The organism is Empedobacter sp. UBA7248 (assembly GCF_002472945.1).
GTDB lineage: Bacteria > Bacteroidota > Bacteroidia > Flavobacteriales > Weeksellaceae > Empedobacter > Empedobacter falsenii_C.
The window spans coordinates 371,780-429,450 of sequence record NZ_DKSU01000005.1 but is presented as its reverse complement, the minus strand read 5'-3'; the positions used below and the strand labels follow the sequence as shown (position 1 = coordinate 429,450).

Annotated in this window: 42 protein-coding genes and 1 pseudogene (2 of these 43 running past the window's edge); 16 read left to right on the top strand and 27 right to left on the bottom strand. The window is 31.7% G+C overall.

The annotated features are described in order from the left end of the window. The 6 genes and pseudogenes from B4A23_RS04340 to mnmE form a co-directional block, all read right to left on the bottom strand. Positions 1–971 (bottom strand): annotated as a pseudogene (locus B4A23_RS04340) (DUF932 domain-containing protein); it reaches 103 nt to the left of the window's first position. A gap of 42 nt (positions 972–1,013) precedes the next feature. Next, positions 1,014–1,406 (bottom strand): single-stranded DNA-binding protein, encoded by a 393-nt coding sequence (locus tag B4A23_RS04335; RefSeq protein WP_291117479.1) that lies wholly within the window; start codon positions 1,404–1,406, stop codon positions 1,014–1,016. Between the two features lie 497 nt (positions 1,407–1,903). Further along, a complete protein-coding gene (locus B4A23_RS04330; RefSeq protein ID WP_291117274.1) occupies positions 1,904–2,191 on the bottom strand; it encodes a helix-turn-helix transcriptional regulator in 288 nt (95 codons plus the stop codon). 78 nt (positions 2,192–2,269) lie between these two features. Next, positions 2,270–2,854, bottom strand: a complete 585-nt coding sequence (locus B4A23_RS04325) for a hypothetical protein (protein WP_291117271.1) — start codon at positions 2,852–2,854, stop codon at positions 2,270–2,272. A gap of 29 nt (positions 2,855–2,883) precedes the next feature. Beyond that, positions 2,884–4,017, bottom strand: coding sequence for a site-specific integrase (locus tag B4A23_RS04320; RefSeq protein WP_291117268.1), 1,134 nt, complete (start codon positions 4,015–4,017; stop codon positions 2,884–2,886). 181 nt (positions 4,018–4,198) lie between these two features. After that, positions 4,199–5,596: a tRNA uridine-5-carboxymethylaminomethyl(34) synthesis GTPase MnmE gene (mnmE, locus tag B4A23_RS04315; RefSeq protein ID WP_038330407.1), complete on the bottom strand. Its 1,398-nt coding sequence runs from the start codon at positions 5,594–5,596 to the stop codon at positions 4,199–4,201. Between the two features lie 265 nt (positions 5,597–5,861). Between mnmE and B4A23_RS04310 the strand changes: the two genes are divergently transcribed. The 3 genes from B4A23_RS04310 to B4A23_RS04300 are packed head-to-tail and all read left to right on the top strand — an operon-like array spanning position 5,862 to position 7,802. Beyond that, complete coding sequence (locus B4A23_RS04310; protein ID WP_286500661.1) at positions 5,862–6,536, top strand: hypothetical protein; 675 nt, start codon at positions 5,862–5,864, stop codon at positions 6,534–6,536. Continuing rightward, positions 6,511–7,194, top strand: coding sequence for a hypothetical protein (locus tag B4A23_RS04305; protein ID WP_291117265.1), 684 nt, complete (start codon positions 6,511–6,513; stop codon positions 7,192–7,194). The genes B4A23_RS04310 and B4A23_RS04305 overlap by 26 nt, the downstream gene beginning before the upstream one ends. After that, on the top strand, positions 7,194–7,802 hold the full coding sequence (locus tag B4A23_RS04300) for a hypothetical protein (protein WP_286500659.1): 609 nt from the start codon (positions 7,194–7,196) through the stop codon (positions 7,800–7,802). The genes B4A23_RS04305 and B4A23_RS04300 overlap by 1 nt, the downstream gene beginning before the upstream one ends. A 219-nt stretch (positions 7,803–8,021) precedes the next feature. Here the strand turns inward: B4A23_RS04300 and B4A23_RS04295 are convergent, their stop codons facing one another. The 4 genes from B4A23_RS04295 to B4A23_RS04280 form a co-directional block, all read right to left on the bottom strand. Continuing rightward, positions 8,022–8,756, bottom strand: a complete 735-nt coding sequence (locus tag B4A23_RS04295; protein WP_291117262.1) for an SIMPL domain-containing protein — start codon at positions 8,754–8,756, stop codon at positions 8,022–8,024. Positions 8,757–8,821: 65 nt separating this feature from the next. Beyond that, the gene (locus B4A23_RS04290; protein ID WP_286512967.1) at positions 8,822–9,454 is read right to left on the bottom strand and encodes a thiamine diphosphokinase; all 633 of its coding nucleotides are present in this window, start codon (positions 9,452–9,454) and stop codon (positions 8,822–8,824) included. Then, entirely contained in the window at positions 9,447–10,013 is a 567-nt protein-coding gene (locus tag B4A23_RS04285) for a cob(I)yrinic acid a,c-diamide adenosyltransferase (RefSeq protein WP_115000465.1), read from the bottom strand. Before B4A23_RS04285 ends, B4A23_RS04290 begins: the two co-directional genes overlap by 8 nt. A gap of 37 nt (positions 10,014–10,050) precedes the next feature. Continuing rightward, on the bottom strand, positions 10,051–11,268 hold the full coding sequence (locus B4A23_RS04280) for an MDR family MFS transporter (protein WP_291117257.1): 1,218 nt from the start codon (positions 11,266–11,268) through the stop codon (positions 10,051–10,053). A gap of 124 nt (positions 11,269–11,392) precedes the next feature. On the opposite strand from B4A23_RS04280, the gene B4A23_RS04275 reads away from it, so the two are divergent. The 4 genes from B4A23_RS04275 (at position 11,393) to B4A23_RS04260 (ending at position 16,500) form a co-directional block, all read left to right on the top strand. Next, a complete protein-coding gene (locus B4A23_RS04275; RefSeq protein ID WP_038330421.1) occupies positions 11,393–12,241 on the top strand; it encodes a DUF6929 family protein in 849 nt (282 codons plus the stop codon). A gap of 121 nt (positions 12,242–12,362) precedes the next feature. Beyond that, positions 12,363–15,278, top strand: a complete 2,916-nt coding sequence (gene secD / locus B4A23_RS04270) for a protein translocase subunit SecD (RefSeq protein ID WP_291117254.1) — start codon at positions 12,363–12,365, stop codon at positions 15,276–15,278. 92 nt (positions 15,279–15,370) lie between these two features. After that, a complete protein-coding gene (locus tag B4A23_RS04265; protein WP_291117252.1) occupies positions 15,371–15,925 on the top strand; it encodes a Sec-independent protein translocase subunit TatA/TatB in 555 nt (184 codons plus the stop codon). Next, complete coding sequence (locus B4A23_RS04260) at positions 15,925–16,500, top strand: phosphatase PAP2 family protein (protein ID WP_291117250.1); 576 nt, start codon at positions 15,925–15,927, stop codon at positions 16,498–16,500. The genes B4A23_RS04265 and B4A23_RS04260 overlap by 1 nt, the downstream gene beginning before the upstream one ends. Positions 16,501–16,803: 303 nt before the next feature. On the opposite strand, the gene B4A23_RS04255 is transcribed toward B4A23_RS04260, so the two are convergent. The 3 genes from B4A23_RS04255 to B4A23_RS04245 form a co-directional block, all read right to left on the bottom strand. Beyond that, entirely contained in the window at positions 16,804–17,235 is a 432-nt protein-coding gene (locus B4A23_RS04255) for a hypothetical protein (RefSeq protein ID WP_291117247.1), read from the bottom strand. 33 nt (positions 17,236–17,268) lie between these two features. Continuing rightward, on the bottom strand, positions 17,269–18,417 hold the full coding sequence (locus B4A23_RS04250; RefSeq protein WP_291117245.1) for an AI-2E family transporter: 1,149 nt from the start codon (positions 18,415–18,417) through the stop codon (positions 17,269–17,271). Positions 18,418–18,563: 146 nt separating this feature from the next. After that, a complete protein-coding gene (locus B4A23_RS04245) occupies positions 18,564–20,732 on the bottom strand; it encodes a S46 family peptidase (protein WP_291117244.1) in 2,169 nt (722 codons plus the stop codon). 190 nt (positions 20,733–20,922) lie between these two features. Here B4A23_RS04245 and lipB point away from each other — a divergent pair, with 190 nt between their 5' ends. The 9 genes from lipB (at position 20,923) to B4A23_RS04200 (ending at position 35,917) form a co-directional block, all read left to right on the top strand. Then, positions 20,923–21,636: a lipoyl(octanoyl) transferase LipB gene (lipB, locus tag B4A23_RS04240; RefSeq protein ID WP_038330431.1), complete on the top strand. Its 714-nt coding sequence runs from the start codon at positions 20,923–20,925 to the stop codon at positions 21,634–21,636. A 60-nt stretch (positions 21,637–21,696) separates the two neighbouring features. Next, positions 21,697–24,414 carry a helix-turn-helix and ligand-binding sensor domain-containing protein gene (locus B4A23_RS04235; RefSeq protein WP_291117242.1) on the top strand — a complete coding sequence of 906 codons (2,718 nt, stop codon included), beginning with the start codon at positions 21,697–21,699 and terminating at the stop codon, positions 24,412–24,414. Positions 24,415–24,592: 178 nt separating this feature from the next. Next, positions 24,593–27,523, top strand: a complete 2,931-nt coding sequence (locus tag B4A23_RS04230; protein WP_291117239.1) for a SusC/RagA family TonB-linked outer membrane protein — start codon at positions 24,593–24,595, stop codon at positions 27,521–27,523. 19 nt (positions 27,524–27,542) lie between these two features. Continuing rightward, positions 27,543–28,976 carry a RagB/SusD family nutrient uptake outer membrane protein gene (locus B4A23_RS04225; RefSeq protein WP_291117236.1) on the top strand — a complete coding sequence of 478 codons (1,434 nt, stop codon included), beginning with the start codon at positions 27,543–27,545 and terminating at the stop codon, positions 28,974–28,976. Next, positions 28,976–30,316 (top strand): glucoamylase family protein, encoded by a 1,341-nt coding sequence (locus B4A23_RS04220; RefSeq protein ID WP_291117233.1) that lies wholly within the window; start codon positions 28,976–28,978, stop codon positions 30,314–30,316. The genes B4A23_RS04225 and B4A23_RS04220 overlap by 1 nt, the downstream gene beginning before the upstream one ends. Before the next feature lie 10 nt (positions 30,317–30,326). Further along, a complete protein-coding gene (locus tag B4A23_RS04215; protein WP_291117230.1) occupies positions 30,327–32,573 on the top strand; it encodes a glycoside hydrolase family 3 N-terminal domain-containing protein in 2,247 nt (748 codons plus the stop codon). Between the two features lie 88 nt (positions 32,574–32,661). Next, the gene (locus tag B4A23_RS04210; RefSeq protein WP_291117227.1) at positions 32,662–33,501 is read left to right on the top strand and encodes an endonuclease/exonuclease/phosphatase family protein; all 840 of its coding nucleotides are present in this window, start codon (positions 32,662–32,664) and stop codon (positions 33,499–33,501) included. A gap of 5 nt (positions 33,502–33,506) precedes the next feature. Continuing rightward, positions 33,507–34,961 (top strand): glycoside hydrolase family 30 protein, encoded by a 1,455-nt coding sequence (locus B4A23_RS04205; protein WP_038330446.1) that lies wholly within the window; start codon positions 33,507–33,509, stop codon positions 34,959–34,961. A 104-nt stretch (positions 34,962–35,065) separates the two neighbouring features. Then, positions 35,066–35,917 carry a carboxylesterase family protein gene (locus tag B4A23_RS04200; protein ID WP_286512951.1) on the top strand — a complete coding sequence of 284 codons (852 nt, stop codon included), beginning with the start codon at positions 35,066–35,068 and terminating at the stop codon, positions 35,915–35,917. Between the two features lie 80 nt (positions 35,918–35,997). On the opposite strand, the gene B4A23_RS04195 is transcribed toward B4A23_RS04200, so the two are convergent. From B4A23_RS04195 to B4A23_RS04130, 14 genes are all read right to left on the bottom strand, one after another. Next, on the bottom strand, positions 35,998–36,738 hold the full coding sequence (locus tag B4A23_RS04195; RefSeq protein WP_291117223.1) for a rhamnogalacturonan acetylesterase: 741 nt from the start codon (positions 36,736–36,738) through the stop codon (positions 35,998–36,000). 1 nt (position 36,739) lies between these two features. Next, on the bottom strand, positions 36,740–37,714 hold the full coding sequence (locus B4A23_RS04190) for a pectinesterase family protein (RefSeq protein WP_291117220.1): 975 nt from the start codon (positions 37,712–37,714) through the stop codon (positions 36,740–36,742). Beyond that, complete coding sequence (locus tag B4A23_RS04185; protein ID WP_291117217.1) at positions 37,711–38,613, bottom strand: alpha/beta hydrolase; 903 nt, start codon at positions 38,611–38,613, stop codon at positions 37,711–37,713. Before B4A23_RS04185 ends, B4A23_RS04190 begins: the two co-directional genes overlap by 4 nt. Continuing rightward, on the bottom strand, positions 38,597–40,264 hold the full coding sequence (locus B4A23_RS04180) for a glycoside hydrolase family 28 protein (RefSeq protein ID WP_291117214.1): 1,668 nt from the start codon (positions 40,262–40,264) through the stop codon (positions 38,597–38,599). Before B4A23_RS04180 ends, B4A23_RS04185 begins: the two co-directional genes overlap by 17 nt. Further along, positions 40,264–41,031 carry a rhamnogalacturonan acetylesterase gene (locus B4A23_RS04175; protein ID WP_291117211.1) on the bottom strand — a complete coding sequence of 256 codons (768 nt, stop codon included), beginning with the start codon at positions 41,029–41,031 and terminating at the stop codon, positions 40,264–40,266. Before B4A23_RS04175 ends, B4A23_RS04180 begins: the two co-directional genes overlap by 1 nt. A gap of 44 nt (positions 41,032–41,075) precedes the next feature. Beyond that, on the bottom strand, positions 41,076–42,704 hold the full coding sequence (locus B4A23_RS04170; protein WP_291117208.1) for a glycoside hydrolase 43 family protein: 1,629 nt from the start codon (positions 42,702–42,704) through the stop codon (positions 41,076–41,078). Positions 42,705–42,709: 5 nt separating this feature from the next. After that, positions 42,710–43,924, bottom strand: a complete 1,215-nt coding sequence (locus tag B4A23_RS04165; RefSeq protein ID WP_291117205.1) for a glycoside hydrolase family 88/105 protein — start codon at positions 43,922–43,924, stop codon at positions 42,710–42,712. A gap of 10 nt (positions 43,925–43,934) precedes the next feature. Then, entirely contained in the window at positions 43,935–44,918 is a 984-nt protein-coding gene (locus tag B4A23_RS04160; RefSeq protein WP_291117202.1) for a DUF4861 family protein, read from the bottom strand. Between the two features lie 30 nt (positions 44,919–44,948). After that, positions 44,949–47,159, bottom strand: coding sequence for a pectinesterase family protein (locus tag B4A23_RS04155; protein ID WP_291117199.1), 2,211 nt, complete (start codon positions 47,157–47,159; stop codon positions 44,949–44,951). Between the two features lie 14 nt (positions 47,160–47,173). Further along, positions 47,174–48,862, bottom strand: a complete 1,689-nt coding sequence (locus B4A23_RS04150) for a DUF4957 domain-containing protein (protein ID WP_291117196.1) — start codon at positions 48,860–48,862, stop codon at positions 47,174–47,176. Positions 48,863–48,874: 12 nt separating this feature from the next. Further along, entirely contained in the window at positions 48,875–50,698 is a 1,824-nt protein-coding gene (locus tag B4A23_RS04145) for a RagB/SusD family nutrient uptake outer membrane protein (protein ID WP_291117193.1), read from the bottom strand. 18 nt (positions 50,699–50,716) lie between these two features. Beyond that, positions 50,717–53,950, bottom strand: a complete 3,234-nt coding sequence (locus B4A23_RS04140; RefSeq protein WP_286512938.1) for a SusC/RagA family TonB-linked outer membrane protein — start codon at positions 53,948–53,950, stop codon at positions 50,717–50,719. Between the two features lie 200 nt (positions 53,951–54,150). Beyond that, positions 54,151–55,761, bottom strand: a complete 1,611-nt coding sequence (locus B4A23_RS04135) for a RagB/SusD family nutrient uptake outer membrane protein (protein WP_291117187.1) — start codon at positions 55,759–55,761, stop codon at positions 54,151–54,153. Positions 55,762–55,773: 12 nt separating this feature from the next. After that, a protein-coding gene (locus B4A23_RS04130; RefSeq protein ID WP_291117184.1) for a SusC/RagA family TonB-linked outer membrane protein crosses the window boundary here: on the bottom strand, positions 55,774–57,671 show its 3' portion. The gene runs 1,183 nt beyond the window's last position; the window shows 1,898 of its 3,081 coding nt (coding positions 1,184–3,081); its start codon lies off the right edge, out of view; its stop codon occupies positions 55,774–55,776.

The following is a 57,671-nucleotide window of genomic DNA, read 5'->3' as shown; positions in this document are numbered from 1 at the left end:
TGTAATTTTGCTTCATCATTTTTATAATTTCTTACATTCTGAAAATAACCTGTAACAGCATTATAAGCGCCATACAACGTGCCTTTTGTTGTATCCATTAATTGTGTATCACTTAACATGGCATACTGAAAAGCGTCGTCAATTGTGTTCTTAAACATAGTTGAAATTTCATCGTCTGCACCTTTTTTAAGTAAATCAAGGGTTTCTTTTTTTGGACAAAGTGCCAATTGAATTAATTTTTTAACTTCAATATCAGTAACTTTAATAGTTGTCCAATGATTAAAAATATTTTTTAATTGAGAGCTTAATGTGTTTGCTAATCCCATAATTTTATGTGCATTTTCAATACGCTGTTTAGCACCAGAAGTATGTTTGATGCGGACAACATTGGTCATATTTCGAAGTGAGGCATTTAATTTATTTTGGCAAACGATACGAATTGGTGTAAATGCTGCTGTAATACTACCACTACCATCGTGAGAAGTTGTTAGAAAAATATATTTTTCTGTAACATCATCTCCATTTCCAACACGGATATAATCAGGTAATTTAGCTGTAATAAAAATTCGTTCACCTTTTCCTAGTGCTCAAGCTGTTTCGTATAAAATACCATCGTCACCACCTACAATTGCATCAAAGAAATTAAAGGCTTCACGATTTTGTACAATATGGTAATCTTTTCCAACTATACCTAAAACGGTATTGTTATCGGTGCGTATGTTAGCGAAATAGTTAGGAACTTCTAACGCATTTTGGCTTATTTCTAAATGATTAAAATCTGTCTTAATTTTTGAACCATTTGTAAATAAAGGAGATTTAACAACCTCATAATCTAAACCAGCGTATTTTATTGCTTCCTCGCTTGTTGGATATTGTTCAACAATTTGTCCTAATCCGTGCCAAGCTTTTTCCTTTACACTTAAAAATGAATAACGTCCTGTTTGTTCATTGTAATTGATATTATGTGCCATAATTTAAAGTTTTTGTAATGAATATTAAAGTGAATTTGAAGGTTAAAAAGAAAGGTCATCTTCAGAATTATTTGTAACAATATTGTTATTTTCTACTTTTTGAGTAGGTTGTATTGATTCAAAATTCTGACGACCTCCGTGAATTTTAATTCTTGAAGTAAGTAAATTTAAACCTGCTTTTGGTAATACATCTGTATTTGTCCATGCTCTTGCGCTTATTCTTTCGAAAAGTTCAACCAAAGTTCCTTTGGTTAGTAGTTCTGCCACTTTTACGGAAATCCAATAAGAACAATCAAAATAAATGGTCTGTTTAATTTGTTCGCCTTGTTTATTTCTGTAGCTTTCAGTGATCGCTATAGAAAAATTTACAACTTGCTTGTCTTGTGACGTAGTGCGTACCTCCGCATCTCTAGTCAATCTTCCAATAATGTTCATCATTTTTTAATTTTTGAATTATACATTTTTTAAACTGTTTCTTTTATTTCTATTACAAGCTTGTAAGGTTTTTCGACCTTGCTTCTTGCATATTTTTCAAAAGAAAAACCGAAAAAAAGAAAGCAGACTTTCAAGGCAATTAAAAGCAAAAGTCAAAAGGAAACGGAATAATTGGAGGGTACTTTAGGGAGGAAACCGTTTATGCCGTAGTCTTTTGACTAGGATAAAAGAAACGGTGATTGCCATAGATTGGCTGCCTTTTTATCGGTTAATTATGGAAAATTGTTATTATTAAATTATAGTATTTAACAAATAGAGATTTGAAAAACGGTTCTATAGAGTGATTGTTTGAGAAAAGTTTTTCAATTTTCTATAAAAAAATTGTAATTGTACTTTTAATCGAATGATTAAGACGAATGAGATGAAAGTTCTATTACAATAAAAAATATTGAAAATAAAAAAGCAGGATATTGTATCCTGCTTAAGTGATTCTTTTTTTATTTGTATTTTCTATTCCTATTTACAAAATCTCTTGCTTCTTTTTTTAATTGAGAACTATCTTTAGAGGTGTTTGTTAATAACCATTCATCTATTTTTTCTCTATCAAAGAATAAATGTTTTCCATTTGGTTTAGAATAGGGAATTATATTATTCTGCACCATTTTGTATATTGTAGATTTGGAATAGCCTGTATATTTAGATAATTCTACAGGATTTAATACTTTTTTTTTCTCAAATAATAGTTCTTCTATTATTGTAAGTTTTTCTAAAATTAAATTGTTCATATTATTTTGTTTTAATTATTAATGAGGTAAATATGCTTATTTGTTAAGGATGTATAAGTTGGAAATATTGGAAACAAATTAAAAATGGTTGAATAATTCTTTGATTTTATTACTAAGTTTAGAAATTGGTTTAGATGTACTTATAAATTGATTGTATTTATAGTTTTCATTCGTTTTAGAATTAATAAAGAATTGTAAGAAATCGTTTTCAATGTTTTTTATATAAACTCCTTTTTGAATTTTTAAGTAATTAAAAAATTCTCGTAGTGAAGGAACATCCATGTTTAGATATATAGGAGTTTTTAAAAAAGCCTCTTTAAATTCCTGAAAATTCATATCGTTAGTTAATAATTCATTTAATTTAAAAAAAGCGTAAATTTCATTCAACTTAATATTATCTAGTTGATTATTCAACATAGAATTAGCTTTTGACAATGGACTAATTTTATTATTATTTATTTTATAGGCATATAAAATTGAAATTGAAAATAGAAAAATGCAAATCCAGATTTGTAAAGTCATAAAATCATTGGTATAATAGGCTTGAAGACCAAATATGAGACTTAAAATTATTGTTGTTATGGGTAATATTTTAACTTTAACTTGCAAATCAAATTTATTGAAGACGAATAAGAAAATTCCTATTGATAATCCTATTATCATTATTGCGTTAATTATATGAAGTACCAACATTATAATTCAAAATTTAAAGTTGGTAATAGATTTGCGGTTTCTTTCATTTTGTTATCCATAATATGTGCGTATATTTGAGTTGTACGAATATCTTTATGTCCTAAAAATTTCATAACAGTATATAGATCTGCTCCAAATTCTAATTGTAAAGTAGCTGCTGTATGTCTGGCACAATGAAAGGTAATATGTTTAGTAATACCTGCTTTCATACACCATCTCAATAATTCAGAGTTTGTACCAGAACCATAATTTAAATTAACAAATACCCTTGGGTTTGTATGGTCTCTTTCTCCTAATAAATCTCTTGCTTGTTTACTGATATACATATATTCTAAATCATCAGTTTTTTGCTGTTTAAAAAAAATACGATGATCATTATTTTCGTCTCTAACCTCATTCCAAGAAAGTTTATAAATATCACTCCAACGTAATCCAGTTAAACAACTAAAAAGAAAAGCTCGTTTTAATACATTATATTTACAATCTGTATTAGCTAATGCTTGAACTTCTTCAAAAGTTAAAAATTCACGTTGTGATTCTTTTTCTTCAAAAGATTTAATTCTAAGTAATTTATTATTTGTTATATATCCTTCTTCATAAGCTTGTTTAATAGTAGCTCTAAATCTATTGAAATAAGAATATTTTGTTCCATGTTTTAATGGAGTTCCGTTTTTTGTGATGGCTTCTTTATCTAAAAAGCGTTTAAATCCATTAATTGATTCAATTGTAATTTCTGATAAAGTTGTAGAAGGGTGAAAGTATTGAACTATATATCTTTTTACAGATATCCAAGTACCGTAATTAGATAAATAGGAAGATCGATGTTCTTTTAATTGATCGAAGTATTCGTATAAAGTAATATTTGCTTTTTCTCTATCAATAATCCCATACTTACCTTGAATATATTCAGATTTTCGAATAGCAAATATATTTTCGGCCAATTCAAGGTTTTCTTTATTTTTTCTTTTTTCTTCATGGGTTTTGGGATCCGGATGTAAATGAAGTTTTAAATATTCAAACTCACGTAAATGTATTGCTTTTCCATAATTATCAAATTTTGAACCTTTATAGAATTCAAGATAAAGACTGATTTTGCCGGATTTTAATTTTTTTTGTTTTAAGCTTATTTTCATATTTGAAAAATTAGAGGTGTAATTACTACACCTTTTATTAATATAAAAAAATAGAGGTGTAATTTTGGTGAGAAATATGTCAAAACAACATCTATTTATGTATTTTCAAATATAAAACAAAAAGCCTAACGTTTTAAACGTTAGGCAGTTGAATGGTATTGTTTGTCTGATATTAACACTTTTATTTCCCGATACAGAACTTCCCAAAAATTGTCCCTAATATATCTTGATCAACATCTATTTCACCTGTGATATGTCCCAAATAAGTTAAAGCTTCACGGATATCCATGGCTAACAAATCCCCAGGAAGTCCCATGTCCATTCCTTGTTTGATTTTTCCAATTTGAGAAAGTGTGTTTTGCAAAGCTTCTAGATGACGAGAGTTTGTAACGATTGTGTCATCCTGATTTGTTCCTTTCAATTTGATTTGATGAATCAGATTTTCTTTCAATGCATCAATATTAAATTGATCTTTTGCCGAAATTTCTAAATGAACAACATCTTTAAATTCTTGTTTGATAGCAGCAGAAATAGCTGATTCGTTATTGGTAACATCAATTTTATTGGCAACATTAAACAAGATTTTTCCTCTACGTTGCAAGTCATCCAATTGATTGGCAATTTGGTTATCAGCAGTTATATTGGCATCATACAAATAGATAATAATCGAAGCATTGTCTATTTTTTCGAAGGTTTTTTCTATTCCTATACGTTCTATGGTATCTCCAGCTTCACGAATACCTGCTGTATCAATAAAACGGAACCCAACGCCGTCGATGTAAATAGTTTCTTCTATCGTATCACGTGTTGTTCCTTCAATATCCGAAACAATGGCGCGTTCTTCGTTTAATAAAGCATTCAATAAAGTTGACTTTCCTGCATTCGGTGCACCAACAATTGCAACTGGAACTCCATTTTTGATCACATTTCCAAAAGCAAAAGAATCAGCTAAACGTTTTAAGATAGATTGTAATTTATTCAATAAATCATAGAATTGTGTACGATCTGCAAATTCAACATCTTCTTCAGAGAAATCCAATTCCAACTCCATCAAAGCTGCAAAGTTGATCATTTGATCACGCAAATCTTTGATTTGATTAGAGAATCCTCCACGCATTTGTTTAATCGCAATTTCATGTGATGCTTTCGAATCCGATGCAATCAAATCTGCAACAGCTTCTGCCTGTGTTAAATCCATTTTACCATTCCAAAAAGCACGGAAAGTATATTCACCAGGATCAGCATTTCGGATACCTATTTTATTTAAAAGTTCTAAAACTTTTTGCTGAATATAAATTGAACCATGTGTCGAAATTTCAACAACATCTTCACCTGTATAGGAATGTGGATTTTTAAAAATTGAGAATAATGCTTCATCAACAATGGTATCTCCATCCATCACATAACCCAAATGTATGGTATGAGATTCGGCATCATTCAAAGATTTAGTGGCATTAAATTTTGACTGATAAATCTGAGCAACTTTAGAAATTGCTTCTGGTCCAGAAATACGAATAACCGCTATAGCGCCCATTCCATTGGCAGTTGCCAATGCACAAATTGTATCGTTGTTTAGCATAATGCAAATTTACAACATATTATGTTGTTGGAAAATTATAATTTAATTGTTAATGATTTGTGAAAAAAGTTAAAGTTTATTTTTTAATTTATTAGAAAAAGAGAAGTATAATTTTGTTAACGAGTATTTTAGTTGTTTTCTTTTTGGCTGGATTTCTTAAAATGGATGTTTTAACATTATTTTGGGTAAATTGATAAGACTAACTTTGCGCTCCCTAATCCGATATGAAAGTCAATTAGACATACATAATTGAATATTAAATATAATGAAAACAATTTTAGTTTCACTCGCAACATTACTCTCTACTACCACAATGTTTGCCCAAGTCGGAATTAATACTGATACTCCTCAAAGAACTTTAGATGTTAATGGAAATCTTAGAATAAGAACTTTATCAGACAAATCTCAAACATTAAGTTATAATAAAATTTTAGTTATAAATAATAACGGTGATGTTGATTATATAAATAAAAGTGATTTAAAACCAATTGGGGATGAGTTTACATCTGATAAACAAGTTTTAAATAATATTTATACAACAAATGATGGAAGGGCAGATGATAGTAAATTTGTGTCATGTGGAAAGTTTGATTTTGCTTTTAAAAATACTAGTACAACAGGAACTGGAACCAGTATTCAATTTAGATTAAAAACTGCACCAACAGGAGCAAATCAAGTGACAGTTTATACAACTTTAGAACAAAATTGGGAAACAAATGGATATGAGTTTCAATCTCCTGAATCAGGAAGAACATTTACTTCAAGCAATACCTTTATAGATTTGCCTACAAGCGGAGCAGGAATTGTATCTGGAGAGTTAAATATTTTGTATCTACTTTATCCTGGTGATTCTGATTTATATCGTTTAACTTTTTATCGTCTTAATCAAAATACAACTCCATTAACTTATGACTTTGTTACAGCTTGTGAAAAATTTTAATATGAAGAAAATAATAATAACGGTAACTCTATTTTTTATAGGTGGAAATTCTATAAATGCTCAAGTCGGAATTGCTACAGAAGAACCAACTCGAATGTTGGATGTTAATGGAAATCTTAGGGTTTCAGGAGTAAATGATCAAACAAATAACGTAGTATATGATGAGTTGTTAGCGGCTAATAGTGATAATAATATTGATAAAGTTTCAAAACCTTCAATCATTGATGATGGTACTAAACAAGTAGAAATTGTAAAGAATATTTATAATGCTACAACGTCAGATAACACAAAAATAACAGATTGTGGAAAACTAATGTTTAGACTTAATGGTAGTGCTATTGAAATGAGATTAAAGGATGCTATTACAGGTAATCTAGTTATGACGTATGGAGGAAAAAGATGGGGACAAACTGATGCAAGTACGAGTACTGGATATACTTATAATAATTTAAGTTTGACATTCACTTCAGCAAATTGGAATTCGTATCAAAATTTAGACACTAATTTCACTCTAAGAGTAGGGGCATATTTGAATTATCATTTTATTATACCAAATGATGGGGACTTGTATCGTTTGACTGTTAGTCAATTAAAAAATGATGCTACTAAATCTAACTATAGTTTAATTTGTGAACGTTTTTATAAAACAACTTTATAATGAAAAATATACTATTATGTTTATGTATTTTTATTTCTACAGATTTATTTTCACAAGTAGGAATTAATACAAATCAACCTACTAGAAATCTAGATATCAATGGGGAAGCTAGAGTTAGAGACTTAAAAAAAGTAACAATTGCGGACTACCCAGATGTTTTGGTAACAGATATTAATGGGAATATTGAAAAACATTCAGCACAAGCAATAATTGATGCTATTTCTGATTTAACAGTTGAAACAAAAGAATTATATTTTGATACAACACCAGATGGAACTAAAATAGTACCTTGCGGAAGGTTTAATTTTCGTTTTTCTTCAACGACAATACCCCAAATAGCTTCTGTAACAAATTTAGCTTCTCCCGCAACGATTTATTATATGAGTCAATACAAATCTGATGGAGATAAAAAAACAGTTTTATCAACTAATAAAAATATTCAGAATACAACAAGTTTTGTAGATTTGGACGTAAGTTATAAGTTGAATGGTGTTGGTGAATATTATATGAGTTTTCCAGGAGATAATAATTTTTATAGGGTTGTATTTTTAGCTCGTAAAATGACCACTACTCAGAATAGTTATTCAATTATTTGTGAAAAATTCTAATTAGTTTTTTGGCATGCTTTTAGTATTTCCATCCGAAATTGGATTTATAATGTCATCAAAAAAAAATTATGCTACAAAAAGAGGTTTTGGAATTGGTAATTTTAGAATTAAAATTGTAGATGTACTTATTGTAATATCTGCTTTGATATTACTTGCAGTAGTATTTAAATAGACAAAAAAAAGCTTCTTAATATTAAGAAGCTTTTTTTTATTTATTTTTTAATTTGAGTTATAACTTGCTCTCACAGTAATTTGAGCCGTTTTTTGGCGAGATGTAGTATTCAATGAACCACCAGCCGAATATTCCTCATTATCATTTTTTCCTGTAATCTGAAAAATACCCAAATCGGCTTGTTTCAATTTTCCTAAACTAGCACCAGATTTTGTTGCAATATTTTCAGCGCGTTGTTTTGCATTTTCAGAAGCTTGTGCAATCAATTCAAGTTTTAAATCTTCTAATTTCGAGTAATAATAATTTGGATTAGATGAACTCAATTCGATGCCTTGGCTAATTAAAGTTGATATTTCCCGCGAAGCTTTCTCTATTTTATCCAATTCTTTCGATTCGATTGTCGCATCTTGCGAAAGATTATATCCTGTAAATTGACTTATCGAATTTCCGTTTGCATCTGTTCCGTACTGAAAATCTTTTGAAATATTTACCGCTTCAAAAACAATTTCTTTTGGATTGATTCCTTGCGAAATCAAAAAGTTTTTGACAACCGTTTGATCAGCTTTTAATTGATCCGAAGCAACACGTAAATCATAATCTTTTCGACTAAAAGTTGCACGCCATTTAACTAAATCGGCATTAAAATCTTTCAAAGCATTTCCAGTAACATTGATCGATTCAGAACTTCTGAATTTATTTTTGTAGGCGTTCCCTAATATACATGTTGCAGCAATCAGTCCAACGGCTAAAATAGATGCTACAATAACTGAAAATTTATTCATAGTAATTTGGTTTTCAGTAAAAGTACAAAAAATACTAAAGATGCGTTTCACTAAAAATAGTGAGATTAAGCAATCAAGACAGGAAATTCTTGATCGATGATAAAGATGATTAAATTACCTTCTGAATAATCAATTGTAACCACATCTTCATTGGCTTTGTTACGAGTTCCTATACGAGAAAGTAAGTTCAAATCTTCTTTATTCAAAGGATATTCCAAACCTTTTGTGATAATATTTTTACATTCAGGAAAGGGGAGAAGCGAAATTGTTCTTCCAAAATAACCTTCTAATTTCGTTTCTTTTTCTGCAAAAAAATATTGGCTATAATTATCGTAGAACAAAATATTGATTTGATCTTTGAATCGATATGCTGCATTTAGATTTCCAATAAAATGATCTTGTTGACGACCACTTGCTCCAAAAACATCAACGTTTTTGAAACCTTTATCCAAAATGATTTGTAATGCTTTTGCAAAATCTGTGTCATTTTGATCTGGAGTAGAAATAACTTCTATTTCAGAAGGGAATTGACTGATTTCGAAAGAATCAAAATCGCCCGAGATAACATCGGGCGTTATATGTAGTTTTTGTAAATAACGAAATGCACCATCTGTACAAAAAATCATATCATAATTTGATGTATCAGGCAGAATAGTAGGGACTTCGCCATTCAAAAATAAAAGTGCTTTTTTATTCACCTGGAATCCATTTTACTTCTTCGTGATTATTGTCTGTGGCAATTTTTCGACCTAAAACAAACAAATAATCAGAAAGACGATTCAAGTATTTTTGTAATTCAGGACGAATTTCTTCTTCTTCGGCCAAACCAACTGTCAAACGTTCGGCACGACGACAAATACAACGCGCAACATGAGCATGAGAAGCGGCTTGATTTCCACCTGGAAGAATAAAATGAGTCAATTGTTCCAATTGTCCTTCCAAATCATCAATCCATTCCTCTAATTGTACAATATCTTCTTCAGAAATAGTTTTCGGAATACGAGGTTTACCATTTGCCAAGTATAATTTATCGACTGGTGTTGCTAATTCAGCACCAAGATTGAATAAACCTTTTTGAATGATGATAATTTCTTCCTCTAATGCTGGATCAATTTCATATGAACGAATCAATCCTAAATAAGAATTTAATTCATCAACTGTTCCGTAAGAATCAATTTTTAGACTATTTTTAGAGACACGTGTTCCTCCATATAAACCTGTTGTTCCTTTGTCTCCTGTTTTTGTATATACTTTCATGTGATTTCAACTAATAATTATCGAAGATAAGAAAATCTTAAATATTTTTTGGTAAAAGTGGTTTAGTAAAAAAGTGATATCCGATAGCTACGATAACTAAAATAACTGTGGTGATTATCCAAAGTGTATTAAAACCGTAATCGGTAGCAATGTGAGTTCCTAAAAATGGCGAAACAATAAAGGCAATTGCTGCTGTCATTCCGTTTAATCCCATATAAGCTCCTCTGTTATTTTTTTGCGAACGAAAAGCTGTAACCGTTGACATCAAAGGTAAAACAAGCATTTCTCCAATAGACATCAGTCCAATTGCTAAGTACAACATTCCTAATGTATGACTAAATGTGAAGATAAAATAACTAATTGCTGTGATAAATGAACCGAAAACTAAAAGTTGTGTAACTGTAAATCTTTTTTCAGTATAATGGATTAATAACATCTCAAATACAACAATGATTATTCCACTGAATCCCATTAATAATCCAATTTCTGTTTGTGTTAAATGCACTACATCTTTATAAAATAAAGGAAGTGTATTCAAGATTTGGAAAAATGCAATGGAGAATAATACACAAAATAGATTGAATACTAAGAAAGGTGTATCAGTGTATGCATTGCGTTCTTTTTCGACTACGGTTTTATCAGAAATATTTTCTGTGGCAGCATTTCGTTCTTTTCTTCCATTGAAAAAGACAAAGAAAACAATTCCAGCAACCAAAGCAGCTCCTGCATTACAATAGAATAATAAATCGTACGAATAATTAGATAAAAAACCTCCCATTGATGGACCAATTGAAAAACCTAAATTAACCGCCATTCTATTCAACGAAAAAGCACGAGTGATATTTTCTTTCTTAGCATAACGTGTGATGGCAACTGAGTTTGCTGGACGAAACATTTCGCTAATAATACTCAAAACAAGCATAATAACAGCAAAAGATTCTACCGTTTTAAAATAAGGTAAAATCAAAAACATCGGAGCACTTAGAAATAAACTGATGGCTTGTACTTTAAAGTTTCCGATTTTATCTGTTATCCAACCTCCAAGCCAAGAACCAATTACAGAACCAACTCCAAAACAACTTAAGACTATTCCCGAGTTTTCCAAAGAAAATCCTAATTCGGAGATCATATAAATTCCTAAAAATGGTAAAACCATCGAACCCATTCGGTTCAACAACATTACGATGGCTAACATCCAAGATTCTTTCGAAAGTCCGCTGTAGGCGTCAATGTAAATTTTTAGAATTTTTTTCATCTCTCAATTTTCTTTTTAAATGCTACAAAGTTAAGTTCTTTTTTTACAAAAAATCGGTTATTTATCAAGGTTTCTGATATTCTTTGATTACTTTTGAAACCTCTTAAAAACAAATCTTACATCTATGTTGTTTTACAATTTCATTCTTAAGGTTTTAATTGTTATAAATGGGCTTGGAGCGGCATCTGGATTAGTGGTTGACAAACACCATGTTTACACGATTTCCGATGATAAAGCACATTTGTACGTTTACAATAAAAAGAAAAAAGAAGTGGATAAAGTTGATTTGAATCCAGAAGTAAAATCAAAACATATCACCAAAAAAGATAAACCAGATTTTGAAGCGATTACAAAATTTGACAATCATTTGTATATTCTTGGTTCGGGTTCTAAGGAAAATCGTTTCGATTTGATTTCATATAACATCAAAACTAAAGAGGTACAAAACGATAATTATAGTTTTCTTTTGGATGAATTTTTAAAGGTTTCGAATTTATCTAAAAAAGATTTTAACATCGAAGGAATTATTACAGATGGACATTGTACATATTTTTTCAACAGAGGAAATGGACCTGCTGGTGTAAATGGAATTTATAGAGTGAGAGGTAGGATAAATGATTTGAGAGGGAAAATAATTGATTTTTTTCCAATCACTTTGCCTAAAATTCATAATGAAACGACTACTTTTTCGGATGCTATTTTAGTAGATGGAAAAGTTTTGTTTACAGCAACAGTAGAATCTAAAAGTACAACTCAGTTTAATGGAGAAATAAAAGGTTCTATTATTGGTGAGTTAGATTTAGCTACAATGGAGGTTACACGTTGGCAAAAAATTTCGGATGATAAGAAAATCGAAGGTTTAGCGTTGTATAAAGAATCTGGAAAGAATTACACCTTGTATTTGTGCGAAGATAATGATGATGACTCTAATAAAGCGTCAATTTATATCTACAAATACCAAAAGGAAATCTAATTTTTTGAATAAAGAATTTCGAAATACGGACATCGATTTTCGATTTATTCTTAAAAAATTGTGAAAGTATTTTCAAGACTATTATATTTGTCCGTCAAAATTTATTTATCAATTAAACATTATGCGAGGAAGATGGCTCATTGCAGCATTTGCAATTATTTTAAGTCTCTTGTGTATCAGACAACTAAGTTATACTTGGTACACAACTAAAGTGGAGCATGAGGCGGCGCGCTTGGCGAGTAAGCCAGAAGACGAACCAAGAATTTTAGATAGCTTGGCTCAGCATCCTCTTGATTTGGGAATTATTAAGTACGATTATGGGTATGCCAAAAACAATGAAATCAATTTAGGATTAGATTTGAAAGGTGGTATCAACGTAATTTTACAAGTTTCTGAAAGAGATTTAATCGAGAATTTATCAGCGAAAAGTCAAAACCCTATGTTGGCAACGGCTTTGGATGCTACAGATAAAGCTCAAAAAACAAACGGTAACGTACCTTATGTCGAATTATTTTTTCAAGAGTTTGATAAAATAAAAGGAGGAACAAAATACGCAGCTGCAGATTTGTTTGGAAACAAAAACAATGCAGATAAAATTGCGTACAATGCTTCTGACGATCAGGTAAAAGAAGTAATCCGTAAAGATATCGAAGCTAAAGTTGCAACAGCTTATGATGTAATTAGCTCTCGTATTAATCAATTTGGTGTTGTTGAGCCAGTAATTCAACGTTTAGGTGATAAAGGTGATGGACGTATCTTGGTAGAATTACCAGGTGTTTCTGACACTGACCGTGTAAAAAAATTATTACAATCTACAGCAAAATTAGAGTTTTGGCAAGTTGTTCGTCAAGATCCTACAGTTTTACAATATTTTTCTAGCGTTAATACAGAGAAATATAATGTAAAAAATGAGAAAGGAGAAACAATCAAAACTTTAGCAGAAGTTATGCAACCAGCTGGTTCTAACGCAAGTTTTGTTGTGAATGTAAAAGATACTGCTGTTGTAAACCGTGTGATGCAAGACAAAGGTTTTGTACCTGGATTACCAGCAAACATTAGAGGATACAAATACTCTTGGGCGAATAAGCCAATGAATTTAGGTAAACAAGCAAATGATAAATCTGCTCCTAAATTATTAGAGTTTTATGTCTTAAAAGGTAAAAATGGAACGCAAGAACCATTAATCGAAGGAGATAAAGTAGTTTCTGCTGCTGGTGAACGTAATCCTGGTTCTCTTACGAATGAGCCTGTTGTTACAATGCAAATGAATCAAGTTGGAGCACAAGAGTGGTCTCGTATTACAGACGAGTTGAAACCTGCAGGTCCTGGACAACCAGGCCAAGGTGTTGCAATTGTGTTAGACAATATGGTGTATTCTGCGCCAAACATCAGTAATCAAATTACAGGAGGTAATTCTGTTATTTCTGGAAACTTTACAATTGACGAAGCAAAAGATTTAGCAAACATTTTACAAGCAGGTTCTTTACCAGCTTCATCTAAAATCGTTTCTGCTGAGGTTGTTGGTCCATCATTAGGACAAGAAGCAATCAACAGCTCGTTAATCGCTTTTGGTTGTGCATTTGCATTAGTATTAATCTGGATGGTGTTTTATTACAGCCGTGCAGGTATTTATGCTAACGTTGCATTAATCGTTAACTTATTATTCTTATTAGGATTCTTAGTATCACTTAAAGCTACATTATCTTTACCAGGTATTGCCGGGATTATCTTGACATTGGTAACAGGAATGGATGCGAATATCTTGATTTACGAACGCGTAAAAGAAGAATTAAGAAAAGGAAAATCATTACGTCAAGCAGTAGATTTCGCTTATTCATGGAAAGGTGCTTTCTCTGCAATTATCGATGCTAACTCAACATCATTTATCACAGCATTAATTTTATTCTTCTTTGGTAAAGGTCCTGTTGTAGGTTTCGCAACAACGTTTATGATTGGTATTTTTACATCAACATTTACAGCGATTTTCATTACACGCTATTTTGTAGAAGGACGTTTAGCAAAAGGAAAATCTGTTCCTTTCTATACACATTTTACAGCGCACTGGTTACAAAATATTAAAGTTGACTTATTGAAAACAAGAAAAATCTCTTATGCGATTTCAATTGTTTTAACAGTAGTTGCTTTAATCTCTATCTTCACAAAAGGATTTGATATGGGTATCGAATTCCAAGGTGGACGTACATATACAGTTCGTTTTGATAAACACGTAGATCCGCAACAAATTTCTGAAAGTTTGGGTGATGTTTTCGTGTTAGAAGGTGAAAAAATGATGCCACAGGTGAAAACGTACGGTGGTCAAAATCAAGTAAAAATTACAACAGCATACAAAGCTGACGAAGACGGAACAAATGTAGATGACGAGATCAAAGACAAATTATATACAGGTCTTAAATCTTATCTACCAGCGAATATGTCTGAAAAAGATTTCTCTGAAGATAATGCTACAATAGGTTTAATGTCTTCTGCAAAAGTAGGTCCTACAATTGCCGATGATACAACAAGAGCTTCTTATATAGCGGTTTCTTTAGCATTAGTTGCAATTTTCTTCTACTTAATTGTGATGTTCAAACGTTGGCAATTCTCATTATCAACTATCATCGCATTAGCGCATGACGTGATTATTGTATTAGGAGTTTTCTCTTTATTCAAAGGAATTTTACCTTTCAACATGGAGATCGATCAAGCATTTATCGCGGCGATTTTGACGGTAATTGGTTATTCGATGAATGACTCGATTATTATCTTGGATCGTATTCGTGAGAATTTAACAGTTGAGAAAAACCACAACTTGTACGATATTATTAATATTTCTACATCAGAAACATTATCACGTACAATCAATACGTCTTTATCAACGTTCTTAATCGTATTAATCATCTTTGCATTTGGTGGAGAATCAATCAAAGGATTTATGTTTGCGAAATTAATCGGTATCGTAATTGGTACATTCTCGTCTATTTTCGTTGCATCTCCTTTATTGTATGACTTTACTAAAAAAGGTCAAATGAATAAATAAGATTCAAATTTTAAATAAATTTTAAGAAAGCCATCAAAGAAATTTGATGGCTTTTTTTCTTCTACTAAATTTAGATTTTATACATTTGTTTAGTGAATAGTTTAGTAATATACCCAGCGTTTTTAGACTTCCAGGAAGTCGTGATTATTATGGTGGTTGCTGTAGTGATTTTTGGTCCAGATAAAATTCCAGAAATTGCTCGTGGTTTGGGAACTGCTGTGCGCAAATTAAAAGAAGCATCTGAAGATATCAAGCAAGAAATCATGAATCCAGTTCAGGATGTTGATCCTACAAAAGAGATTCAGAATACCATAAAAGAGTTAAATCCAATGAACGAAGTCAAAGAATCTTTTGCGAAAATCAATCCAATGGAAGACTTTCAGAAATCATTTGACGAAGTTCGTAATCCAGTAGATGAAATGCATCAAGCAATTCATCAAGATAATACAGTAAATGCAGCGTTAAAAGATGATGCACCAACTATGAAAGCTGTAGATCCTGTACAGGATTTGGAATTGGATGTGCAAGAAACAACAGAACCCGTTATAGAAAATGTGGTTGAGCCAATTGTGGAAGAACCTGCGATTGTTGTAGAACCAAAATCTGTAGATGAAGCATTAGGTTTAGGCGGATCAGTAAGTAGATAATGATACAAGATTATTTTGATTGGGACGTACAAATATTTTTGTATTTCAATAATTTAGGGAACGAAAAATGGGATTGGTTTTGGTTAATAGTTACCGATAAAAAAACATGGATTCCGTTGTATGTCATCTTTCTCATCTTACTTTATGTAAAACTTGGTTGGAAAAAAACCTTGTTAGCTGGAGTTTGTATAGCACTGATGATAACATGTGCAGATCAATTTACAAATATCTTGAAAAATTCTTTTCAACGTTTTCGTCCATGTTACACCGAATCGATTCAAGGATTATTTCGCCCAATAGATTGTGAGGGTAGAGGTAAATATGGTTTTACTTCGGCACATGCTTCTAATCATATGGCGATTGCAATTTTTATAGGAATATTGCTAAGACGCTATTACAAATGGTTACTTTATATCTTAATTGTTTGGGCGTTAATGGTTGCTTACAGTAGAGTTTATGTTGGAGTACATTTTACGGGAGATATATTTTTCGGAACACTAATCGGAATATTTTTCTCGATTCTTTTCTTGAAATTGTATTATTTCTTAGAAAAAAAATATTTGAAGAAGAATTAAATGTATATAAATTCAGAGATTTGCTTATCTATTTTATTTGCAGGTTCATTGATTTTAGGAATTAGAAAAATAAAAAAAGAAAAACATTATAATAGTATGTCAATATTGAAAAGCTATAAAGATGCTTTTGAATTTTTTGTGATTTCTACATTAACCTTTCTATTACTTATCTTTGATTTTTTTGGGATAATTCATCTTGATTAATATAAATAAAAAAAGTCTATAACAATTTGTTATAGACTTTTTTTATATTGTCAAACTGAATTTATTTCAGTTTCTCATCCTATTTGATAAAATAAAATTTTATTTATAACGATCTATTATTTTAGAAATGTTCTTAGTTTCTTCATTAAATGTTTTCCAATCACAAACAGAATTTAGATTAATAGAATATGTGCTATTATGATTGGACATACTAATACTTATTTTCCCCACATAGTCTGTGCAAAATATTTCATTTTCATATGGAATGGTTACTATTTTATAAATATTTTCTTCTAATGCTTTTTTATCGTTCTTAGAAATTTTGAATGATTTTGTTGTATAATCATTGATATTCTTCCATGTAATAAATTCTATTGAGTCAGAGTAATCATAAATTCTTATAGATAAATTTCTATCATCAATTGACATTGTATTGTACATATATTTTTTATTTACTTCTTTTTCTAACTTCTTTTCACAAGAAATATTGAAAATCAATAAACTAAAAATGAATAATAAATTATATTTCATAAAGAGTGATAATTATGTAAAATAGAAATCAGACTATTCTAAATTCTCGTCCAACTTCTTTGTTTTTTTCTTTGATTTTTTAGCTTTCTTTTTGGCTAAAAATGTATTTAAATCATCATCAATTTCTGTTGAATCTTCATCACCCAAAAGATAACCCCAAGGTTTTAATTCAGTCACATTATCAAAAACAATTTTCATCAACGCAAGTATTGGAATCGATAAAAGCATTCCCATAATTCCCCACGTCATTTCTCCAATTACTAATCCAATAATGACAATCAAGGAATTGATTTTTACTTTAGAACCTACAATTTTTGGCATCACTACATTTCCATCAATTGCATGAATTGCAATAAATGCAATTAAAACAAAGAACAATTTTGAAGCTGACATTGTAGCAAATGTGATTATTAGCGTTATAATTAATGAAATAACAATTCCTACATAGGGAACAACATTTAGAACGCCAGTTAAAATAGCTAAAACAAATTTGTATTTAAGACCAAGAATAGAAAATGCAATAAAAGATAAAATTGATACGACTAACATTTGTAAAAACAAGCCAATCAAATATTGTTTGACCATTTTTTGAATAGATGTAATAACGTTATAAACCTGATCGTGTGTGTTTGAATTGAATGCGTAATATAGAAATTTTACCAAATGACGACGATAAATCAACAAGAAAACAATGTATAAAAAGGTGAACAAAACTGTAACAGCCATCGATGAAACAATCGAAATTACTTTTTCAATTACAATTGTACTCGTTTCGATAGTTGTTTTGACATTTTTTGTCAAATATTCCATTTGCGCATGCGAATTAACACCAAATGTATGATGAATCCAATCTTGCAAATTCATAAAAGCTTCTATGATTTGTTTCTGAAATGTAGGCCATTCATTTGCTATTTCCGCCATTTGTATAGCAATCAAATAGAAAATTCCTAAGATAAATGCTGCAAAAAGCAAGGTGGTAATGATACTCGAAATTGCACGCGGAATGCGTAAATATCTTTCGAAAAATGCACAAACGGGTGCTAATAATATTGAAATTAAGAAGCCTAATATTAATGGAACTAAAATTCCTTTACCTATTATTGAAATAAATGTTAAACAAATGATTGACAATAATGTGCAAGTTAGTTTTAAATAAAAAGGCCATTTTCTAATGACTTCCATAATTATGAGTGTTTTATTTTGACAATTTTTTAGATAAGTTGTATAAATATAGTTTTATTTCTTAAGATTTTATTTGAATCTTACGTTTATTTCAATAAAAAAAACCACGTTATAAAAACGTGGTTTTCAGAATATAGTGAAAAAAATTATTTTTTCTTCGCATTTTTGCTTTCGTCAACGATGGTCATTTCATCAATCAAACGTTGCGCATTAGCATACTTGTCAACTACCCATAAAATGTAACGAGAGTCCACCATAATATTACGACAAATCTCTGGATCATAATTTAAATCTGACATAGTTCCTTCCCAAACACGGTCAAAATTTAATCCGATTAATTCTCCTTTTGCATTCAATGCTGGAGAACCAGAATTACCACCAGTTGTATGGTTTGTTGCAATAAAGTTTACAGGTAATTTTCCGTTTTTATCGGCGTATTTTCCGTAATCTTTTTTGTCATATAAGCTCAACATTTGTTTTGGTAAATCATACTCATAATCTCCCGGAATATATTTTTCCATGACACCTTCCATGTGTGTAACAGGCTCGTAATAAACCGCATCGCGAGGTTGGTAACCATCAACTTTTCCGTAAGTTACACGTAAAGTAGAATTCGCATCTGGGAAGATTTTTTTGTCTGTAAATACATCCATTTGCGCTTTCATATATGTACGCATCAACTTGTTAATTTTATCTTGATTCGCTAAATATGTAGGTGTAACTTTAGTTTGATTTGCATCTAAAACCAAACGAATTTGAGCAATTAAAGCATCTTCTTTTAAGGCTTTGATAAACTCAGCATCATTTTCAGCTAACGCTTTGATATTTCCTAAAACAGATTGTCCGTTAATTTTTTTCGTTCCGTTGATTACCGAATTTCCTAAAGCCGTTTTAATATTTGCAGCTGTTGTAGTTGGTAATAAATTTTGAGGAACAACTTTGAAATAATTATCCGCCAAATCAGAAGAAATAGTTTTGTCTAATTCAGGATTATAATCTTTGTACATAGACGCAACAGTATTCAACGCTTTTGCTTTTGTTTCAGCATAATTTTTTTGTCCAACCGCATTCAAAATATTGTTCAATGTTAACGCCATTCTGAATGTTTCTGAATTTGAGAAAAACGTTTCAGAATACATTGTATAAGCTAAATTGTAATCTTGATTTGCTTTATTAACTTGATTTAATTCAGAAATAATATTCGAATATTCACCTTTCAATTTTGGATTTTTCGCAATACGATTCATAAATTCTTGCTCGTATTGTTGACGTTTTTCTACAGCTTTCGAACGATTAAGTCCTAAAACTTCACCAATCCATTTTTTGTGTGCATTCGAAATACGCGCTTGTTTAGATGCATAAGCGATACGAGTTGCATCGTCTTCACGCATTTTTTTATCGATATGAGATAACGCAATTGTACGTACATTGATACGCGCAGGATCAATCACATCTTTTATTTGCTGGATAGAAGAAGCTGGTAAATATTCGTCCGTCGTACCTGGGAAACCATATACAAACGTGAAATCATCCTCGCTAATTCCCGAAATATTAATTGGTAAGAAATGTTTTGGTTTGTAAGGAACGTTTTCTGGAGAATAATCTGCAGGTTTGTTGTTTTTGTCTGCATAAATTCTAAACATCGAGAAATCTCCTGTGTGACGTGGCCAAACCCAGTTGTCCGTGTCATTTCCATATTTCCCAATTGCAGAAGGTGGCGCACCAACTAAACGAACATCTTTGTAAGTTTCTGTCGTAAATTGGTAATATTTATTTCCTTTGTAAAAAGGTTTGATAAATACTGAACGATAAGATTCTGTCTTAGTTTTTGCATTAAAATCTTCAATATTTTTCTTGATGATTTTGTTACGATCTTCCTCCGACATATTATCATTAACACCAGCTAAAATTGCAGTAGTTACATCTTTAATATCTACAATAAAAGTCGCTGTTAAACCTTCGTTTGGTAATTCGTCTTTCAACTCTTTAGCCCAAAAACCATCTGTTAAATAATCATTTTCTAAAGATGAATGTGCTTGGATTTCTCCATAACCACAGTGATGATTAGTTAGTAATAAACCATTTGGAGAAATAACTTCTGACGTACAACCGCCACCAAAGTGAGCAACTGCATTGTTGATACTTTTATCTCCAGTACTGAAAATGTCTTTTGATGAGATTTTCAATCCCATGTCTTTCATTTCCTTTTCATTCAATTCTGTTGGAATCCACATTCCACCACCTTGTTGCGCAAAAACACTAAAGTTTGCGAACAGAGCCATTAAAATAGATCCTTTAACGAATAGTTTCTTCATTTTTATTTGATTATTTTATTCTACCGATTTCTAAGAATTCCAAAGATAAAGATTTTTATTCAATCGTTAATGAATTGCTCAAAACCATTATTACTACTAAATGAACCTGAATTAAATAATTTCACAGTAGAATTAGAGGATTAATTTCTTTTAAAAATTCGTAAATTTGACATTCGAAACACATTGTGAAATGAAACAAATTGTCGAATTCCAAGATTTAGGAATTAACAGAGATTACCAAGAGATTTGGGATTATCAAGAAAGTCTTTTAGCAGAAAATATAGCCGTAAAACAATATAATAGAGCACAAGAAAAGGAGGGAAGTTCAGATTTTAAAAATACTAAAAATCATTTACTTTTTGTAGAACATCCGCACGTTTATACGCTTGGAAAAAGTGGACATTTAGAGAATATGTTGGCTTCGAGTGATAAATTAAACGAGATAAATGCAACTTTTGTGAAAACCAATCGCGGTGGAGATATAACGTATCATGGACCGCAACAATTAGTTGGTTATCCGATTATGGATTTGGATACTTTCAAGCCAGATATTCATTTGTATATGCGCAATTTGGAAGAAGTGATTATCAAAACTATTGCCGAATATGGATTAAAAGGTGAGCGTTCGCAAGGAGAAACTGGTGTTTGGTTGGATGTTGGTCGACCTTTTGCTCGAAAAATTTGTGCAATGGGCGTTAAGGCTTCCCGTTGGGTAACGATGCATGGTTTTGCGCTAAATGTGAATACAGATTTGCGTTATTTTGAATACATTGTTCCATGCGGAATTCAGGATAAAGCTGTAGCTTCATTAGAAAGAGAACTTGGACATCAGGTAGATATGAACGAAGTAAAAGCGTTTACGAAGAAACATTTTGCTGAAGTTTTTGATGTCGAATTTAAATAAGATAATTCAGAAATATAATCTATTTTTAAGGACCGTTTTTACGGTCTTTTTTATTGCACAATGAGAAGCTTATTTATTCTATTTTTACTTGTTTCCACTTATAGCAAATCTCAATCGTTTGCGCCAATTATTTCGAATTACTCTAAAAGCGAATATTTGGGCGAATCGCCTATTTGGGATATTACAGAAAATCAAAAGCAAGGAAGAGTATATTTTGCGAACAATCGAAATATCTTAGAATATGATGGTAATTTTTGGGAAAAATATTCGCCAAATAGCTTAACAATTATACGTTCTGTTTTTACAATGAATAATGTATTGTATTCAGGTGCATTAAATAATTTTGGGTATTGGAAAACGATTGAAGGAAAGAAAGTTTATATTTCAATTTCAGATAAATTCAAAAGTTTTGAAGGGTTAGAACAAGAAGAAATCTGGAAAATATTTTATCATAATCGTTCTATTTATTTTCAATCGTTCAATTACCTTTTTCAATTTGATGGTAAAACAGTTAAAAGATACAAATTACCTGCGCTTTCCTCTTACGTTTATTTGGTGAAGGGTAAAATGTTAGTAGCCACTATTTCTAAAGGTATTTTCGAATTTAAAAATGGACATTTTGAGCCGTTATTTGAAATTGAAAAAGGTAAATCAATTGTCATTCATGGAATAGAAAAATATGATAATGATTATTTAGTTGGTACACTAACAGAAGGAATTTTTAAGTATAATAAAACAGCTGGTTTACAAGAGTTCAATGTGGAATTCAATAAAATGCTAAAGAATTATTTAGTGTTAAAAATGATTAGATTAGAAGATAAATTAATCATTGGAACATCAAACAATGGGATTTATGTATATGACTTAAAAACTAATTCTTACAAAAATTACAATCAAAACTCTGGATTAATCAGTAATACAATCCAAAATATAAGAATAGATTCTAAAGGAAATGCTTGGCTTGGAACGGACAAAGGTATTTCGAAAATAGAATTGAAAAATAAAACTCAACTATTATATGATTATAATGGTCATTTAGGAAATGTTTTTTCGTTCGATTTTTACAAAGACAATATTTTGTTGGGAACAAATCACGGATTTTATAATTATTCGAATACTCTAAACCAAACAAATTCAGTTCTCGAAAAAGGTTTGATTTGGAATGTAACAAATATTGATAATACAATTTATGTTTCGGATAGTTGGGGAACTTACATTTATTCAGGATTATTGAATAAGATTTCTTCTACAAATGGAGGTTTTAAATTGATCAAATATGGAAATAAATTATATCAATCATCTTTTACAGGAATCAATGAATATATGCAAGGTTCTCATGAAGAATCTACTAAAGTTTCTAGTTTAACTATTCCAATTATTGATTTTATTATTGTTGAAAATAAGATTTTAGGAACAGGAAAAAATGGTGGTTTGTATTTATTTGATCTTAAAAATAGAACAGGAAAGGAGATATTTTACCAACATAAAAAATTAGTTAATCCGCAAACTATTCTCGAAGATAATAAGGTTTTTGTACTGATTGACGATCAACATTTAGTCCGTTATGATATAAATAAAAATTTATTTTCTGACGAGAATTTAGATTCGAAATTAAAGAATATTAATCGAATTCGTTATTTAAAGGAGAATCGCTATTTAGTTGAAGCGGATAATATTCTGTATTATTCTAAAGTGGAACAGAATAAATTGATTCATTATTTAATTCCAAAAAAATTGTATGATGGAAAATTAGTTGATGACAATTTAACGGCTAAAATCAACGATCAGTTTTTATACATTAACCTCGAAAACGGATTATTGAAATATGATTTAAAATCTATACGTCGCGAATTACCAAAGGTAAAAATTAAAGCAAAAATCAATCAAACGGTTTTGAATAATGAACCTAATATTGAGTATTCAAATAATTATATAGATTTTTATGTTTCAATTTTGAATGATGATTTTGCAAATTATCAATTGTATTATCAATTAAATAACTCTAAAATTCAACCGCTTAATCAGCCTATAATTAATTATAAACAATTAGAAAGCGGTTCATATCAATTGTCTATTTATGCTCTAAAAGATGGAAATTTTGTGGAGTTGAATCATTTTGATTTTCGGGTTAAGAAGATTTGGTATTTATCAAATTTGATGATATTATTTTATATTTTATTAATTGTTGGATCGATTTTAGCTATTTATAAATATAACAGAATGAAGTTGAAACAAAGTTTCAGAATTAAACAAAAGCAATTTGAATATGAATTGAATTTGATGGAAATGAAGCATCAACAAGAGTTAAAAGAATTGAATCATCATAAAGAAAAACAATATTTAGAAACTTCTTTACAAACGAAATCTACAGAATTGGCTGGACAAGCTTTGAAATTAGCTAATCAACGTGCTATGATCTTAGAAATTAATCAATTGTTTTCTCAATTGGAAATGAATGAAATCAATAAAAAATTAAAAAAGAAATTTGAGAAAACGTTTTCGGAATATAGTTACAACAGAAATGAATGGCAAAATTTCGAATTAAATATTCAGGAAATTCACCAAGATTTTATTAAGAGATTAGCTGAGAAATATTCTAATTTAACAGCAAAAGACTTAAAACTGTGTGTTTTCCTTCGAATGAATTTATCAACCAAAGAGATTGCTCCTTTAATGCACCTTAATTATCGATCGGTAGAACTACAACGATATAGATTACGCAAAAAAATGCAAATTCCTTCTGAAATAAACCTAAATAAATATATGATTAATTTTTAAATATCGGAAAATAAATTACATCATAACTACATCATATTGTAAATTTAATATCACATAATTATTTGATATTTAATATAATATATTTTGTTTTTTAAGAAAGTTATTCTAACCGAAATTATTACTTGTTAATCAAGTGTTAAAACATTCTATTTTTGAAATAACCATTTATTGAAATAGAATGAAAAAATATTTTCTTCCATTATTTATTCTCGGGTCTTTCTGTGTAAATGCCCAAGTTACTAACGATTCTATACAGATAGGAGATCCTTTCGAAAGTGATTCTATTATACTAGATCAAGCCGTTGTGGTTGGATATGGTACTGTTAAGAAATCAGATCTTACATCAGCTGTGTCATCAGCTAATGCTAAAGACATTACGCAAATTGCAAGTACAACTGCCATGCAGTCTTTGCAGGGGAAATTAGCTGGTGTTAATATCATTAATACAGATACTCCAGGTGGTACACCAACTGTTTTGGTTCGCGGAATGGGTACAGCCCTAGGAGGGAAAGCTCCTTTATATGTTGTGGATGGATTAATTGTTCCAAATATTAACAATATTAATCCAAATGACATTGAAAAAATTGATGTTTTAAAAGATGCAGCATCTTCAGCTATTTATGGAGTTCGTGGTGCAAACGGTGTAGTTGTTGTAACAACTAAACGTGGTAAAACAGGAAAGATTAGAGTTAATTATGATTCATATATTGGAGTAAGAAATACTATGAATATGGTAGATATGGCTGATGCTAATCAGTACATAACTTATTTTAATGAACAAAGAAAAGCAACAGGAGGTTCTTTGATTTCTACAAATCAAAAATATAACACGAATTGGTTTGATGAAATGTTAACCACAGGACAATTAATTAGTAATAATGTTTCGTTAGCTGGCGCTGGAGAAAATATTAATTACATGTTCAGTATTAATAATTTCGAAGAGAAAGGAATCTTAGAAGGAAATAACTTCAAAAGAACAACTGTTCGTAGTAATAATGACTATAAATTGTTTGATGGAATCTTAAAGATTAAACAAAATGTTAGTGCTACTTTTTCTAGAGAGAATCCTAAACCATATGGAGCATTTGATGTAGCTTACCGTCAATCACCATTGGTTCCTGTAAAATATGATAACGGAAGATGGGGTTTACCAATTTTTAATACAACAACAGGAGAAGTAACATATGTTGCAAAACCTGGAGAGGTGACAAGTAATTTGAACTCTCATGGTAACCCAATGTCAACATTGTATTATGATAATCAAAAAGCTAATTCTACTACACTTCAAGGAAATATAGAAGCAGAGTTGAAACTTACAAAAGGGTTAACAGTAACTTCTCGTGCTGGAGGAACAAAATATTGGTACAAATACAGAGAATTTAATCCAATTAAAGAAAGATGGATTGCTGGTAACCCAATTAGAACTGCTGCTGAGTTTGAAGGTTTAAAAGCGAAGAATCCTGCGAGTTCAACTTATATGAATAACTCTCTAAATCTAAATAATGTAGAAACATTTAGATGGTCATGGGAAAACTTCGTAACATTTGATCGCAAATTTGGAGATCATTCGTTCAATGTTGTTGCGGGAGTTTCTGCTGAAAAAATGGGTATTGGTCAATATTCAGATATCACAGTATATGATGTTCCTGATAAAGAACAATATTGGTCAGCTCATCATGCTTCTGGACAATACAAAGCTGCAATGGATCAAAATAATTATACTCCAATTGCTTTTGCTTCTTATTTTGCTCGTTTACAATATAATTACGCAAATAAATACTACGTTTCAGGAATTATTCGTAGAGATGGTTCAAGCCAGTTTAAGAAAAATAAAGAATATTGGGGAACTTTCCCATCAGTTTCTGCCGCGTGGAATATTTCTAATGAAGAATTCTTAAAAGATAGCAACGTAATTTCTTTCTTAAAACTTCGTGGAGGTTGGGGACGTTTAGGTAATGCTGATATACCATTTAATTATACAACAATTTCTACTTCAACAGGTAGCAGTAATGTGAATTATGTTTTTGGACCTGGTCAAGATTTAATTTTTGGAGCATATATAGGAGCTCCTGCTGTTAATGTTTCATGGGAAGTAGTAGATGAATGGAGTACAGGTTTAGATTTCGAGTTATTGAAAGGTAAATTATCAGGAAGTTTAGATTACTACAACAAGACAACGAAAAATGTAATATTGAATGTAACATCTATTTATTCAGGACCATATGAAGATAACTACAGAGATCATGCTGCAAAAGTAGTAAATCAAGGTTTTGAAATAGCATTAAATTATCGTAATCAAACAGCTGGAGGATTTAGATATTCGATTGGTGGTAACTTCAACTACAACGAAAATGAAGTGAAATCTGTTAAACAAGGATATTCTGGAATGACAGGAGGTTCTTTAGGAAATGGACAAATTGCAAAACGTTTAGAAGCTGGTCAACCACTGGGTTCTTTCTGGTTATATGAAGTAGAAGGTGTTTGGCAAACACAAGATGAAATAAATAGCAATGCTCATTTATCAAGTGCTCGCCCAGGACATTTACGTTACAAAGACCAAAATGGAGATGGAGTTATTGATGATCGTGATAAAAAATTCATGGGATCATATATTCCAAAATATAACTATGGAATTAATGTTAGTTTAGAATATAAAAACTTCGATTTAACGATTAGTGGTTATGGAGCTGGTGGTAATAAGATTTACAATGGTATCAAAAACACACGTTTAGGAGGAGAAAATATAACAGTTGATATGTTCAATGATCGTTGGACAGGAGCTGGTAGTACAAATTCTCATCCTGGAGCGGAGCGTGATCAAGTTGCTTCTTCTTATTATTTAGAGAAAGGTAATTACTTCAAATTAAGTAACATGACAATAGGATATAATTTTAGAGATAAAATTGATTTTATCAGAAACTTAAGATTATATGTTAGTGCACAAAATGTATTCATGATTACGAAATATTCAGGATTTACACCGGAATTAACTTTAGATAATGTAAAAGGAAAACGTTACGACGGAAGTCCTTATGGAACAACAGGAATGGATTTCTCTGCATATCCAAATGTTAGAACATTTTTAGTTGGATTAAACGTAGAATTCTAATCTAGAAAATTTTAAAAAAATGAAAAAAAATATATTTAAAATAGTAACATTAGCTTCTATTCTTTCAATCGGAACATTAAGTTCTTGTACAAGTGATTTTTTGAATGTTGATTCTCAAGAAAATATTGCAATTGATGATCAAGCTTCTCAATCTCCAGAAAAATATGTGAATGGTATTTACGGAATGTTTACAGATTGGGATTATGCATTCTCTTGGTTAGGAGTTACTGAAATGATTTCTGATAATGCAGATAAAGGAAGTTCTTCTACAGATAATGGTGGAGATAAACGAGATTTAGACGAATTATTACATAGTTCTACAACAGGTTCTATCGAAGCAATGTGGAAACGTTTTTATAAAACAATTGGTAGAGCGTCATATTCAATAAAATATACGACAGAATCATCAATTACAGATGCAGAAAAAAATAGATTAATTGGGGAAGCAAAATTTTTGAGAGCTGTTTCTTATTTCTATTTGGTTCGTATGTTTGGAGATACTGTGATACAAGAATTAGATGTACCTGCATCTTATGCACTACGTAAACCAAAAGCAGAAGTTTATGCATACATTGAAGCAGATTTATTAGATGCAATATCAAAACTTCCTACTAAAAATGAGTATGCTGCAAAAGATTTAGGACGTGCAACAAAAGGAGCTGCTCAAGCTTTATTAGCAAAAGTATATTTATACCAAGGAAAAAATCAACAAGCATACGATATGGCTACAACTGTTGTTAATTCTGGTATTTACGATTTAGAAAGTGATTACGCAACAACTTGGAGAAAAGAAACTGAGAACGGTAAAGAATCTTTATTTGAAATTCAAGCTCGTGGAGATGCTGTTGCACATGGTGTTCAACAATATTCAGAAACTCAAGGTGCTCGTGGTACTGGAGGTTGGGGATGGGGATTCAATGTTCCTTCTCAAAATTTATTAGATGCTTTTAATGCTGAAGGAGATGCAATTCGTCGCGATGCTACAATCATTTTTAGAGGTGAAACTTTATATGACGGTCGTTTAGTTCCAACTTCTGTAGAAAACCCGATGTATAACGAAAAAGCGTATTCAAGTGCGAATCTTGGTTCTGCTGATGGTGACAAAAATATCCGTGTAATTCGTTTTTCTGAAGTTTTATTAATTCAAGCTGAAGCCGCAAACGAGATTGGTCAAGACGCTTTAACACCTCTTAATCGCGTTAGAACACGTGTTAAATTAGCTCCAGTGGCAAATATGTCTAAAGATCAATTGCGTTTAAAAATCTGGAACGAAAGACGTTTAGAATTAGCATTTGAGCATGATCGTTGGTTTGATTTAGTTCGTACTGGTCAAGCAAAAGAAATGATGGCGAAAAATGGTAAAACTTTCGTTACTGGAAAACACGAATTGTTCCCAATTCCAAATGGACAAATTATTCAAACTCCAACAATGACTCAAAACCCAGGTTGGTAATGGTTAAATTAAATAAAACAATAGTTACTTGCGCTCTTTTATGTGGCGCAAGTGCTTTTGCTCAAGCAAAACAAGAAAATAAGCTGTTAGATAAAGTTCAGAAACAGACGATTCAATATTTTTGGGATTATGCTGAACCTCATTCAAAATTAGCTCGCGAACGTTTTCATCCTGATGGTTTTTATCCAGAAAATGATTCTAACATCATTACAACAGGAGGAACTGGATTTGGTTTAATGAGTTTAATTGTTGGTATTGATAGAGAATTTATTCCAAGAAAAGAAGCAACTGAACGAATTTTAACAGGATTGAAATTTTTACAAAAAGCAGATCGTTTTCATGGTGCTTGGCCACATTGGTTGAATGGCGAAACAGGAAAAGTAAAAGCTTTTAGTACTTACGATAACGGAGGTGATTTGGTAGAAACTGCATTTCTTGCTCAGGGTTTAATTTGTTTGAAAGAATATTTCAAAGATTCTAAAAATGAGAAAGAAATAGAGATTTCGCAATTAGCTGATCAACTTTGGAAAGAAATCGATTTCAATTTTTATACACGTGGAGAAAATGTGTTGTATTGGCATTGGTCACCAAATTACGAATGGAAAATCAATTTTCCATTAAAAGGATTTGATGAAACCTTGATTACGTATGTTATTGCTGCGGCTTCTCCAAAATATTCGATCAATTCAGAAGTTTATTACAACGGTTGGACGAGAAATGGGGATATAAAATCAAATGATTCTGCATATGGAGTTCCATTGATTGTTAAACATAATGGAGCTGATAAAAATGTAGGTCCATTATTTTGGGCACAATATTCTTTTATTGGACTTAATCCGAACAATTTAATAGATGGAATTGGTATTGATTATGGAAAAGTGGTGAAAAATCAAGCAAAGATTCATTACATCTACAATCAACAAAAAACGGAGAGTTTCAAGAAGTACAAAAAAAATATGTGGGGATTAACAGCAAGTTATACCTTCAATCCAGATGGAACAGAAGGTTATACAGCTCATTCTCCATTAAATGACAATAATGTAATTACGCCTACAGCAGCATTATCATCTTTTCCATATACACCAAAAGAATCTATGGATTTCTTGAAGTTTATTTATGAAAAACAAAACAAAAGCTTGATTGGAGTAGCAGGTCCATATGATGCGGTTGATGTAAAGAATGATCGAGTGATTACAAAATATTTGGCGATAGATCAAGGAACAATTACACCAATGATAGAGAATTATCGCTCTGGATTATTGTGGAAATTGTTTATGCAAAATGAAGATGTACAAAGAGGTTTAGAAAAATTGAAATTCAAAACGACAGCCTCGAATTAAAATCAAAAAAATGAAAAAACTAATTTATTCAATTGCTTTCTTAGGATTAGCATTCAATACTTATGCGCAAAAAATAAAGTTTGATAAATCAAAATCGAAATCAGAATTTATTGATTACGTAATGGGTCAAATGACGATTGATGACAAAGTAGGGCAGATGGTACAATATACCTATGACGGAGGTGATGTTACAGGATCTGCAATTGATAAAAATTATATAAAATACACGAAACAAGGTATGATGGGGTCTGTGTTTAACGCAACGACAACAGATATTACCAAAAAATTACAAAAAATAGCTGTTGAAGAAACACGTCTTGGAATTCCATTAATTTTTGGATATGATGTGATTCATGGATACGAAACTATTTTTCCAATTCCACTTGGAGAAGCTTCTTCTTGGGATTTAAAAGCAATTGAAAAATCGGCTCGAATTGCTGCTGAAGAAACAGCTGCTGGTGGAGTTCATTGGACTTTTGCCCCGATGGTTGATATCGGTTTTGATCCTCGTTGGGGGCGTGTTTCTGAAGGTGCAGGTGAAGATACTTTCTTAGGAAGTAAAATTGCAATTGCGCGTGTTAATGGTTTTCAAGGTAAAAGTTTATATGATTTGAATACCGTTTTAGCGTGTACAAAACACTTTGCAGGATATGCTTTGGCGCAGGCTGGACGTGATTATGGAACGGTAGAAATTTCGGATCGATTCTTAAGAGATTATATTTTACCTCCTTTCAAGGCTACTGTTGATGCTGGTGCTGGATCTTTTATGACGTCTTTCAACGAAATTGGAGGAGTTCCTTCTACAGCAAGTAAATATTTGTACGATCAAATTTTACGTAAAGAATGGAATTATAAAGGCTTTGTTGTAACAGATTATACTGCGATTCAGGAATTAGTTCCTCATGGAATTGCAAAAGATTTGGAAGAAGCAACTCTAAAATCGGTTGAAGCAGGTATTGAAATGGATATGATGAGTGGTGCTTTTCTTAATCATTTACCGAAATTGGTAAAAGAAGGAAAAGTAAAACAAGATGTGATTGACACTGCAGTTCGTAGAATTTTGGAAGCAAAATATGACTTAGGACTTTTCGAAGATCCATATCGATATTCAAATTCAAAACGTGAGAAAGAAACGGTAATGAAACAAGAGTTTTTAAATGAAGCTCGTGATGTTGCACGTAAATCAATGGTTTTATTAAAGAATGAGAAACAAATTTTACCATTAAAAGAATCTCAAAAAGTTGCAGTAATTGGTCCATTAGTAAAAGATGAGAAAAATATCATTGGAAACTGGGCTGCACGTGGAGATCGTTATGGAAAAGCATGGTCTGTTTGGGAAGGGTTGAATGATGTTTTAGGTAAAAATGCAAAAATTACTTATGCACAAGGAACAGAACTTAATTCGTCTAAAACTGATGGTTTTCAAGAAGCAATTAATATAGCGAAAAACTCAGATGTAATTGTTGCTGTAATGGGCGAAAACGAAAACCAAACTGGTGAAGCGGCTTCTCAAACAAATATAGATTTACCAGGAAATCAAAAAGAATTATTAAAAGAATTAAAGAAACTTGGTAAGCCAATTGTTTTAGTTTTAATGTCTGGTCGTCCAATGACAATTTATTGGGAGAATGATAATATGGATGCAATTTTATATGCATGGTATCCAGGAACAATGGGAGGTTTAGCGATTACAGATGTTTTGTATGGTAAATATAATCCTTCGGCTAAAACACCTATGACATTCCCTCGTTCTGTTGGTCAAATTCCAATTCATTACAATCAAAAAAATACAGGTCGTCCTTATTTAGGAGAAAGTGATGCAGAGCAAAAATATAAATCTCGTTACACAGATTCTCCAAATTCGCCTTTATATCCATTTGGTTACGGTTTAAGTTATACAACGTTTGATTATAGTAATTTAAAAGTGAATAAATCAACAATGAAAAATGGAAAAGATGAAATCAAAGTAACTGTAAATGTTAAAAATACAGGAAACTACGATGGAGAAGAAGTGGTACAATTATATGTTCGTGATTTAGTAGGAAGTGTAACGCGTCCAGTTCGTGAATTGAAAGGTTTTGATAAAGTCATGATTAAGAAAGGAGAAACAAAAACAATTACGTTTACATTAACTCCAGAAGATTTAAAATTCCACGATATCAATATGAACTATGTTGCAGAAGCAGGAGATTTCGACATTTTTGTTGGAGGAGATTCTAACGCTTCACTTAAAACAAGTTTTACTTTAGTTGATTAAATTCCTCATATATAGTTAGAAATTTAGTTTTATTTCTCAACCAAGTAAGTATGTAAGTGCTTACTTGGATTTTTACAAAAATTCACACATGAAAAAATATATTAGTTTAAGTTTAGTTTTAATCATGACAATGATAGGTTTTGCTCAACAAAATTTATCAATTATGTCTTACAACATTAGATTAGCCTCTGTTGATGATGGCGCAAATCATTGGAATATTCGCAAACAAAAATTGGTTGATTTAATCAAATATTATGACGCTGATTTTGTTGGTGTACAAGAAGCTCAAGTTCCTCAACTAGATTTTATCAAACAAAATGATTCACAATTAGATTTTATTGGAGAACCTCGTTCAAGTGATAAAAATGCTGAATATTCGGCGATTTTTTACAAAAAAGATCAATACAAAGTTTTAGAACAAAAAACAATGTGGTTGTCAGAAACGCCAGAAAAAGAATCAAAAGGTTGGGATGCAGCATACAACAGAATTATCACTTATGGATTATTTCAAGACAAGAAAACAAAGAAGAAATTTTGGGTAATCAATACTCATTTTGATCACGTTGGAAAAGTTGCGCGTCAAAAATCGTTAGAATTAATCGATCAATTAATTCATGATTTAACAAGTAAAAAAGATTATCCAGCATTTTTTATGGGAGACTTTAACATGAATCATGATGATGCTTCTGTAAAATATATTCAAAATAAATATTTAGATACTCGCCTTAATGCGCAAACGGTTTATGGACCAGATTTTACATGGGAAGATTTCAAATTCAATGTAAAAGGAACGGAAATTTTAGATTACATTTTTTACAAAAAGAATGCAAAAGTAACATGTAAAAGTTTCAATACGATTGATGATTTCTATGAGTTCAAATATCCATCAGATCATTTACCAATTTTAGCCAAATTTTTAATTCAATAATAATTATGACAAAATCACATTTGAAATATCCTGTTATTGCAGGTTTGCTGTTAAATTATTTTGCCGTAAATGCGCAAGATTTTAAATTATCGAATAAGAAAATCGAAATATATACAACTGCAAAAAATACTAATCAACGAATTACAAAATCAACAGATAAAGTAGCAGTCAAAAAATTTCCGCAACCAAAAGAAACGGATATTGCGATTTTTATTGATCCAAAACGTAAATTCCAAAAATTTGAAGGAATTGGAGGTGCAATCACAGATGCTTCTGCGGAAGTTTTAGCAAAATTGCCAAAGAAAACTCAACAAGAAATTATCAAAGCTTATTATAGCGAAAAAGAAGGAATTGGTTATTCATTGATTAGAACAACAATAAATTCGAGTGATTTTTCGAGCGATAGTTACACGTATGTAAAAGACAATGATAAAGAGTTGAAAACTTTTGACATTGGACATGATCTGAATTATAAAATTCCGATGATAAAAATGGCAAAAGCGGAAATGAAAGACGCTTATCGTTTATATGCAAGTCCTTGGAGTCCGCCAGCTTGGATGAAAACGAATAACAGTATGTTGAAAGGAGGTTCTTTGAAACCTGAATATTACCAAACTTGGGCTAACTATTTTGTGAAATTCATCGAGAATTATGAGAAAATTGGTTTACCAATTTGGGGAGTTTCTATTCAGAACGAACCAATGGCGACGCAAACGTGGGAATCTTGTATTTATACAGCTGAAGAAGAACGAGATTTCTTGAAAAAGAATTTAGGTCCGACTTTCCACCAAAAGGGATTAAAAGATAAAAAAATTATTGTTTGGGATCATAACCGAGATTTAATTTATCAACGTGCTTCAACTATTTTGAATGATCCTGAAGCTGCTAAATATGTTTGGGGAGTTGGTTTTCACTGGTACGAAACATGGAACGGAAGTGTAAATTTATTCAATAATGTAGCGTTAACTCACGAAGCTTTTCCAAATGTTAATTTAATTTTTACAGAAGGTTGTAAAGAACAATTTGATTACAATCAAATGGGAAATTGGGCATTGGGTGAAAAATATGGTTACAATATGATGAATGATTTTAACTCAGGTACAGTTGCTTGGACAGATTGGAATGTTTTGTTGGATGAAAAAGGAGGACCAAATCACGTAGGAAATTTCTGTTTTGCACCAATTCATGGAGACACTAGAAATGGACAGGTTACGTATACAAATTCGTTTTATTACATCGGTCAATTCTCAAAATTTATTCGTCCAGGTGCGCAAAGAATTGCGGCATCGTCTAATCGTTCAGATTTAATGACGACTTCTTTTGTAAACAAAGACGGAAAAGTTGTGGTGGTTGTGATGAATCAAACAGATAAACCATATCAATATAATTTATGGATAGAAGGAGAAGCTGTTGAGGTAAATTCGCAAGAACATTCGATTAGCACAATCATTATTTCGTAAAAAAATAGAATAATTAAAGGGAAAATTATTTATAGTAAATTGCTTGACAAATTGACGACGTAAGAAGTTAAAGTCAAGCAATTTTTATTTAAAATAGAAGAAAAATGAAATATTTAGTTGCCTTATTTTTAATGATAAGTTATACATATGCGCAGAAAACGGTAGTATATGATAAAAAAAATAATTTAGCGTTTGATATTTATTATCCGAAAAACTATAAAGAGAATCAAACCTATAATGTATTTGCTTGGGTACACGGAGGAGGATTTTCAGGAGGAACAAGAGCGGATAAAGAAGAAATTGAACGAATGAAAGATGCTCAAGAAAGAGGTTTCGTAGCTGTTTCTATCTCGTATAGATTATTGGCAAATTCTTCGGCTGGTTTTGGTTGTGATTTACCAAAACAAGAAAAGTTGATGATTTTTAAAGAAGCCTCTTTTGATGTTTTAACTGCGCTAAATTTTATTCAAAATAATTCAAAAGAACTTAAATTTTCGATTAATAAATTAATTTTAGGAGGAAGTAGTGCAGGAGCAGAAACTATTCTAAATGCTTATTATTTGAGAGATTTATGGTACGGAAATCAATTCAATCAAGTTAAAATTGATGGATTAGTAAGTTATGCCGGAGCGATTGTAGACGACCGTTATGTTACAAAATCGAGTGTTTTGCCAACAGTTTATGTACATGGTTTAAGCGATGATGTAGTACCAGCTTACAATGCGCCGCACAGAAGTTGTTTGGATAATCAACCAGGTTTTTTTCCTTTAAATGGTTCTGCTACTTTAGAGGATTTAAATAGAAAATATAGTCAAGCATCTTTTGCTATTTTCTCTAATTCAGGAAAACATGAATGGTCTGGATTGAGAAAACAATATTTGGATGAAGTTTTCAATTTTATTAATCAATCAATAATTGGAAATAAAAAAGTAAATAATCGAATAATTGTTGACTAATAATTTTTAAAAAAAATATAAAAATACCCCTCTTCAAAATTTTTTGTTGAGGGGTATTGATTTAAAATAAAAACTAAAACTTATTTTTTAATATATTTCTCTAAGCCAATATTTAGCTTGATCAGTTCTTTAACCGCTAATTTCGAAACTTCTTCGGCTCCAAGTTTTGATAGATGCGTATCATCGTCTTTACCTTTTGGATAATAATCAATTTCATTTGGTTGATAATGTAAATGCAATTTTTTAGAGTTTTCTGGACCATATTTTATTTCCAATTTCTCTGTTAAATATTGCATATCAACAAACGGAACATCTAAATCTTTTGCAACATTTCGCACAATCAAAGGATATAAACCGTGTGTATCAACCAAAACGTTTTTTTCATTAAAATTTCGACGAACAATAGAAGTCATTAAAATCGGAATAGCACCTTTTGCACGCGCTTCTGTAACATATTGTTCCAAATTTGCGCGATATTGAGTGACAGGATTTGTGTAACGAACAGAGTCTTCAATTTTTTGATCGTTATGTCCAAATTGAATGATTACATAATCACCTTTTTTCAATTGATTCTGAACTTTTTTCCATCTTCCTTCTGTTCTAAAACTTTTGGAACTTCTTCCATTTGTCGCATGATTCTGAATTTCTAAATCAGAATTCATTAACTCAGGCAAAAGTTGTCCCCAGCCATGTTCAGGATTTTTAGTTGGATTATCTTTATTCGCCATTGTCGAATCTCCAACAAGAAATAGGGTTCTTTTTTGAGCGAATGATATGCTGAAAAATAGGCATAATACCGTTGATAAAATTATTTTTTTCATGTTAATTTTGTTTTGGATTCCATCCATTAAAAATATTCTCGATGGTATATTTTTGTATTTCTTTTTCGGTTAATTGATGCGACCAATTTGCTCTTTTCTGAGGACTATTTCCTAAACCTTTACTTTTATATTCTGCATAATAAGCCGTTTTTTCTTTATCAGGAAACATTGCATCACCTTTCCATTCGTTCCAACCTATAGGAAGAATATGTTTTCCCATTTCGGTATGTATAAAAACTGTTTTGGCAAAAGGACGCCAAGGTCTTCCCAAATAAACTTTTGTCAAATTGTCTTCTGCAATAAGTCTACAATTGAAAAAGACATAACCAAATTCTCGCTCTTGATGTGTTGCCGAAGCTGTAATATAAGAATTGGCTAAACTTTTTATAGTACATTGCTCAAAAACGGCAATTGCTTCACCAAAAATAAAATCTGTCGTTCCTTCGATATAACAATTTTGATAATATTGTCGACTTCTATTTGTGGCTGTGTACAATGTATCTTGACATCCTAATAATCGAATATTTTTTGCCACAAATTTATCGCCTTCCACATGCAACGCAACAGCTTGTCCTTGGTTACAACTTTCGTTTTGAATCGTAAGATTTTCTAACTGAATATCATCTGCTTCAACCAAAAAAGTGTAGGAATTATAGGTTGTCATTTTTTGATTGGTTAAACCATCTATTTTTCCAGAAAAATCATTGTTCGTGATAATAGTTTTCTCCGAATCTTCACCTTTTATCGTTATTTTATGTTTCCAAGAAGGAATTCTAATTTTTTCGTGATAAACACCATTTTTAACAAGAATTAAAGCTTGATCAGGTCCTAAATCTCTCAAAGAATTAATAGCTTCTTGAATAGATGTAAAATCTGCTTGTTGATCTTTTGCAACAGTAATTGTTTTGTATTGAGCATTTACATTGATAAAGATGAAATGTAAACAAACTATAAAAATGAATTGAATGATTTTCATTTGTTGAATCGTTTCGTTAAAAAATCAATAATGTAGTCTTTCGTTTCATCAAACCAAGGATTCATCAACCAAAAAGAATGAGGCGAATTCTTAATTTCGTATGCTTCATTTAGAATATGATAATCATTTAATTTTTTCATCATATCATCTCTACCAGCTCGAAATCTCGGTTGCGAACTATTGATAAATAGAGTAGGAGGCGTTTTAGAAGTAACATATTGTAAAGGTGAAGCTTCTTTCCAAAGTTCAAAATTATCTTGTTTCGTATAACCGAAAAAATAACTGGCATAAGTACCTTCTTCAGCTTCGGGATGAATAAAAGAAACAATTCCATCAACATTGATAATTGCAGCAATTTTCTTTGATTTTACGCCGTAAAGTGTTGCCAATTGAGCACCTGCAGAAGCGCCAAGAATAACGATTTTCGATTGATTGATTTTATATTTTTTACGATTCTTTATCAAATAATTAACTGCGTCATCCATATCTTCTAAAGGAGCTGGATATTTTGCAACATCACTTAATCTATAATTTATTGCCATTGTTACAAAGCCAGCTGAAGCCAACGTTTGAGCCATTGGTTTTTGATTTTCTTTGCTACCCGAAATCCAACCTCCACCATGTACAAGAACAATTGCTATAGAGGGTTTAGTTTGATTTTTTGGTTGATAAATATCAGCTTTTAATTGATGTTTTTCTTGATAAATTATATCCTCAAACGCATTAATGTTTTCAAAGTTTTTCGAAGAAATCGGCGTAATAAAAGGGTAATTTTTCTTTAATTTTTCGTAAGTCGTTTCGATTGTATAAGGCGAAGCCTTCGGTCTCTCAACTTGACCGAAGGCTATCACCATATGCATCATAAAAACAAACAAAATCTTTTTAATTGATAACTGCATTCTTTTTGACTTCTTTAGAACTTGTTACATTCTTCTTATCAAATGCTTTTGGTAACTTGATTTTATCAGATTCATTACCAATAATCTTAATTTCTGGAGTTGTAGCAGACTTGAATTCAGTAGTGCTTAAATCAACATTTTTACTGTTAAAAATTGTTACCGCTTTTCCATCTTTGTAATTGAATTTTACATTTTTCAGTTGAATTCCATCAGCGTCAATAATACTTAAAGCTTTTTTCGTGTCGAAAGTTGAATTTTCAACCACAATATTTTTAATATTCATTTCAGCAAGTCCCATGATAAACAAAGCTTCGTGAGAACTTACGACATTAATATTTTTGAAAAATATATTTCGAATTGTTGGGGTTTCCTCTGTTACAGGAACTTTTTTATCATTCCTTTTTTCGTCATCTGCATTTTGATCATCTTCTACAATCGGAGAATTTCCTTCGTAAAACATGTTAAAACCAATTGCTTGTGCAGGAATATTAATCATATCAATATTAGAGATATAAATATTTTCGATTAATCCACCACGACCACGAGTTGTCTTGAATCTTAAACCAATATCTGTTCCGATAAAAGTTGCACCAGAAACATGAACATTACGAACGCCACCAGACATTTCACTACCAATTACGAATCCGCCGTGCGCATGATAAACTGTGTTATTTTTGATAATGACATTTTCAGTAGGAATTCCACGATCGCGACCATCTTTATCTTTTCCAGATTTGATACAAATTGCATCATCACCAACATCAAACGTATTGTTGTAAATCAACACATTTTTACAAGATTCTAAATCCAATCCATCTCCATTTTGAGAATACCAAGGATTTCTAACATTCAAATTTCGAATGATAATATTCGAACTCATTAACGGATGAATGTTCCATGCTGGTGAATTTTGAAACGTTGGACCATCTAAAAGTACACGATCCGAATTGACAATGCTAACCATTACTGGACGTAAAAAATCTCTTACTTTAATTAGATCTTCTTTGCTGATTTTATCAGGAACATTAAAATTAGAACTGCTGATATAACCTAATTTAGAACCTTCGCTTGGAAACCACGTTTTTTTATCATCCGATAAAACTCCGCCAGACGCAACTAGATTTTTCCATTGAGAATCTGTCATTTTACCCTTCTTTACAAAACGCCACGCATCACCATTTCCATCGATTGTTCCATTTCCTGTAATCGCAATATTCTGCGCATTTTTTGCAGAAATAGGAGAAGCAGTACGTGTTGTATTTAATCCTTCAAAACTTGTTTCAACTAAAGGATAATCGTTAAAATCTTTACTAAAAATCAATAAAGCGCCATCTTCTAAATGTAAATTGATATTACTTTTAATTTCGATAGGACCACTCAACCAAATTCCGCGCGGAATAACAACTTTTCCTCCACCTTTTGCACTTGTTTCTGAAATAGCTTTGTTGATTGCTTCTGTATTTTTGAAAATTCCATCCGATTTTGCGCCATATTGAGCAATTGAAACAATACGATTTGGGAACGAAGTTTCTTTTACTTTCGGCATATTAAACTCAATATCCTTGTAAATATTCTCATCAACTTGAGCTGATAAATGAGTAGAACAAACAATTGCTAACGCAACTGTAAGTAGTTTTATGTATTTTTTCATTATTTAATGTTTTTGTTTTGAATGATAGTTTTGAATTCTTTGAAAACAATTGATGCGACAGCTTTTGCGCCTACAATTTGAAAATGTGTGTTATCTTTTTGTCCATTTGGATAAGCATCGTACAAATTCGCTCCAAAATTCATGAAATAGGTTTTTGTTACATATTCTTGTCCTTTTTGGCTAAAAAAATCCATTGATAATTGATTCAAATCTAAGAATGCAACATTTTTTTCTTTTGCAATTTCTTTAGCGACAAATGGATATTCGCCATGTACATTTTCTAACTTTCCATTTTTCCAAGGATAATTTCTTGCAACGGGACTTAGAATAATCGGAATTGCACCTTTTTCTCTCGTTTGATCCACATACAATCTTAGAAATTCTTTATAACCTTCTAAGTTTACAAATCGTTCTGGTTTATCTTCGGCGGCATCATTATGTCCAAATTGAATCAATACATAATCACCTTTTTTTAGTTGTGAATAAACCTCTCGCCATCTACCTTCTTGAAAAAAAGTACGTGTACTTCGACCTCCTTTTGCTTTATCCTTGACGATGATATTTTTATTCGCTAAATGTTTCACATCTTGTACGCTATCTTTTGCAAAAAATGGTTGAAATTCTTGTCCCCAACCAGCAATTGGATATCTGTTTTTCATATAGTTTTTGCCAGGATCATAATCGCCTGTATAATCTGCAACAGTTGAATCTCCGATTAAGAAAATTGTGATTGATTTTCCTTTTTGTGCATGACAAAAAATTGACATAGTAATGAAGCAAATTAAAGTATATAAAAATTGTTTTGTCTTCATTATTTCTCGTTTTTATCTATTCTGAACCAATCAAAATCAGCATAACCACCACGTTTTGCATCTTGAGAACTTATACTATACACGCCAACTTTTGCTCCAATCCATTTTCCTGGTTTAGCTTGAAATGGTTCTCCAATTGATGTGTATTTTTTTCCGTTTTCACTAAAACTAAATTGACAAATTCCGTTTGGTTCGCTCACTTTTACTTTCAAGAAAACTTCATTAGTTGATAATTTTACTTCGGATAGAATTTTTTCTGGATTATTTTTCTCTGCTTTTTCTGCACGAATCAATTGTAAATAATAGCCATCTTTTTTATTTGTGATAACCAAAGATTGATAATCTGTTCCCATGATTAATAAACCAGCAGTTTTCCCTTCTGTAGCATCTTCAGGCGTAAGTTTTACTTTTGTTGAAGCTGTGAAATTTGGTGCAGGAAATTTCTGCGTTAACAAATTAGGAACCGTCCAAAGATTATTCGAATTTTCAGGAACTTTGATCGAGAAAAGACGAAGAAAATTTTGATTTGCTAACTTACTGTACCAAACAATTGAAGGATTTGCGCTCCATTGCCATTGTAATCCGATATCATTTCCTTTAAAATTATCTGTTTCTGAAGGATTTATAATTTCAGATTTATTGGAAATTGTAGGTTTTTTATATGTTAGAACTGGTTCTCCAATTCCATTTTTATCTTGATCTACACCAATAAACGGCCAATCGTTGATCCACTTCATTGGTTGAAGATGAACAATTCGTCCGTAAGTATCTGCATCTTGAAAATGATAGAACCAATCTTCTCCATTTTTTGTATCCACCCAAGCACCTTGATGAGGTCCATTGACAGTTGATTTTCCTTGTTCTAAAACAATTTTTTCATCATAAGGTCCATAAATATTTTTTGAACGTAAAACCAATTGCCAACCAGTAGCTACACCACCTGCAGGAGCAAAAATATAATAAAAACCGTTGCGTTTATAAACTTTTGGTCCTTCGACAGTTGGGTGATTTTCGTGTCCATCGAAAATGTGTTTTCCTTTATCTAAGACTTTTGTTCCTTCCGCATTCATTTTTTTGATTGTCAAAAGGCTTTTTACACCAGCGCGACTTCCTGCCCAACCATGTACGATATAGGCATTTCCGTCCTCATCCCAAAACGGACACGTATCAATAATACCTTTTCCTTCTTCAACTAAAATTGGATCTTCCCATTTCCCGAAAGGATTTTTGGTTTTGACCATGTAAATTCCGAAATCTGGATCGCCCCAATAAATATAATATTCGTTGTTATGAAATCGGATACTTGGCGCCCAAACACCATCGCCTCTTTTTGGCGTGCTAAAATGTTTGATAGGAAAAACATCGGGTAGGGCATGATTAACCAATTTCCAATTAATCATATCAGTTGAATGTAAAATTGGTAACCCCGGCGCTTCATTAAAACTGGAAGCCGTCATGAAAAAATCATCACCGACACGAATTGCATCAGGATCAGAATAATCTGCATATAAAATAGGATTTTTATACGTTCCGTTTCCTAAATCTGATACCCAAACATTTGATTTTTGAGCCTGTATTGGCAAGAAATTTAATCCTAAAAATGATAGGAGAATTAATGTTGATTTCATGGCGACTAACGATTTAATTCTAATGCAGCTAATATAAATGGTCCAGTTCCTTTTGGATCATTTGCTCTTATTTCTTCACTAATGTAATATTCGTATGAACCATCGCGATAAGGATTTCCACCTAAACCTGCAACAGCACAACATTTTTCTAAACTTACAATACCTTTTTCATCTACTTGAATAAACTCTTTTAAAATTCCATCAAATCCATTTTTGGCATTTTTCATGTATGATTTTGGCAAATAACCTTTGTTAACACCTTTTGCTAACGTATAAACGTACATCGAAGAACCTGTTGCTTCCAAATAATTTCCTGTTCTATTTTCTTGATCCAAAACTTGATACCAAGTCCCCGAAGAATGTTGAACCTTCACAATCGCTTCTGCATATTGATTAAGGTATTTGATTAATTTATCACGACCTTGATAATCTTTTGGCAAATAATCTAACACATCAACCAAAGCCATTCCGTACCAACCCATTCCTCTCGACCAGAAATGTTGAGAAAGACCTGTTGTACTATTTGACCATTTTTCTTTTCTACTTTCGTCCCAACCGTGATAATATAAACCAGTTTTTGGATCGCGGTTATATTTTTCGATTAAGTCAAATTGTAAAACAATTTTATCGTATGATTTTTTTGCTTCTGTTGCGCTCTGAAATTTTGTTGCATATTTTGCATGAAAAGGTTCGGCCATATAAACACCATCTAACCACATCTGATTTGGATAGATTTTTTTGTGCCAATATCCGCCTTCCGTTGTTGTTGGTTGTTGTTCTAATTGCTTATCCAACGTTTCCATTGCAATTTTGAATCGATTTTCTTTTGTTTTTTCGTATAAATCAAAAATTGCGTCGCCAGATTTGATCATATCTAAATTATAATTCTCGAACTTATACGTATCAATTTTTCCGTTCGAATCAATCATTCTATTTGCATAATCGTAGATATAATTATAGATAGTTTGGTTATTTGTTTGCTCATATACTTTGTACATAGCGTCTAAAACCAATCCATTTGTATAACTCCAACGTGGTTTTTTTTGAAAATCTAAAAGTGTAGGATCAGGGAAACGAATAGTTTCTGAAATTGCCATTCGTTCTGACCATTTTAACTTTGGATTGACAAGAATATCTTCTGTGTTTTTTTTCTGACTGATACAAGACGTACTCGAGATTATCATCAAACCACAAACCGTTGTTTTTAAAATATTTTTCATTATCAACTATTTATAAACGATTAGACTTTTCTAATTGAACTAATTTCGAATTCAAATCATTGTAGAATTCAGTTTCATTTTTAAGTCCATTTGGCTCTTGTGCCCAAGCTGCCAAAATATAATATGTTATTGTTTTGGTTGTCGGTTTGAAAACGATTAAATGATCATCTTTTCCGTCTACTAATTTTTCGACCTCATCCGATTTATAGAAAATTGCCATTCCAAGCAAATCATTTTTGTCAACTAAAGTTTGTTTTCCGTAGGTTGCGATATATCCCCAACTTCCATTTGCGCTTTTCTTTTGCTGCAACGGAATATTTTTGAATTTCACCAAACCAGTTGTTAAACCATTCGTTAAGACAGAAGTTTTCAATTCAAACTTAGAAAAACGATCGTAAGGATAAATCGAAACTTTTGCTTTTACATTTGTTGTATGATCTGCAGTTTTCCATTTAGAATAATCAATTTCAAAACTTGAAACATTTTTACTATTTTTTACTTTGACATATGTATTTTCAACTTGATGCAAATGCGCAACAGTATCATTCACTAATCGCCCAAAACCACCAATTCCAAGCGATTTCCCAGCTTTCAAGATATCTTGTCCCCAAGGAAGAGGTTCGTGATAAGAATCAAAACCATCTTGTCCAACATCTTGCAAAACTTGTGTTTTTACCTTTTTCCCGAAAATATCAACCGCATTTCTCCAATCCAAATACAAACGATAACCAACATTTTGATTTTCCCAACCTGGACCTTCGTATCGAATATCGAAAGCATGATCGGTATGCTGAGGATCAAGTGTATGTTCTTGTACATTTCGAAATGTTCCGCCTTCATATTCTTTATGACCTCTTTTTCCATCTACCCATTTTCCACCTTCTTTTATAGAAATTTCGGAATAGGTAAATCCATTGTTTTGATGTTGAACCAATCTGTTACTACAAGAAGTGACAAGGATTAATGTTGTTATTGTGGCAATAATTTTTTTCATACGTATTAATTTTTAAAATTAGTAAGGAGTTTAATTGACGATCCAATCACCCAAAACATTATTTTTAGAGAATGCTAAAGCTTCTTGAGCAGTTAATTGACGACTCCATTTAACTCTTTTATTTGCGATGTGTTTACCTGTAGATTTGTATTCGGAGTAGCGTGTTGTAGATTCATTTGCAACTTTTCCCCAATTGTTCCAACCTTCTGCTTTAACAGACAAATCCATGTCGCAATTGATAAAAGTAGTTTGAGCAAAAGGTCGCCAAGGTCTTCCCAAATGATGAGAATCTTGATTGTTCCCAGAAATCTTACAATTCTCGAAAACGAAACCGTATTTCTGATCTTCTGTCGTTGATGCCGCTGTAATGTATCCTTTCCCTTTATTATTTAGCTGACAGTTTTCAAAATAAGCGGTTCCTGCTCCGAAAATGTAATCGACTGTACCTTCGATGTAACAGTTGTTAAAATATTGTCTGCTTCCGCTTTTTACCAAATACAATGTATCTTGATTTCCTAAAAACCGACAATTTGTAAATTTTATTTTATCTGCATCAACGCGAACAGCAACAGCTTGTCCAACTTCGCCTGCGCTATTTTCGAATGTTATATTTTCGGCTGAAAAATTGTCTCCAAAAATAAAAAATGAAGCTGAACCAGATGTTCCAATTTCTTGACCAATATTATTTAATTTTGATGCGTAATCATCATATGTCAAAATGGTTTTGTATTGATCTTCACCAATAAAATTAATCATCGTTTTAGAAGGAGGTAAGGTAATTTTTTCTTTATAAACTCCATTTTTAATCAACACTTTTACAGGAACTCGACTAAAATCGGGTAGTGCAGCAATTAATTCTTGAATAGTTTTGAATTGACCTGAACCATCTTTCGCTACAATAAAATCATAATCTTTGACTTTGTTATTCGCTGAATTAATCTTTTCTGAAACTAAAGACTCTGCATAAACTTCTAAATTGGTATATTGACTTGATAGATTGTAACCGTTTGCATCATTAATACCAACTTTCAAATTATTTCTTTTTTCCCATTCATCGTCCATTCCATCTTGATCTGTATCTGTAGAAATATTGTATGTTTTTAATGTAGGAAATCCACCAACTTCTGTTTGACTATCTATAATTCCGGTCATATTTTTTGGATATCCGTTTGTTAAATAACTAATTAATCGATTGTCAACTTCATCGCGTTTTAAACTTGCTCCAACATGTGCTTGAACCATTTTGTATGCATTTTCAGCAGAATGAGTGATAATTTCATTTTTGCCAAATTCAGTTTCAGCTTTTCCTTTTAATGGCTCATCGGCTTGTACACCGCCATTCCAGTTATTTGCTGTTATATCAGCATAACCTTCTACAAAATTTCCATTGACATAAAATTTACCATATGGAATAGAAGGATTTACAATTCTATTTTTATGTTTTGTGGCTGGACCAGATTTGAAATAATTATTAATCAAATTATATTTTCCATTTTCTCCGCCATAAATAGAATTTGCGCCCCAATTAAAAATCACATTATTACGAAAATCAACCATTTCATCTTCAGGATTCACAGTTGATTCTGAACCGCTAAAACGAGGATTTCGACTATTGTTACTCATAATTAGATTGTGATGGAAACTTGCAGGCTCACCACCCCAAATTCCACCATAACCATGCGCTCCTTTTATATGGACAGATTTATTAAGAGCTTCTGATATGATAGACCATTGAATTGTAAGGTTTTTGACACGATAAAACGAGATGTTTTCGTCCGTAGCCCAACTAACTGAACAATGATCTATGATTATATTTTGTGCATTTCGACCACCCAAAGCATCACCTTCTACTTTTGCTAAATCGCCTAAACGAAATCTCATGTAACGAATAATTACATTATCAGATTTGATGGTTACAGGATAATTAGAAACGGTAATACCATCTCCAGGAGCAGTTTGTCCAAGAATAGAAATGTTTCCATAATTAATATCCAAAGGAGATTGCAATACAATGTTTCCAGAAACAGCAAAAACGATTGTTCTGCTCAATTTTTTCTGAATTCCGTATCGTAAACTTCCTTTACCAGAATCGTTGAGATTTGTGACAATATAGACTTCTCCACCTCGTCCACCAGAACTATACCTGCCATATCCTTCGGCAGAAGGAAAAGCAGGTAAATTCTGTGCAAATAAACATGAGTGAATTAAAAATATAAATGTAATTGCGATGTGTGATTTCATTTTTTATTGTTTAATTAATTCCACCATCTTGGATCTCCAATCGCAGCACCTGTAGAAGATGCAGTTCTTAATGGAGAATTGACTGGTAATGTAAAATCAATTGTTGTGTTTGTCCAATTTAGAGCATTTTCTTGATTATTTGTAGAAGTTACTCCAGTTGGAAAAACAAGTTTTTGTAAATCAGCAGCTTTTCCATTTGTTAAATTATAGAAATTGTTAAACGTAAAAACAGCTGTACTTGAAGTCGCTAAACGAATTAAATTATTACTCGATAAACTTCCTCCAACTCTTGGCGAATTTGCAATAATATTATTGGTAAAATTAGCTTTGATTGGTACGTTATTGTTATCTAATAATGGAAAAGAAGAACTTTGTCCAAAACTGTTAATCGTACAATTATTGACATTAATTGTTGCGTTTGCAGATGGCGTAGTAATGCTTTCTCTGTATCTAATAAATAAATCTCCAACTTCTGTAAATGTTGAATTTTCGATATTAACTTCGTTAAAAACTAATTTATCTAAATGTAAAAATCCGTAAGATGAAGCAAGAAAATTTTTGAAGAAAGAATGTTTAATCTCAAATTTATCCATTACATATCCGCTATTTGGACCTCTATTTGCTCTGAAAGCTGAGGTTTTAACATTGCTTACAACACAGTTTTCAATCAATACATTAGCAAAATTAGCCTTCGCACCATTGCTGCTGCTACTTGTTAAATTGATTAAATAATCTGCTGTATTTGCGCTTCCATCTAATTCGATATTCTTCAGATGTAAACCTGCTCCAGTATCATTTAACGTAAATTCTTTGAAAGAAACTTTTGTATCTTCTGGATTTCCAGAAATTCCAATCAATGAAATTTTCTTTGCATTAATCGTGTATAATTTATCTCCAGAATCATATTTTCCAGGATTTAATCCAATGATATCACCATCTTTTGCATTGTTAATCAAGGTAATTAAATCATCGCCAGAGTTAGCAATAATACTATAACTTGTAGATGATTTTGTCGTGAAATTCTGAGAACCAACGCTTGTATTTCCTTTATAAATTTCGACTGTATATCGTGTACTTGGATTAAGTCCTTTTGTTGTTTTAAGTCCAGCAGCTGCTTCGCTACTTGTGATTTGACTTACAATAGGATCGCCAACATAAACTGGATCTTGACCAGAAACTTGCGTATAAGCTTGAAATCTCAATTCAGTTACTCCAGCAGTTACGTCCCAACTAACCGTTGCTTGATTCTCTAGAATATTTGGATCATAAATAGGATGCAAAATTTGGATTCCAATAATTTTAATTCGCTTACTAACAGACCAGTGAGATTCTGGTCTGTTTTCGTAAGCATTTGTTTTAACACGTATAAAGAAATTTTTTCTCACGGGAATTTCTTGATCCGTAATAACAACTCCAGCAGAATCTGTTTTTTTAGTTAAAATGATATCTTTTGGATTTGTAAATAACGAATCGCTCGAAACTTCTGTTGTATAAGTTTCGTCAATATTGTTAGTGTATAGAGAAGGTGACCAAGTGACTTTTGTTTCTGTTTCAAAATTTTCGGCAGATAAAGACAATGGTGTAAACATTCTCATTGGATCGTTAGATTCTGATTGAAATTCATCATCATTACAAGAGATTACAGCATTTGCAGTAAGTAATACTGTTCCTATAATCAATATTTTATAAAAAGTTTTTTTCATAATAATTGTGTTTTAGTATCCGTAATCTTGTGTTAAATTATAATTTGTATTGATGATATCTTGATAGATTGGCAACAATTCTGAATGATTTGGTTTGTAATATTGTAACCAACCTTTTCGTTCGTCGTTAATCATTGTCGCAACCATTCCTGTTTGCCAGTTTATGCGTGTATATCCCGTTGGAGTAGAAGCAACAGAAGGAGTGTAGAACAATTCTGTTTTATCATTTCCAACAAAATAAGTATCTAAACTCAAAACAGTTTTTTGGGCTGTCTGTGTTGGATCGTATTTCCCAATTTTATAATAGATGTATTTAGGTACATTGGCATATTCTCCCGTTCCATCTAATAAATTTTGCAATTTAGCACGAGTTTCTGTTACTACTTGACCTAAAAGATTCCATCTGATTAAGTCATATTTTCGGATAGATTCTCCACCAAATTCCAATAATCTTTCGTGTACAATTTGCTCAAAAAAGCCTTGGTAGCCATTCGCTGAAACTGCAGGCATTTTATCAGGATTGTTTGCATAAGCTCTTGCTCTAACTTCTCTCAAAGCATCTATTGCAGCAGCTGTTGGTCCACCGTTTAATTCATTTTCTGCCTCAGCAAACATTAATAAAACATCTGCAAAACGCATAATTGGCCAATTGATTCCAACATTTTGAGAAGGACCTGTTACTTTTGTCCAAGACTTTCTGAATTTTCCGTCTGTTAAAGCGTCAATTTTAACCACTTGTGTTAAATCATCAGCATTAATTTCGAAAGCATTGATTGTTACATCTCGTCTTTGATCATATTTATCAAATTCATAAAAATAAGTTGGTAAAGCATTGATTCCGCCACCGCCATTCCATTTAGAAGCTGCGTTATGACGCAATCCGTTGTAATAACCAAGTTTACTATCAGTTCGAGCATTTCCACCGAAAGCACCAACTTGAAAAATCATTTCGTTTGTGTTATCCATACGACCTTCGTGAATAGCACGGAAAACATCTTCGTAATTTGGATTGATGTTATGACTCCCACGTTGTTGCATAATGTCAAACGTTTCGTTGCGAGCAATTTGGTAATATTTTTCTGGATTTGCTCCTTTAACCATCTGTATCGGTTGTCTTCTTAGTGAATATCCAGCTCTAGCAAGTGCAATACGAGCACGTAAGCCTTTCACAAAAGCTTTTGTGATACGTGTTGTAGGATCTCCAGATTCGGCTCTCCAAGGAATAACTTTTGAAGCTGTTTCTAAATCATTTAATAAAACTTCATAAATTTCATCACGATCAGTTTTCGGAAGGAAAATATGTTCGTATTGAGAAGATGGTTTATCTTGAAATGGAACATCTCCAAAGTTTCTGATTAATTCATAATAGTATTGCGCTCTTAACGTTAATGCTTCTCCGTAATATCTGTCCATTAACTTTTTGTCGCTATCACTTCCAGATTTGTAGACATCAGAGGTTGGAATATTATAAATTAATAAATTTGCTCTTTCAATTCCTGTGTATAATTGACGGAAAGGTTTGTCTAATTCTGGATTTGTAGGACATGCTTTGTACATACTAATTCCACGACGATCGTTACAATTGTAATCACCAGATGTTTTGAAATCATCAGCAGCCTGTCCAATGATAGAAGAAATTCTGTTTCCATAACCATTGTCACCAGCCAATTGATTATATACGCCAACTAAAGCGGAGTAGGTATAACTTGCATCGTTGTAAACTTCTATTTCGGAAGTGTTGGAAGGGCTACTAACATCCAAATAATCATCACATGATGTTGTTGTTAATAAAACGATGCTAACGCCTAATATTTTTATAAATGTTTTTGTTTTCATTTTTAGTGTGTTTTAAGATTAGAAAGTAACATTAATACCTGTTAAGAAAAATCTGCTTCGTGGATAGGCAGCATAATCAACTCCAGGAGTTAAAGGACTTGTGCGTCTTGTATTTGCTTCAGGATCATAACCTGAATAACCAGTAATTGTAAATAAATTATTGATTGTAGCGTAGATTCTTACTTTGCTAATAAATTTCGTTTTTGCTAACATATCTTCTGGTAAAGAATATCCAACTGTAACATTGCTTAATCTTAAATAAGATCCATCTTCGATGGCATAAGAATGTAAAATATAGTTTCCAGAAGGAGGTGACCAAAATGTAGCATTTGCGTTTAAAGCTTCTAATTGTGTAGGATCTGTTACTCGATTTCCGTTGTCGTCAAAATTTCTCCAAGCTCCAGCAACAGCTTTTAACATATTATTGTCGCGGTATAAATATTGTGTTGTAAATTCAACTTTATTGGCATTGTAAACTTTATTACCAACAGAGTAAGTGAAGAACATACTTAGATCGATATTTTTCCATTGAAATTGTTGATTAAATCCACCATAGAATTTTGCTTGAGCGTTTCCTAAAACAGTTTTATCATTGTCATCAATTTTTCCATCATTATTCAAATCTTTTAATTTTAAATCTCCAGGACGTACATCTTTTGAACCTAATGCTGCAGCAGAAGTACTTGCAACACCAGCTTTTAATGTATATTTTTGAGTTGAAGCGTTATAATCGAAATCGCTCACTTTGTACCATCCATCTGTTACATAACCATAGAATTGCCCAATAGGTTTACCTACTTCAACTTTGAAATCTTGCAAATTGTTTACCCATCCAGATGATTGATAATAATATTGTAGACCATCCCCAGTTACATCTTTACCTAAAGATTTGATAACATTTTGATTATGAGAAATATTGAAGTTTACATTCCATTTAAAGTTTTTAGATTTCGCAATATCAGCACCTATTGTAAATTCAATTCCTTTGTTTTCCGTTTCACCAGAGTTTTGATATTGGTATTCGTATCCTCCTGTTTGAGGTATTTTAGCTAATAATAATAAGTCTTTTGTATTTGTTATATAAGCATCGATACTACCATAAACACGTTTATTGAATAAAGTATAATCTAATCCAATGTTTTTAGAAATTGTTTTTTCCCATTTCGCACCCGAATTTGCCAACCTTTCATTAGGTGCTAAACCTGGAACTACAGCATTATCAAATGAATATCCCCAGTTACTTGAACTACTGAAGAATGTTGAATATAAGAATGGCTCGATGCGGTTATTACCCGAAGTACCATAGCTTAAACGTAATTTTAATTCGTCAATCCAAGAAGAATCTTTTAAGAAATTTTCTCTTGCAACATTCCAAGCAAATGAAGCAGAAGGGAATGTAGCATAGCGATTATCAGGAGAGAAAACACTCGATCCGTCTGTTCTGACAGAAAGCGTTAACATATATTTTTTATTGAACGAATAATTAACTTGCCCAAAAAACGAAGCCAATCGATCTACATTTACTGATGTCGAAACTGGATCTTGAACCATTCCTGCTGGAGGAACCGCACTTTGTAAATTAGAAAATGCTTGATGTGCCGAAATATTTTTTGGTAACCATTTGATATATGTTCTTGATGTTTCTCCGTCTGTTTTTACAATCTCTTGTCCAATCATCACATCTAATTTATGATTAGAACCTAATTTTGGTGAATATTGTAGTGTATTTGAATTAGAGATTCTTCTTGTTTGACTTGCGCGTAGATCAACCACAGGAAGATTAGCGTTTGCCATTGCGACACTTGTGATATTCCCATAAAAGCTATTGTCATTACGATCTGTTTGTACATAACCAAAAACAGATTTGAAGGTTAATCCTTTGACAATTTGCCAAGACAAATAACCATTCATTAAAAGGTTTTGTCTTTCGTCTTCTCTTACTTCATTATTCGCTAATAAAACAGGACTTGTAAGATTTGTTTGTGCGTAATAATCTGGATCGAAGAAGTCTACGTATGACTCGTTTCCTGGAGCAGCAAAAGGTTGATATCTCACTGAATTACGAAGTCTGTTATTTGATTGAGAACCTGTATTTGATGTACCAGCTCCCATGATTTTATCTTTACTATATCTAAAACTAACTCCCGTTTTTACTTTGTCGCTGATTTTATGATTTAATTTGAAGTTTGCTAAATTTCTTTTGTAACCAGAATTCAACATAATTCCATCTTCGTTGATGTGATTTAAATTTAAACTGAAATCAGTCGATTTATTTCCTCCTACAAGTGAAACGTTATGATTTTGAGAAAAAGCTTTTCTTCCAAAAACTTCTTCTTGCCAATCTCTCGCTTCCATACTTTTATAGATGTCAATATCGCTAAAATCCCCATATCTTTTTCTGAATGAGTTTGCTAATTGTTCATCATTATTAATATTATACAATTCATACTGATAACGTACAAATTCATATGGAGTCATTACCTCTAACTTATTCTGAATTTCTCTAAATCCAGTGTAATTAGAGTAAGTAACTTGTGTAGGCATGTTGAAACCACTTTTTGTCGTAATAAGTACAACACCATTTGCACCACGCGCACCATAAATTGCAGTAGAAGCAGCATCTTTTAGAACATCAATACTTGCAATCTCTTGTGGAGATAAAATAGATAAAGCATTTTCTACTTGTATTCCATCTACGATATACAGAGGGCTGTTGTCTTGTGTAATCGATGTACCTCCGCGAACTTTAATTGTAACATCAGCTCCTGGCGCACCTTCGGACATACTAACTTGTACACCAGCCAATCGACCTTGTATAGCTTCAGCAGCAGAGTTTACCGCCATATCTTTTATTTGATCAGCATTTACACTTGCCACAGAACCTGTTAATTCATCACGTGTTACAGTTGTATATCCAATTACAACAACTTCATTTAGATTTTGTTGCTCTGTTGCAACAAGATCTTTCAGTTTTATATCGATTATTCCTTTTTTATTGACAGGAATAGTCTGTATTTCATAGCCATCATAGGTAATGGTTAAAGTCGAGTTATCTGGAACAACAATTTCATAAAATCCATTTTCATCTGTAATTGTTTCATATGTTGTCCCATCTACATAAATATCAACTCCATTAAGAGGTGAATTATTTATAGATGATTTAACCGTTCCAGAAACTTTTATTTCTTCCTGCGCAAAACTCGCAATTGGTAGAAGCAAAAGCGTGAATAACTTAATTTTAGAGATCCTCATATGTGTGGTTTTGTGTTTCTTCTGTTGAACTAAATAATTTTTAGCGTAATCGATTACATTATTAAATATAAAGGTGTATAGAAAACACTAAAGTAAAATTATTATTATTAATAATAAAATAAAAATTATAAAAATAATTTGTTATTGATAAAATGATGCTCTTTTTTGTAAAAGAACATCATTATTTTACGGATATAGTATTAATATGCCGGATTTTGTTTGAAATTTGAATTTTGATTTAAGTCAATTGCAGCTTGAGGAATAGGTCTTAGTATTTTAAGTTGACCATTATTTCCATTAAAATTAGATTGTTTAATCAAGAAATTATATTTTGAAGCACGCTCAACTAATTTTCCTGTACGTTTTAAATCAAACCAACGGTTATATTCACCTAACATTTCTCTCGCTCTTTCATCTAAAATAAAATCAATATTCATGTTTGATGCAGTTACATTTTGTACACCAGCTCGCTTACGAACTTCATTAATTCGTTGTAATGCTGTAGATATATTTCCTGCTTTTAGATATGCTTCGGAAGCAATAAGATAAGTGTCAGCTAATCTTGAAAGAATAATGTCTCTCGTGTTTGTAAATTTTCCAAATTGAGCTTTTGGATCATCAAATTTCTTTACAGGAATCGTTTGATAATCAAAATTAGGATTGCTTTCTGCAGCATAAGTCCCGTAACTATGGTATTCTACACCAGGATTTTTTGCAATATAATTTGCTTTATATGTATCATTTTTAGCAAACCACTTAGGTTCGTAATAATGCTTTACAGTTAAAGTTGAATGATCGCTTACATCAAAATAATCAAAATAACGATCGTATACTTCACCCATAAAAGTTGCGTTCCAACGTGTGTCATCTTGAGTGTATAAATCAAGTGCAAACTGAGTAGGGCATAAGCTATATGTACGATAAGGAGCTTTACCTGCAACTTCTGATCCACCATGATATGGTCCAAAATAACTACTTTGTGCATGACCTAAATTAAAAGGATCTGTACTTGTTGAAGCTGCGCTATATTGAACAGAAAAAATAGTTTCTGTATTGATTTCGTTGCCAGGTTTCCACAATTGTTCGAACGAAAGTGAAAGAGCTTGCCCACCAATAACGTTATCTGCATATTGAGCAGCTGTTGTAAAATCATCATTTGTTCCAAAAGTTTCGTAACCGCGTGTTAAGTGAACTAATGCTAATAAATGCTGAACAGCTTTTGTGTTAACATGCCCATTGTAAGCCGTATTTCCAACTAATTTTAATGACTCTTCTAATTCTTTGATAATAAATTGATAAACGTCTTTTGAAGAAGTTCTGTCAAAACTTAATTGTGGTGTATTAATATATTCTGTAACCAAACTTACATCTCCATAGGTTTGTACCAACAAGAAATAGGCGTTTGCTCTTAGGTATTTTAATTCTCCAATTTGCTTGCTTAAGTTAGAAGAAGCTGCTGTTTTATCTGAATAATACAATGCCATATTTGCAGCTTGAATAGCCGTATAGCAATTTTTATAAAGATGATCTACTCCTTCTGACGAAGCATTAAGTTCTGTGTATTGACTTAAACCTGGTGGTTCAGCTGTTCTTCCTCTTGCATATAAATCTGTTCCTGCGACAAAAAGCCAAGGCTCTTTTCCATAAATATTTTTTAATTGAGCATAATTTGCATTAACCAATGAAGTAAATCCTTCTGCGGTTGTATAGTATTGTTCTGCAGCTACGTTAGAAAGGTTTTCTTCTTCTAAAAAATCACTGCAAGAATATGTTGTGCTTAAAGCTAGTAATAATATAACGATTTTTTTCATCTTTAAAACTTCTTAAAATTTAACATTTAATCCCAATTGATAAGTAATAGAACTTACACGTCCAATTCCAAAATTTGCTGTAGCCCACTCAGGATCATAACCATTATAGTCGGTGAAAACGAATGGGTTAATTACATTGGCATAGACTCTTAGAGAATTGAATAATCCAATTTTAGATAAAGTATTTTTGTCAAATGTGTAACCTAAAGCGATGTTTTTCACCTTTACAAAAGAAGCATCTCTATAATAGCCAACTTTATTGTTTTTCCAATAAGTACCTTCATTATAAGGCTGTGGTGCTGTATTAGAGAATTGAGCAGGTAATCCAGCGTCATTTGTTGGAACAAACCAATCCATATCAATTTTAGATCGACCTCTGTCATACACGTTTGTAAAGTTCTCGTGGAAAGGAGAATATGCTAAAACACCTTGATTTGTAATTAAAGAAGCAGACAAATCAAATTGTCCAACTTTTAACGTTGTGAAAATACTTCCTGACCAATCTGGATCTGATGATCCCAAAATAACACGATCATCAACCGTTATTTTTCCATCTCCATTAATGTCTTTTACTTTTGCTTGACCAACTGTTTGCCCATATTTCTTCGCCTCAGCTTCTTGATCTGGTTGCCAAACACCATCAAACACATAATTGTAATACGAATGAATAGATTCTCCAATGAATAAATTGTTTCCAATATCATCCACTTTGTTTTGACCGTATATTGATTTGATTTTGTTGACGTTTTTAGAGAATGTAAATGTCGTTTCCCAACTTACTTTTTTAGTTTGTACAATTTTTGCTGTTAATGCAATTTCAACACCTTTATTACTTACAGATCCGATGTTTCCATTAATATATGTCCATCCTGTTTCGTAAGGTAATTGTTGTTTCATTAACAAGTAATCTGATAATTTATCATAAATATCAATCGATCCTGTAATTCTGTTTTTAAAGAATCCGTAATCTAATCCAACGTTAAATTCTCTTGTTTTTTCCCATGTTAAGTAAGGATTTGCAATTTTTCCAGGTAACCAACCATTTGCTACAGTTCCATTAAAATCATAATAATATTGATCGGTTAATAAATTTGTTGTAGAATATGGTTCAATAATATTATTTCCTGTATAACCCCAACTTGCTCTTAATTTTAATTCTGATACAACTTTGCTTGCTTTTAAAAACTCTTCGTTATTAATTTTCCAAGCTACGGCAGCAGAAGGGAAGCTTTCCCATTGATTTCCTTTCGAAAGAATAGAAGATCCATCCCAACGAATAGAGAAAGTAAATAAGTATTTGTCTAATAAAGAGTAATTTGCGCGTAAGGCATATGAACTCAAAGCTTGTTTGATATAATCGGAACCAATATTATACGTTTCTTGCGTTCCTGATCCTATATTGTGATAACCAGTTTCAAAAGGAATATTTCTAGAGCTTTGGAATGAAGATTCATATCTACTTTCGTAAATACTTTGTAAAGCTAGAATATTGAATTTGTGTATATCATTAATCTCAAAATTTGCATTAACCTGGTTATCCCATGTATAATTAAATCTCTCAGATTTATTAATTGCTGCAGAAGACAAATTGTTATTACTTGCTCCAACAGATGTCAAAGCACCCCACGATTCACCTTTTCTTCTTGTGTCATAGTTTGCAGAATAGGTTGTTTTTAAAGATAACCAATCTAATGGACGATATTCGAAAAAGAAATTCCCGATACCATTCCATCTTCTAGTTTCATTTACTGTATTTTTAATCTCTAAAAGAGGATTATAAGTAGATGTTTTATCGATGATAAATGCACCTTGTTGATTAGTTAATTTTCCTGGTAAAGCAGCTAATTCAGTACTTTCGTATTGATAAGGATTCAAGAATGGATTTAATCTGAAAGCCTCTTGCATAGCGA

Coding starts and splice junctions, on each gene's coding strand:
- B4A23_RS04295 (WP_291117262.1), bottom strand. CDS start 8,756: ATGAATAAATTTTCAGTTATTGTAGCATCTATTTTAGCCGTTGGACTG.
- secD (WP_291117254.1), top strand. CDS start 12,363: ATGCGAGGAAGATGGCTCATTGCAGCATTTGCAATTATTTTAAGTCTC.
- lipB (WP_038330431.1), top strand. CDS start 20,923: ATGAAACAAATTGTCGAATTCCAAGATTTAGGAATTAACAGAGATTAC.
- B4A23_RS04320 (WP_291117268.1), bottom strand. CDS start 4,017: ATGAAAATAAGCTTAAAACAAAAAAAATTAAAATCCGGCAAAATCAGT.
- B4A23_RS04145 (WP_291117193.1), bottom strand. CDS start 50,698: ATGAAAACAAAAACATTTATAAAAATATTAGGCGTTAGCATCGTTTTA.
- B4A23_RS04195 (WP_291117223.1), bottom strand. CDS start 36,738: ATGAAAAAAATAATTTTATCAACGGTATTATGCCTATTTTTCAGCATA.
- B4A23_RS04150 (WP_291117196.1), bottom strand. CDS start 48,862: ATGAAAAAAACTTTTTATAAAATATTGATTATAGGAACAGTATTACTT.
- B4A23_RS04190 (WP_291117220.1), bottom strand. CDS start 37,714: ATGAAAATCATTCAATTCATTTTTATAGTTTGTTTACATTTCATCTTT.
- B4A23_RS04170 (WP_291117208.1), bottom strand. CDS start 42,704: ATGAAATCAACATTAATTCTCCTATCATTTTTAGGATTAAATTTCTTG.
- B4A23_RS04180 (WP_291117214.1), bottom strand. CDS start 40,264: ATGAAAAAATACATAAAACTACTTACAGTTGCGTTAGCAATTGTTTGT.
- B4A23_RS04205 (WP_038330446.1), top strand. CDS start 33,507: ATGACAAAATCACATTTGAAATATCCTGTTATTGCAGGTTTGCTGTTA.
- B4A23_RS04225 (WP_291117236.1), top strand. CDS start 27,543: ATGAAAAAAAATATATTTAAAATAGTAACATTAGCTTCTATTCTTTCA.
- B4A23_RS04140 (WP_286512938.1), bottom strand. CDS start 53,950: ATGAGGATCTCTAAAATTAAGTTATTCACGCTTTTGCTTCTACCAATT.
- B4A23_RS04135 (WP_291117187.1), bottom strand. CDS start 55,761: ATGAAAAAAATCGTTATATTATTACTAGCTTTAAGCACAACATATTCT.
- B4A23_RS04330 (WP_291117274.1), bottom strand. CDS start 2,191: ATGAACAATTTAATTTTAGAAAAACTTACAATAATAGAAGAACTATTA.
- B4A23_RS04185 (WP_291117217.1), bottom strand. CDS start 38,613: ATGCAGTTATCAATTAAAAAGATTTTGTTTGTTTTTATGATGCATATG.
- B4A23_RS04175 (WP_291117211.1), bottom strand. CDS start 41,031: ATGTCAATTTTTTGTCATGCACAAAAAGGAAAATCAATCACAATTTTC.
- B4A23_RS04200 (WP_286512951.1), top strand. CDS start 35,066: ATGAAATATTTAGTTGCCTTATTTTTAATGATAAGTTATACATATGCG.
- B4A23_RS04300 (WP_286500659.1), top strand. CDS start 7,194: ATGAAAAATATACTATTATGTTTATGTATTTTTATTTCTACAGATTTA.
- B4A23_RS04285 (WP_115000465.1), bottom strand. CDS start 10,013: ATGAAAGTATATACAAAAACAGGAGACAAAGGAACAACAGGTTTATAT.
- B4A23_RS04220 (WP_291117233.1), top strand. CDS start 28,976: ATGGTTAAATTAAATAAAACAATAGTTACTTGCGCTCTTTTATGTGGC.
- B4A23_RS04335 (WP_291117479.1), bottom strand. CDS start 1,406: ATGAACATTATTGGAAGATTGACTAGAGATGCGGAGGTACGCACTACG.
- B4A23_RS04215 (WP_291117230.1), top strand. CDS start 30,327: ATGAAAAAACTAATTTATTCAATTGCTTTCTTAGGATTAGCATTCAAT.
- B4A23_RS04255 (WP_291117247.1), bottom strand. CDS start 17,235: ATGAAATATAATTTATTATTCATTTTTAGTTTATTGATTTTCAATATT.
- B4A23_RS04210 (WP_291117227.1), top strand. CDS start 32,662: ATGAAAAAATATATTAGTTTAAGTTTAGTTTTAATCATGACAATGATA.
- B4A23_RS04275 (WP_038330421.1), top strand. CDS start 11,393: ATGTTGTTTTACAATTTCATTCTTAAGGTTTTAATTGTTATAAATGGG.
- mnmE (WP_038330407.1), bottom strand. CDS start 5,596: ATGCTAAACAACGATACAATTTGTGCATTGGCAACTGCCAATGGAATG.
- B4A23_RS04230 (WP_291117239.1), top strand. CDS start 24,593: ATGAAAAAATATTTTCTTCCATTATTTATTCTCGGGTCTTTCTGTGTA.
- B4A23_RS04260 (WP_291117250.1), top strand. CDS start 15,925: ATGATACAAGATTATTTTGATTGGGACGTACAAATATTTTTGTATTTC.
- B4A23_RS04280 (WP_291117257.1), bottom strand. CDS start 11,268: ATGAAAAAAATTCTAAAAATTTACATTGACGCCTACAGCGGACTTTCG.
- B4A23_RS04160 (WP_291117202.1), bottom strand. CDS start 44,918: ATGAAAAAAATTATTGCCACAATAACAACATTAATCCTTGTCACTTCT.
- B4A23_RS04165 (WP_291117205.1), bottom strand. CDS start 43,924: ATGAAAAATATTTTAAAAACAACGGTTTGTGGTTTGATGATAATCTCG.
- B4A23_RS04310 (WP_286500661.1), top strand. CDS start 5,862: ATGAAAACAATTTTAGTTTCACTCGCAACATTACTCTCTACTACCACA.
- B4A23_RS04245 (WP_291117244.1), bottom strand. CDS start 20,732: ATGAAGAAACTATTCGTTAAAGGATCTATTTTAATGGCTCTGTTCGCA.
- B4A23_RS04325 (WP_291117271.1), bottom strand. CDS start 2,854: ATGATAATAGGATTATCAATAGGAATTTTCTTATTCGTCTTCAATAAA.
- B4A23_RS04155 (WP_291117199.1), bottom strand. CDS start 47,159: ATGAAATCACACATCGCAATTACATTTATATTTTTAATTCACTCATGT.
- B4A23_RS04250 (WP_291117245.1), bottom strand. CDS start 18,417: ATGGAAGTCATTAGAAAATGGCCTTTTTATTTAAAACTAACTTGCACA.
- B4A23_RS04235 (WP_291117242.1), top strand. CDS start 21,697: ATGAGAAGCTTATTTATTCTATTTTTACTTGTTTCCACTTATAGCAAA.